At 64.8% G+C, this 54,557-nt stretch carries 58 protein-coding genes (2 of these 58 only partly in view); 28 read left to right on the top strand and 30 right to left on the bottom strand.

Features of this window, described 5'->3' with window-relative positions:
• Positions 1–131: the 5' end (the start) of an NUDIX hydrolase gene (locus tag LB525_RS07285; RefSeq protein ID WP_224544123.1), read on the bottom strand. Its footprint begins 295 nt before the window's first position; only the first 131 of its 426 coding nucleotides appear in the window; its start codon is at positions 129–131; its stop codon lies off the left edge, out of view.
• A 117-nt stretch (positions 132–248) separates the two neighbouring features.
• On the opposite strand from LB525_RS07285, the gene LB525_RS07280 reads away from it, so the two are divergent.
• A complete protein-coding gene (locus tag LB525_RS07280; RefSeq protein ID WP_224544122.1) occupies positions 249–1,010 on the top strand; it encodes an SOS response-associated peptidase in 762 nt (253 codons plus the stop codon).
• 110 nt (positions 1,011–1,120) lie between these two features.
• Here LB525_RS07280 and LB525_RS07275 read toward each other — a convergent pair whose 3' ends face one another.
• Positions 1,121–1,276, bottom strand: coding sequence for a hypothetical protein (locus LB525_RS07275; protein ID WP_095766957.1), 156 nt, complete (start codon positions 1,274–1,276; stop codon positions 1,121–1,123).
• Between the two features lie 391 nt (positions 1,277–1,667).
• Between LB525_RS07275 and cysS the strand changes: the two genes are divergently transcribed.
• From cysS to LB525_RS07230, 9 genes are all read left to right on the top strand, one after another.
• Positions 1,668–3,119: a cysteine--tRNA ligase gene (cysS, locus tag LB525_RS07270; RefSeq protein WP_224544121.1), complete on the top strand. Its 1,452-nt coding sequence runs from the start codon at positions 1,668–1,670 to the stop codon at positions 3,117–3,119.
• A 274-nt stretch (positions 3,120–3,393) separates the two neighbouring features.
• Entirely contained in the window at positions 3,394–3,792 is a 399-nt protein-coding gene (locus LB525_RS07265) for an endonuclease domain-containing protein (RefSeq protein ID WP_224544120.1), read from the top strand.
• Entirely contained in the window at positions 3,789–4,175 is a 387-nt protein-coding gene (locus tag LB525_RS07260) for a VOC family protein (protein ID WP_224544119.1), read from the top strand. Before LB525_RS07265 ends, LB525_RS07260 begins: the two co-directional genes overlap by 4 nt.
• 21 nt (positions 4,176–4,196) lie before the next feature.
• Entirely contained in the window at positions 4,197–4,688 is a 492-nt protein-coding gene (locus LB525_RS07255; RefSeq protein WP_224544118.1) for a GFA family protein, read from the top strand.
• Complete coding sequence (locus tag LB525_RS07250) at positions 4,685–5,161, top strand: GFA family protein (RefSeq protein WP_095767181.1); 477 nt, start codon at positions 4,685–4,687, stop codon at positions 5,159–5,161. The genes LB525_RS07255 and LB525_RS07250 overlap by 4 nt, the downstream gene beginning before the upstream one ends.
• The gene (pip, locus tag LB525_RS07245) at positions 5,158–6,123 is read left to right on the top strand and encodes a prolyl aminopeptidase (RefSeq protein ID WP_224544117.1); all 966 of its coding nucleotides are present in this window, start codon (positions 5,158–5,160) and stop codon (positions 6,121–6,123) included. Before LB525_RS07250 ends, pip begins: the two co-directional genes overlap by 4 nt.
• 52 nt (positions 6,124–6,175) lie before the next feature.
• A complete protein-coding gene (gene cimA, locus LB525_RS07240) occupies positions 6,176–7,792 on the top strand; it encodes a citramalate synthase (RefSeq protein WP_224544116.1) in 1,617 nt (538 codons plus the stop codon).
• A 302-nt stretch (positions 7,793–8,094) separates the two neighbouring features.
• Entirely contained in the window at positions 8,095–9,024 is a 930-nt protein-coding gene (gene rarD, locus LB525_RS07235; protein WP_224544115.1) for an EamA family transporter RarD, read from the top strand.
• Between the two features lie 57 nt (positions 9,025–9,081).
• Complete coding sequence (locus LB525_RS07230; RefSeq protein ID WP_224544114.1) at positions 9,082–9,768, top strand: glutathione S-transferase; 687 nt, start codon at positions 9,082–9,084, stop codon at positions 9,766–9,768.
• A gap of 4 nt (positions 9,769–9,772) precedes the next feature.
• On the opposite strand, the gene LB525_RS07225 is transcribed toward LB525_RS07230, so the two are convergent.
• Positions 9,773–10,768, bottom strand: a complete 996-nt coding sequence (locus LB525_RS07225; RefSeq protein WP_224544113.1) for a transporter — start codon at positions 10,766–10,768, stop codon at positions 9,773–9,775.
• A 191-nt stretch (positions 10,769–10,959) separates the two neighbouring features.
• Complete coding sequence (locus LB525_RS07220; protein WP_224544179.1) at positions 10,960–13,497, bottom strand: EAL domain-containing protein; 2,538 nt, start codon at positions 13,495–13,497, stop codon at positions 10,960–10,962.
• A gap of 419 nt (positions 13,498–13,916) precedes the next feature.
• Between LB525_RS07220 and LB525_RS07215 the strand changes: the two genes are divergently transcribed.
• The 4 genes from LB525_RS07215 (at position 13,917) to LB525_RS07200 (ending at position 16,587) form a co-directional block, all read left to right on the top strand.
• A complete protein-coding gene (locus tag LB525_RS07215; protein WP_224544112.1) occupies positions 13,917–14,138 on the top strand; it encodes a DUF680 domain-containing protein in 222 nt (73 codons plus the stop codon).
• 303 nt (positions 14,139–14,441) lie between these two features.
• Positions 14,442–15,413: an MBL fold metallo-hydrolase gene (locus LB525_RS07210; protein WP_224544111.1), complete on the top strand. Its 972-nt coding sequence runs from the start codon at positions 14,442–14,444 to the stop codon at positions 15,411–15,413.
• Positions 15,414–15,448: 35 nt separating this feature from the next.
• Positions 15,449–15,910 carry a tetratricopeptide repeat protein gene (locus LB525_RS07205; protein ID WP_224544110.1) on the top strand — a complete coding sequence of 154 codons (462 nt, stop codon included), beginning with the start codon at positions 15,449–15,451 and terminating at the stop codon, positions 15,908–15,910.
• Positions 15,911–16,083: 173 nt separating this feature from the next.
• Positions 16,084–16,587, top strand: coding sequence for a DoxX family protein (locus LB525_RS07200; protein ID WP_318012394.1), 504 nt, complete (start codon positions 16,084–16,086; stop codon positions 16,585–16,587).
• Between the two features lie 9 nt (positions 16,588–16,596).
• On the opposite strand, the gene LB525_RS07195 is transcribed toward LB525_RS07200, so the two are convergent.
• Positions 16,597–17,379 (bottom strand): glucose 1-dehydrogenase, encoded by a 783-nt coding sequence (locus LB525_RS07195; protein ID WP_224544109.1) that lies wholly within the window; start codon positions 17,377–17,379, stop codon positions 16,597–16,599.
• 23 nt (positions 17,380–17,402) lie between these two features.
• Here LB525_RS07195 and LB525_RS07190 point away from each other — a divergent pair, with 23 nt between their 5' ends.
• Positions 17,403–18,002: a FadR/GntR family transcriptional regulator gene (locus LB525_RS07190; protein WP_224544108.1), complete on the top strand. Its 600-nt coding sequence runs from the start codon at positions 17,403–17,405 to the stop codon at positions 18,000–18,002.
• Here LB525_RS07190 and LB525_RS07185 read toward each other — a convergent pair.
• Both LB525_RS07185 and LB525_RS07180 read right to left on the bottom strand, forming a co-directional pair.
• Entirely contained in the window at positions 17,962–18,990 is a 1,029-nt protein-coding gene (locus tag LB525_RS07185) for an isopenicillin N synthase family dioxygenase (RefSeq protein ID WP_224544107.1), read from the bottom strand. The genes LB525_RS07190 and LB525_RS07185 overlap by 41 nt on opposite strands.
• Before the next feature lie 186 nt (positions 18,991–19,176).
• Positions 19,177–19,947 carry a pyrroline-5-carboxylate reductase gene (locus tag LB525_RS07180; RefSeq protein WP_224544106.1) on the bottom strand — a complete coding sequence of 257 codons (771 nt, stop codon included), beginning with the start codon at positions 19,945–19,947 and terminating at the stop codon, positions 19,177–19,179.
• Positions 19,948–20,105: 158 nt separating this feature from the next.
• Between LB525_RS07180 and LB525_RS07175 the strand changes: the two genes are divergently transcribed.
• Together LB525_RS07175 and LB525_RS07170 are read left to right on the top strand one after the other, a co-directional pair.
• On the top strand, positions 20,106–20,480 hold the full coding sequence (locus LB525_RS07175) for a hypothetical protein (RefSeq protein WP_224544105.1): 375 nt from the start codon (positions 20,106–20,108) through the stop codon (positions 20,478–20,480).
• A 64-nt stretch (positions 20,481–20,544) separates the two neighbouring features.
• On the top strand, positions 20,545–21,396 hold the full coding sequence (locus LB525_RS07170; protein ID WP_224544104.1) for a hypothetical protein: 852 nt from the start codon (positions 20,545–20,547) through the stop codon (positions 21,394–21,396).
• A 27-nt stretch (positions 21,397–21,423) separates the two neighbouring features.
• Here LB525_RS07170 and LB525_RS07165 read toward each other — a convergent pair whose 3' ends face one another.
• Complete coding sequence (locus LB525_RS07165; protein WP_095766977.1) at positions 21,424–21,714, bottom strand: muconolactone Delta-isomerase family protein; 291 nt, start codon at positions 21,712–21,714, stop codon at positions 21,424–21,426.
• 114 nt (positions 21,715–21,828) lie between these two features.
• Between LB525_RS07165 and LB525_RS07160 the strand changes: the two genes are divergently transcribed.
• Entirely contained in the window at positions 21,829–22,713 is an 885-nt protein-coding gene (locus LB525_RS07160; protein WP_224544103.1) for a LysR family transcriptional regulator, read from the top strand.
• A 166-nt stretch (positions 22,714–22,879) separates the two neighbouring features.
• Complete coding sequence (gene modA / locus LB525_RS07155; RefSeq protein WP_224544102.1) at positions 22,880–23,572, top strand: molybdate ABC transporter substrate-binding protein; 693 nt, start codon at positions 22,880–22,882, stop codon at positions 23,570–23,572.
• An 8-nt stretch (positions 23,573–23,580) separates the two neighbouring features.
• Here modA and LB525_RS07150 read toward each other — a convergent pair whose 3' ends face one another.
• A complete protein-coding gene (locus LB525_RS07150; protein WP_095766979.1) occupies positions 23,581–24,192 on the bottom strand; it encodes a TIGR00730 family Rossman fold protein in 612 nt (203 codons plus the stop codon).
• A gap of 120 nt (positions 24,193–24,312) precedes the next feature.
• Between LB525_RS07150 and LB525_RS07145 the strand changes: the two genes are divergently transcribed.
• The 4 genes from LB525_RS07145 to LB525_RS07130 all read left to right on the top strand — a co-directional run bounded on the left by LB525_RS07145 (position 24,313) and on the right by LB525_RS07130 (position 28,985).
• A complete protein-coding gene (locus LB525_RS07145) occupies positions 24,313–25,836 on the top strand; it encodes a LysM peptidoglycan-binding domain-containing protein (RefSeq protein ID WP_224544101.1) in 1,524 nt (507 codons plus the stop codon).
• A gap of 300 nt (positions 25,837–26,136) precedes the next feature.
• Positions 26,137–26,472, top strand: a complete 336-nt coding sequence (locus LB525_RS07140) for an ArsR/SmtB family transcription factor (RefSeq protein WP_224544100.1) — start codon at positions 26,137–26,139, stop codon at positions 26,470–26,472.
• Positions 26,472–28,355 carry an ABCB family ABC transporter ATP-binding protein/permease gene (locus LB525_RS07135; protein ID WP_224544099.1) on the top strand — a complete coding sequence of 628 codons (1,884 nt, stop codon included), beginning with the start codon at positions 26,472–26,474 and terminating at the stop codon, positions 28,353–28,355. Before LB525_RS07140 ends, LB525_RS07135 begins: the two co-directional genes overlap by 1 nt.
• Positions 28,356–28,643: 288 nt before the next feature.
• The gene (locus LB525_RS07130; RefSeq protein WP_224544098.1) at positions 28,644–28,985 is read left to right on the top strand and encodes an antibiotic biosynthesis monooxygenase; all 342 of its coding nucleotides are present in this window, start codon (positions 28,644–28,646) and stop codon (positions 28,983–28,985) included.
• Here the strand turns inward: LB525_RS07130 and LB525_RS07125 are convergent.
• Complete coding sequence (locus LB525_RS07125) at positions 28,961–29,833, bottom strand: SMP-30/gluconolactonase/LRE family protein (protein ID WP_224544097.1); 873 nt, start codon at positions 29,831–29,833, stop codon at positions 28,961–28,963. The two genes, LB525_RS07130 and LB525_RS07125, sit on opposite strands and share 25 nt — an antisense overlap.
• A gap of 202 nt (positions 29,834–30,035) precedes the next feature.
• Between LB525_RS07125 and LB525_RS07120 the strand changes: the two genes are divergently transcribed.
• Together LB525_RS07120 and LB525_RS07115 are read left to right on the top strand one after the other, a co-directional pair.
• Complete coding sequence (locus LB525_RS07120) at positions 30,036–30,734, top strand: phosphatidylserine decarboxylase (protein ID WP_224544096.1); 699 nt, start codon at positions 30,036–30,038, stop codon at positions 30,732–30,734.
• Positions 30,735–30,737: 3 nt separating this feature from the next.
• On the top strand, positions 30,738–31,553 hold the full coding sequence (locus tag LB525_RS07115; RefSeq protein ID WP_095766986.1) for a CDP-alcohol phosphatidyltransferase family protein: 816 nt from the start codon (positions 30,738–30,740) through the stop codon (positions 31,551–31,553).
• Positions 31,554–31,562: 9 nt separating this feature from the next.
• On the opposite strand, the gene LB525_RS07110 is transcribed toward LB525_RS07115, so the two are convergent.
• Together LB525_RS07110 and LB525_RS07105 are read right to left on the bottom strand one after the other, a co-directional pair.
• On the bottom strand, positions 31,563–33,785 hold the full coding sequence (locus LB525_RS07110) for an AMP-binding protein (RefSeq protein WP_224544095.1): 2,223 nt from the start codon (positions 33,783–33,785) through the stop codon (positions 31,563–31,565).
• Positions 33,786–34,086: 301 nt separating this feature from the next.
• Positions 34,087–34,494 (bottom strand): tautomerase family protein, encoded by a 408-nt coding sequence (locus tag LB525_RS07105; protein ID WP_224544094.1) that lies wholly within the window; start codon positions 34,492–34,494, stop codon positions 34,087–34,089.
• 112 nt (positions 34,495–34,606) lie between these two features.
• Here LB525_RS07105 and LB525_RS07100 point away from each other — a divergent pair, with 112 nt between their 5' ends.
• A complete protein-coding gene (locus LB525_RS07100; RefSeq protein WP_224544093.1) occupies positions 34,607–35,461 on the top strand; it encodes a LysR substrate-binding domain-containing protein in 855 nt (284 codons plus the stop codon).
• Positions 35,462–35,606: 145 nt separating this feature from the next.
• On the opposite strand, the gene LB525_RS07095 is transcribed toward LB525_RS07100, so the two are convergent.
• Entirely contained in the window at positions 35,607–36,524 is a 918-nt protein-coding gene (locus LB525_RS07095) for a DMT family transporter (protein ID WP_224544092.1), read from the bottom strand.
• 37 nt (positions 36,525–36,561) lie between these two features.
• Entirely contained in the window at positions 36,562–37,458 is an 897-nt protein-coding gene (locus LB525_RS07090; protein WP_224544091.1) for a DMT family transporter, read from the bottom strand.
• 392 nt (positions 37,459–37,850) lie between these two features.
• Between LB525_RS07090 and LB525_RS07085 the strand changes: the two genes are divergently transcribed.
• On the top strand, positions 37,851–38,045 hold the full coding sequence (locus LB525_RS07085) for a hypothetical protein (RefSeq protein ID WP_224544090.1): 195 nt from the start codon (positions 37,851–37,853) through the stop codon (positions 38,043–38,045).
• A gap of 168 nt (positions 38,046–38,213) precedes the next feature.
• Here the strand turns inward: LB525_RS07085 and LB525_RS07080 are convergent, their stop codons facing one another.
• Positions 38,214–39,710 carry a S10 family peptidase gene (locus tag LB525_RS07080; RefSeq protein ID WP_224544089.1) on the bottom strand — a complete coding sequence of 499 codons (1,497 nt, stop codon included), beginning with the start codon at positions 39,708–39,710 and terminating at the stop codon, positions 38,214–38,216.
• Between the two features lie 383 nt (positions 39,711–40,093).
• Here LB525_RS07080 and LB525_RS07075 point away from each other — a divergent pair, with 383 nt between their 5' ends.
• A complete protein-coding gene (locus LB525_RS07075; RefSeq protein WP_224544088.1) occupies positions 40,094–40,600 on the top strand; it encodes an OsmC family protein in 507 nt (168 codons plus the stop codon).
• Positions 40,601–40,614: 14 nt separating this feature from the next.
• Here LB525_RS07075 and LB525_RS07070 read toward each other — a convergent pair whose 3' ends face one another.
• From LB525_RS07070 to LB525_RS07000, 15 genes are all read right to left on the bottom strand, one after another.
• The gene (locus LB525_RS07070) at positions 40,615–40,839 is read right to left on the bottom strand and encodes a hypothetical protein (RefSeq protein WP_041008353.1); all 225 of its coding nucleotides are present in this window, start codon (positions 40,837–40,839) and stop codon (positions 40,615–40,617) included.
• Between the two features lie 146 nt (positions 40,840–40,985).
• Positions 40,986–41,729, bottom strand: a complete 744-nt coding sequence (locus LB525_RS07065; RefSeq protein ID WP_224544087.1) for an SDR family NAD(P)-dependent oxidoreductase — start codon at positions 41,727–41,729, stop codon at positions 40,986–40,988.
• Between the two features lie 58 nt (positions 41,730–41,787).
• Complete coding sequence (gene purF, locus LB525_RS07060; protein WP_224544086.1) at positions 41,788–43,269, bottom strand: amidophosphoribosyltransferase; 1,482 nt, start codon at positions 43,267–43,269, stop codon at positions 41,788–41,790.
• A 100-nt stretch (positions 43,270–43,369) separates the two neighbouring features.
• Positions 43,370–44,047: a CvpA family protein gene (locus LB525_RS07055; RefSeq protein ID WP_140636064.1), complete on the bottom strand. Its 678-nt coding sequence runs from the start codon at positions 44,045–44,047 to the stop codon at positions 43,370–43,372.
• Positions 44,048–44,089: 42 nt separating this feature from the next.
• Entirely contained in the window at positions 44,090–45,493 is a 1,404-nt protein-coding gene (gene radA / locus LB525_RS07050; protein WP_224544085.1) for a DNA repair protein RadA, read from the bottom strand.
• Positions 45,494–45,712: 219 nt separating this feature from the next.
• Positions 45,713–47,203 carry a replicative DNA helicase gene (locus LB525_RS07045; protein WP_095766996.1) on the bottom strand — a complete coding sequence of 497 codons (1,491 nt, stop codon included), beginning with the start codon at positions 47,201–47,203 and terminating at the stop codon, positions 45,713–45,715.
• A gap of 638 nt (positions 47,204–47,841) precedes the next feature.
• Complete coding sequence (locus tag LB525_RS07040; RefSeq protein ID WP_224544084.1) at positions 47,842–48,807, bottom strand: small ribosomal subunit Rsm22 family protein; 966 nt, start codon at positions 48,805–48,807, stop codon at positions 47,842–47,844.
• Between the two features lies 1 nt (position 48,808).
• Positions 48,809–49,132: a YnfA family protein gene (locus LB525_RS07035; RefSeq protein ID WP_095766998.1), complete on the bottom strand. Its 324-nt coding sequence runs from the start codon at positions 49,130–49,132 to the stop codon at positions 48,809–48,811.
• A 68-nt stretch (positions 49,133–49,200) separates the two neighbouring features.
• On the bottom strand, positions 49,201–50,487 hold the full coding sequence (locus LB525_RS07030; protein WP_224544083.1) for an SAM-dependent methyltransferase: 1,287 nt from the start codon (positions 50,485–50,487) through the stop codon (positions 49,201–49,203).
• A gap of 245 nt (positions 50,488–50,732) precedes the next feature.
• On the bottom strand, positions 50,733–51,317 hold the full coding sequence (rplI, locus tag LB525_RS07025) for a 50S ribosomal protein L9 (RefSeq protein WP_140842380.1): 585 nt from the start codon (positions 51,315–51,317) through the stop codon (positions 50,733–50,735).
• A 217-nt stretch (positions 51,318–51,534) separates the two neighbouring features.
• A complete protein-coding gene (rpsR, locus tag LB525_RS07020) occupies positions 51,535–51,783 on the bottom strand; it encodes a 30S ribosomal protein S18 (protein ID WP_006203718.1) in 249 nt (82 codons plus the stop codon).
• Positions 51,783–52,268 (bottom strand): 30S ribosomal protein S6, encoded by a 486-nt coding sequence (gene rpsF, locus LB525_RS07015; protein WP_095767001.1) that lies wholly within the window; start codon positions 52,266–52,268, stop codon positions 51,783–51,785. The genes rpsR and rpsF overlap by 1 nt, the downstream gene beginning before the upstream one ends.
• Positions 52,269–52,627: 359 nt before the next feature.
• Positions 52,628–53,749, bottom strand: a complete 1,122-nt coding sequence (locus tag LB525_RS07010; RefSeq protein WP_095767002.1) for an ABC transporter permease — start codon at positions 53,747–53,749, stop codon at positions 52,628–52,630.
• Positions 53,750–53,752: 3 nt separating this feature from the next.
• Entirely contained in the window at positions 53,753–54,394 is a 642-nt protein-coding gene (locus tag LB525_RS07005; RefSeq protein ID WP_318012393.1) for an ABC transporter ATP-binding protein, read from the bottom strand.
• A gap of 88 nt (positions 54,395–54,482) precedes the next feature.
• On the bottom strand, positions 54,483–54,557 hold the end of the coding sequence (locus LB525_RS07000) for an ABC transporter substrate-binding protein (protein WP_224525027.1). The gene runs 540 nt beyond the window's last position; only the last 75 of its 615 coding nucleotides appear in the window; the start codon falls outside the window, past its right edge — the gene reads right to left on this strand; the stop codon is at positions 54,483–54,485.

Below are 54,557 nucleotides of genomic sequence, written 5' to 3'. Positions count from 1 at the left end.
CCCGGCTCGACCTTGCCGCCGGGATAGGCGTAGAGCCCTTGCGACGGTGCCCGCGCTCGCTTTACCAGAAGCACGGTGCCGCCGCGCACGACCGCAACGGAAACGGCCGGTATGATCTTGCGCTGTTCCATGCGTGCCGATCTTTCTGCAGCCTTTTGTGGATCGATTGGGCGAATCCAGCTTTAGCCGTTGCAGCCTGGCGGTTCCATCGCCACTTTCGTGGCACGTCAATCGAAGAACCCAGATCCATGTGCGGACGCTTTGCCCTGACAGCCACGCCGGACCAGACCGCCGCCTTGCTCGGCCTGGCGGAACTGGAGGAATTTCCGGCGCGCTACAACATCGCGCCAACGCAGCCGGTGCTTATGGCGCTTGCCGGGCCGCAACGCGAGCCGGGCTCGAACCTGCCGGACCGCCAGGCGATGCTTGTGCGCTGGGGCCTGATTCCTACCTGGGTCGAGGACACCAAGGCGTTTCCGCTGCTCATCAACGCCCGCTCCGAAGGCGTGCTGCAAAAGGCTTCGTTCAAGACTGCCATGCGCCACCGCCGCGCTCTGGTGCCGGCCTCCGGCTTTTACGAATGGCAGCAGTCGGGCGGCAAGAAGGGCCAGCCTTACTGGATCCGACCGAAGCGAGGTGGGGTGATTGCCTTCGCGGGCCTGATCGAGACTTACTCCGAACCTGGCGGTTCCGAGATGGATACCGGTGCGATCATCACGACCGAAGCCAATGCCGGCATCGGCCATATCCACGACCGCATGCCCGTGGTGATCGAGGAGTGCGACTTCGCCCGCTGGCTCGATTGCCGCACGCAGGAGCCGCGCGACGTGCTCGATCTGCTGAAGCCCGCCGAGCCCGATTTCTTCGAGGCGATTCCGGTTTCAGACCTGGTCAACAAGGTCGCCAACACCGGGCCCGAGATTCAGGAACGGGGCGTCGTCGGGCCACAGGCCGAGAAGCCCAGGCGCCAGAAGCCCGGCGCGGACGAAAACCAGATGACGCTCCTTTAGCGAAGGCTGCTCGCCTCGAGAGGCTGCTTTGGGGCCTTCATCTCCAGGGCGCTTGTTTGCGCCCTCATCGCCGGCGTCCCCATGGTTGGGAACCGTGCCGGTCGTTCTTGTCAGGCGGCGCGCGGCGAGACGATCTTCTGCGTCGGCTTCTTCTTCTTCGCGGTGTGAAGAAGCGCTGCGACGATGGCCGCCGGGCCGATCGCGCGGTAGTGGCTGGCGAGAGCCGGCTGCGTTTGTCGGTCCTGTTCCTGCTTGGTGCGAGCCATGATTCTCTCCCTGGTAACGGTTTCGTGTTCAGCGTTTGTCGGCTGATTCCGACCAAATCGTGACTTCTGGCGGTCTAGTCGGCGAATGTTTCATCACTGTGCCGACATGTTTAATAAAATGTTTCGGCCTGTCTTTACCTGTGACCCAACGACATGTTTCCTGAGCGGAGCGACTTGACGGCAACACCCGCCGGCGCGATAAAGCCGCCCATGAAAACGTCTTTCGCCATTTGTGGCATTTGCATTATTGGCTAGCCTCGCGCTGGTCCGGACGTTTTCGCCTCATCTTTCCCCAGATCGGAAAAAACGCCCCGGCCAGCAGGCTGGAGCCTGATTTGCGCCAACGGCGCAGAGCTGGTTCCAGGGAACCCAAATTAAGGACCGGGACCGCATGTCGGACGCATCGAAGGGCCTCAGCCTCTACAACACGCTGACGCGGACCAAGGGACCTTTCGTCCCGATCGATCCGCAAAATGTGCGCATGTATGTCTGCGGCCCGACCGTCTACGACTTTGCCCATATCGGCAATGCGCGTCCGGCGATCGTCTTCGACGTGCTCTTCCGCCTGTTGCGCCATCTCTACGGCGAAAGCCATGTCACGTATGTGCGCAACATCACGGATGTCGACGACAAGATAAATGCCAGGGCGCTGCGCGACTTCGGCGACGACATCGCGGCCGGAAAGCTCTCGCTGAACGAGGCGATCCGCAAGGTCACCGAAAAGACCGCCGATCAGTACCACAAGGATGTCGCGGCGCTCGGTTGCCTTGAGCCCACCTACGAGCCGCGCGCCACCGAGTTTGTCGCACCGCGTGCCGACGGCAAGGCCGACATGCTCTCGCTGATCCGGCAACTGATCGAACGCGGCCACGCCTATGTCGCCGCAGGCGAGGTGCTGTTCGACACCGCCTCGATGCCGGACTATGGCGAGCTCTCGAAGCGCAATCTCGACGAGCAGCAGGCCGGCGCGCGCATCGCTGTCGACGCGCACAAGAAGAACCCCGGCGATTTCGTGCTGTGGAAACTGTCGAGCCCGGAAGAGCCCGGCTGGGAGAGCCCGTGGGGCAGGGGCCGGCCCGGCTGGCACATCGAATGCTCGGCCATGTCGGCCGCCTATCTTGGCGAGGTCTTCGACATCCATGGCGGCGGCTTGGACCTGATCTTCCCGCACCACGAGAACGAGATTGCCCAGTCGCGCTGCGCCCACGGCACCAAGGTCATGGCCAATGTCTGGATGCACAACGGCTTCCTGCAGGTCGAAGGCCAGAAGATGTCGAAGAGCCTCGGCAATTTCTTCTCGATCCATGAGCTGCTGGAGACCGACACTTTCGGCGGCCGCGCCTGGCCGGGCGAGGTGCTCAGGCTGGCGATGCTGATGACGCATTACCGCGAGCCGATCGACTTCTCCGTGCGCAAGCTTGAGGAGGCGGAAAACACGCTGCGCAAATGGAAGCGCGCCGCCGACCTCGCGCCTGTTGCGGCAAAAGAATTGCCGGCCGAGGTGGTGGAAGCGCTGTCGGACGACCTCGCCACCTACACCGCCTTCCAGCGGCTGACGCAGCTCGCCGGCGAGGCGGTTGAGCACACCGGTGCCAATGAGAATACTGCCGCCGCTTCGCTGAAGACTGCGCTGGCCTTCCTCGGCTTCGATACGGGCGCGGCCAAGGTGGACGAGGCGGCGGTGGCAAAGGCGATTGCCGATCGACTGGAGTTTATCGCTGCCAAGAACTGGGCCGAGGGTGATCGAATCCGCGAAGAGCTGTTGGCACAGGGGGTGCAGCTGAAAGACGGCAAGGATCCTGCCACCGGCGAGCGCGTGACGACCTGGGAGATCAAGCGGTGAGCGACCTTGCGGGGTTGGCGAAAGCGTCGGCGACGGCCAATCTCCCCCCTTGCGGGGGAGATGTCCGGCAGGACAGAGGGGGGTGTGAAGGAACGCCAGCGCCTCAGCTTGCTCGCTTTGGCGACAACCATCTTCTGAGAGCGCAGCACTCCCGAGTTGCGGCCATGCTGGCGGGACAGCACCCCCCTCTGTCCTGCCGGACATCTCCCCCGCAAGGGGGGAGATTAGCCGGCGCGTCCGGTTTCGCTAATCTCCAGCGGAAGGCGGTCTGAACATGGGCCACGACCGCGTTCCCCTTGGTCAGCGCAGGAACGCCAAGTCGATGCGCCGCGCGATGACCGATGCGGAGCTGAAGCTCTGGAACGAGTTGCGCGCGCATCGCTTGATGGGCATGAGCTTTCGACGGCAGGTGCCGATTGGACCTTACATCGTTGACTTCGCATGTTCAGCGCATCGACTCATAGTCGAGGTAGACGGCAGCCAGCATGCCGATGCGGAACACTCACGATATGACGAGGCAAGAAGTGCATATCTAAGCGCCAGCGGCTGGACCATCCTGCGCTTCTGGAACGACGATGTGATCCGCGATATCGACAATGCCTGCCAGCACATCGTCATCGTGGCCGGCCTGGCCAATGTGCCCGCGCCACAAACGGAGGAGCTCGTCCCGTGATCGATCATCTCGGCGTCAATGTATCCGACTTCGATAAATCCAAGTCTTTCTACGACAAGGCGATGGCGCCGCTGGGGGCTTCGCTGCTCTACATGGTACCGGAAGAATATACCGGCGGCGCCAAGGTTGGCGGTTATGGCCGCGACCGGCCGGTGTTCTGGCTGAGCGATAGCAGGGACAAGCCCAAATCCACCCAGCATGTCGCCTTTACCGCGCGCAGCCGCGCCGAGGTCGACGCCTTCTATGCGGCAGCGCTTGCCGCAGGCGGCAAGGACAATGGTGGGCCGGGCCTGCGCCCGCACTACCACCCCAATTATTACGGCGCCTTCGTCTTCGATCCCGACGGCAACAATGTCGAGGCGGTCTGCCATGATACGGAATAAGCCGATGACCAGGAGTGAGCGATGAGCCTCGACAACCGGCCGGTCTATACAGGCGGCTGCCAGTGCGGGGCGGTGCGCTTCCGCGTCGAGGGCGCGCTGGGTGACGCCTCGGTCTGCCATTGCCGCATGTGCCAGAAGGCGAGCGGCAATTTCTATCTGCCGCTGGTCTCGGTGCGCGGCGCCACGCTCGACTGGACGCGCGGTGAGCCGAAGCGCTTCCGCTCGTCCAACGCCGTCTGGCGCGGCTTCTGCGCCGAATGCGGAACGCCGCTGACTTTCGAGGCGCCGGATGGCACTGCACTTGCAATCGCCGCCTTCGATGATCCGACCGGCATCGCGCCCACCATTCAGTGGGGCATCGAAGCAAAGCTTCCCTATGTCGACGCCATCCCCAAACTGCCATCCGAGGAGACGATGGCCGATATCGCGTCTACGCCTTACCTGGCCGAGCTCGTCTCCTATCAGCATCCTGATCACGACACCGACCAATGGCCGCCGGAGGAAAGACCATGACCGATCAAGTTCGAACAGGCGGCTGCCAGTGCGGCGCCGTACGTTTCCGTGTCCACGGCAAGCTCGGGCGCCCGTCCATCTGCCATTGCCGCATGTGCCAGAAACAGTTCGGCAATTTCTTCGGCGCGCTGGTGACGGTGCCGAAGGACGGCGTCGAGTGGACCCATGAGGAGCCGAGCTACTTTCAGTCCTCGGTCAACATCGACCGCGGCTTCTGCGCCCGCTGCGGCACGCCGCTGACCTATCGCCAGCCCGGCTCGCTGGAGATCGCCATCGGCGCTTTCGACGACCGCTCCGACCTCGCGCCGCAGATCCAGGTGAATTACGCGGTTCGCCTGCCCTGGGTGGAAAAGATCTTCGAGGCACCGATCCTTGACGACCCCGACTTCTATCGGCGGCAGGAGCAGATCATCTCCTTCCAGCATCCCGACCACGAGACGGCCAACTGGCCGCAGCAGGGCTTGAAACTATGACGATCCACAGCGGTTCCTTGCGTAGGCTCTACCCCGAGATCGAGCCGTTCGATTCCGGCATGCTCGACGTCGGCGACGGCCACACCGTCTACTGGGAGCGCTGCGGCACCAAGGGCGCCAAGCCCGCAGTGTTCCTGCATGGCGGCCCGGGCGGCACCATCTCGCCGAAACACCGGCGCCTGTTCGACCCGAAACTCTACGACGTCATCCTGTTCGACCAGCGCGGTTGCGGCAAGTCGACGCCCAACGCCTCGCTGGAGGCCAACACCACCTGGCATCTCGTCGCCGATATCGAGCGCCTGCGCGAGATGGCAGGCTTCGACAAATGGCTTGTCTTTGGCGGCTCCTGGGGCTCGACCTTGGCGCTCGCCTATTCCGAGACGCATCCCGAGCGTGTCAGCGCGCTCGTCGTGCGCGGCATCTACACGCTGACCCGCGCCGAGCTCGAATGGTATTATCAGTTCGGCGTTTCCGAGATGTTCCCTGACAAATGGGAGCGCTTCCTGGCGCCGATCCCCGAGGCCGAGCGCGGCGACATGATGGCCGCCTATCGCAAGCGGCTGGTCGGCTCCGACCGCAAAGCTCAGGTTCAGGCGGCTCGCGCCTGGAGCATCTGGGAAGGCGAGACGATCACGCTGCTGCCGGAGCCCGAGACCAGCGACCCGTTTGCCCAGGACGACTATGCGATTGCCTTCGCCCGTATCGAGAACCACTATTTCGTCCACGCCGGCTGGCTGGAGGAGGGGCAGCTGCTGCGCGACGCCTGGAAGCTGAAGGACATCCCCGGCACCATCGTCCACGGCCGCTACGACATGCCATGCCCGGCGAAATATGCCTGGGCGCTGCATAAGGCCTGGCCGAAGGCTGATTTCCACCTCATCGAGGGGGCGGGCCATGCTTATTCGGAGCCCGGGATCCTGGACCGGCTGATCCGGGCGACGGATAAGTTCGCGGGGAAATAGTGATGCACGTCGCTCTCCACGGCGAAGGATCGCAGCCTTTCGAGCTACAGCCATGACCAAGCAACGCCTTTACCTCTTCGACACGACCCTCCGCGATGGCCAGCAGACGCCGGGCATCGACTTTTCCGTCGAGGACAAGATCGCGATCGCCAGGCTGCTCGACGACTTCGGCATCGACTATGTCGAGGGCGGCTATCCAGGCGCCAACCCGACCGACACGACCTTCTTCCAGAAGAAACGGACTGAGAGCGCGAAATTCGTCGCCTTCGGCATGACCAAGCGGGCAGGGGTCTCGGCTTCCAACGACCCGGGGCTGGCGGCGCTGGTGCAGTCGAAGTCGGACGCCATCTGCTTCGTCGCCAAGAGCTGGGACTATCATGTGCGCGTCGCGCTCGGCTGCACCAATGAAGAGAATCTGGAATCGATCAAGACCTCGGTCGAGGCGGCGGTCGCTTCGGCCAAGGAGGCCATGGTCGACTGCGAGCATTTCTTCGACGGCTTCAAGGCCAATCCGGGTTACGCGCTGGCCTGCGCCAAAATCGCCTACGATGCCGGCGCGCGCTGGGTGGTGCTGTGCGACACCAATGGCGGCACGCAGCCTTCGGAAGTGCGCGAAATCGTCGGCAAGGTGATCGCGCACGGCATCTCGGGCGATCATCTCGGCATCCATGCCCATGACGATACCGGCCAGGCGGTGGCGAATTCACTCGCCGCCGTCGAAGCCGGCGTGCGCCAGATCCAGGGCACGCTGAACGGCATCGGCGAGCGCTGCGGCAACGCCAATCTCATCTCCATCATCCCGACGCTTTCGCTGAAGCCCGCCTTCGCCGATCGTTTCGAAACCGGCATTTCGACCGAGGCGCTGACCGGAATCTCCAGGCTCTCCCGCGCCTTCGACGAATTGCTCAACCGCGCGCCGGAAGCCCAGGCGCCCTATGTCGGCTCCTCCGCCTTCGCCACCAAGGCCGGCATCCACGCCTCGGCCCTGGCCAAGGAGCCGGCGACCTATGAGCATGTGCCGCCGGAAGCCGTCGGCAACCGCCGTCGCGTCATGGTCTCGGACCAGGGCGGCAAGGCCAATTTCCTCGCCGAGCTGAAGCGGCGCGGCATCGACGTGCCGAAGGACGATCACCGGCTCGACGCGCTGATTGCAGTGGTCAAGGAGCGCGAGGCTGAGGGCTATGCCTATGAGGGCGCCGACGCCTCGTTCGAGCTGCTTGCCCGCAAGATGCTGCACGGCCTGCCGGAGTTCTTCAACGTCACCTCCTTCCGCTGCATGGTCGAGCGCCGCTTCGACGCCAACGGCAATCTGAAGACCGTCTCCGAGGCGATCGTGAAGGTGGAGGTCGACGGCGAAGAGAAGATGTCGGTGGCCGAAGGCCACGGCCCGGTCAACGCGCTCGACATCGCGCTGCGGAAGGATTTAGGCAAGTACCAGAGCGAGATCGTCGACCTGGAGCTCGCCGACTTCAAGGTGCGTATCCTTAACGGCGGCACCGAGGCCATCACCCGCGTTCTCGTCGAATCGCACGATTCCACTGGAGCCCGCTGGTGGACGGTCGGCGTGTCGGAAAACATCATCGACGCCTCCTTCCAGGCGCTGATGGATTCGATCGTCTACAAGCTGATGAAGAACCGCGAGATGGCGGGACTGGTGGCGGCGGAGTAGGCCGCCGCCCTTCCTCGCCCCCACAAAGTGGGGGAGAGGTGTCCCGGCGCAGCCGGGACGGAGAGGGGGCGACCTTCGCGAAGCCAGAGTCGATGCAAGAGAGGGCGCGAGGTTGGTCACCAGAATGCTTACCCGAAGCGGTGATTGTCAGCCGCCGCGCCGACCCCTCTCCGTCCCGGCTTCGCCGGGCCACCTCTCCCCACTCCGTGGGGCGAGGAACTGCGAACCATCACCAAAACTCCGTTGATCCATCATAATTTTGTGATGGTCTTGGGCGCTCCGCTGGGCCATAGCGTTAGGCCATGGTCACCGCTACAGCCGATCTCGATCAGGATGCCAAAGGCCGCCGCGGCTTCCTCCTGGCGCTTGGCGCCTATTTCCTTTGGGGGCTCTTGCCCTTCTACATGAAGGCGGTGGCGCATCTGCCGCTTGCCGAGGTGATCGCCAACCGCGTCGTCTGGTCGGTGCCGATCGCCGCGGCGGTGCTCATCTGGGCCGGACGCACCGCCGACTTCAAGGCGGCGATCCGCTCGCCGAAAAGCCTTGCCATGGCGGCGCTGACGGCGGTGCTGATCTCGATCAACTGGGGCATCTATGTCTGGGCGATCGCGGTCGACCGCACCGTCGAGACGGCGCTCGGCTACTATATCAACCCGCTGGTCAGCGTCGTGGTCGGTGCTGTGCTGCTCGGCGAGCGGCTCGACAGGCTGCAGATCGCCGCGGTAGCGCTCGCCACGATCGCGGTGACGGTGCTCACAGTCGAGGCCGGCAAATTGCCCTGGGTATCGCTGGCGCTCGCCTTCTCCTTTGCCGCCTACGGCTTCTTCCGCAAGACGCTGCCGATCGGCCCGAGCCAGGGTTTTCTGCTCGAAGTGCTTTTGCTCTCGGTGCCGGCGCTCGGCTACATCGCCTACCTGATCGCCACCGGCCAGGATCACTTCATCTCCAGCACCGGTGCCGACACCGCATTGCTGATCGGCTGTGGTCCGGTCACCGCGGTGCCGTTGCTGCTCTTTGCTTTCGGCGCCAGGCTGCTGCGCCTCTCCACCATCGGCATCATGCAATATATCGCGCCGACCATGGTGTTCCTGATCGCCGTGCTGATCTTCGATGAACCGTTCGGCACGACGCAGGCGATCGCCTTCACGCTGATCTGGACCGCGCTGGCGATGTATTCATGGTCGATGTTCAGGGGCCGCGAGGTCCGCCCGCCGGCGCCCGCAACAAGATAGGCAAGCGCGCAACGGTTCTCCGTCTGAAATAGCGTTGACCAGGGGAAGGGGCATCTGATGTACGTTCTGCATATCGGCAACAAGAACTATTCGTCCTGGTCGCTGCGGCCATGGCTGCTGATGCGCGTTCTCGACATTCCCTTCGAGGAGCGTCTGACGCCGTTCCCGGCCGGCCCGAGCTTCGACCTCTACCGGCAGTTCTCGCCAAATGGGCGCGTGCCGTGCCTGGTTGACGGCGGTTGGGCGGTCTGGGATTCGCTCTCGATCGTCGAATACTTGGCCGAACGCCATCAGGGCGTCTGGCCGGCGGAGGCGAAGGCGCGCGCGTGGGCGCGCTCGGCCGCCGCCGAGATGCATTCGAGCTTCACCGCGATGCGCAATGACTGCCCGATGAGCTGCGGCGTGCGCATCGCGCCATTGCCGATGTCCGGCGCGCTCAAGCACGACATCTTCCGCATGGGAGATTTGTGGAACGACGGCCTTGCGCGTTTCGGCGGGCCGTTCCTGGCCGGCGACCGTTTCGGCGCCGTCGATGCCTTCTTCGCCCCCATCGCGTTCAGGGCGCAGTCCTACGGCCTGACTTTCGAAGGCGAAGCGGCTAACTATCCGCGGCGGCTGTTCGACCTGCCGGCCATGCGCGAATGGTACGTGGCCGGACTTGCCGAGACCTGGCGCGAGCCCAGCCACGAAGCCGAAGTCCAGGCCGCCGGCACCATCGTCGAGGATCTGCGGGCAACCGCCTGAAGCGCTACACGCGCCCCAGCCGTCGCACGAGCATATAGATGATGCCGGCGATGACCACCGAGATCGCCGTCACCACCCAGAATCCCAGCGGCGTGCCGACCAGCGGCAATCCGCCGACATTCATGCCGAACAGGCCGGAGATGATGGTCATCGGCAACAGCACCGCCGTCATGACGGAGAGGATGTAGAGCAGCTGGTTCGACTGCTCGGTCAGCTTGGCCATCAGCTCGTCCTGCAACAGGCGCGTCCGCGCCTGCAGCTGCTCGCCGTCGTGATGCAGCGTGTGCGCCCGGTGCGAAAGCCGGGTCGCCATGTCGTTGATGGGGTCGGGCAGCTCATTGCGATGCGAATGGTCGAGATGGCGGAATAGGCTGGTGAGCGTCGCCATCTGCCGGTGGATCAGCACCAGCTGCCGGCGCGCGTCGACCAGCGCCTGGCGCTCATTGTGCCATGCATCGCACACGATGCGGTCCTCAATTCCGTCAAGCGTGTCGCCCATCTTGTCGAGCTCGGCCGCCATGCCGTCGAGCGACTGGCCCATCACCGCCTCGATCAGCTCGGCCGGCGTGCGGAATTTTCGCGAGCCGCTCTCCACCAGCTTGCGGATCTTGTCGACCGATTCCAACGGTTGCTTGCGGGCGCCGACCAGCATCCTGTCGTTGAAGGCGAAGCGGAAATGCGTGAGCCCGCGCGCCTCGGCGAAATCGTGCCTGAGGTCGGGCAGGTCGCCATAGAGGAAGTCGCCTTCGAAATCGATCTGGCAGCCATGGCTGGGTGACAGGAAGGCATCGCGCACCGGCGCCGGCAGGGCCTGCTCGGCGCCGATCTCCTGGCGGGCGCGCATGTCGGTGATCTGGTAGCTGCGCCAGCTCCAATGCGCCTCCGCTGGATCCTTGGTGCGGCTTCCATCGGCCTTGAAATGGTAGATGAAGAACAGCCCGTGCTCGTCCGGCAAATAGGGCGAGAGGTCGGTGCCTTCGGCGGGGAGGGCGATGTTCATGGCGGCTTCGCCGGCTCTTGATGCGGTCAGGGGTCGCAGGGGCGGGCATGGAGCCTACCATGGAGGTTGCCGCCTGGTGTGACAGTTTGGTGACTACAGCTGCTGTCACTCTCGACAGGGCTGTCCTATCGTTTGCTGAACAACCCGCGCGGCCGGCGGCGGTGCGGTCAACGGCAGCTCGCTTCGTCCACCTATGCCGTGGCCAGCCATTTGCGCGACATGGCGAAGGTCCCGAAGGATTTTGCATCCATCGGGCGCCCGAATGCGTAGCCTTGCAGGATGTCGCAGCCGAGGTCCTTCAGGATGCGTGCATGTTCCATCGTCTCGACGCCTTCCGCCACGACGCCGATGCCAAGCGATTTGCCGATCTCGATGATTGACGACACCAGCCGCCGCTGCGCCGCCGAGCCGGTTATCGGCGTGACGAGCTGCCGGTCGATCTTGAGACGGCTCGGTTGCAGTTTGAGCAGGCTGACGACGGATGCATGGCCCGTGCCGAAATCGTCGATCTCGATGTCGATCCCGAGTTCCTTGATGTGCTCGATGTTCCAAGCGACAAGCTCGTCATTTTCGTCCAGGAAAATGGATTCCACGAGCTCGAATGAGACGGTTCCCTCCTTGATCGGCAGCTTGCGCAGGCCGTTGATCAGGTCTTTGTCCTCCAGCCTTCGTGCCGAGACGTTGACGGAAAAGCGCGGGATGTTGAGACCGTCGCGCGACCAGCGCTGGAAATTCTCCAGCGTTTGTTCGAGGATCGTGCGGTCGATCAGCGAGACCACATTCAATTCCTCGGCCACTTTGAGGAAGATGTCGGGGGCGAGGATGCCGCGTCGTGGATGGCGCCAGCGCGCCAGCGCCTCGACGCCGACGATCTCGAGGGTCTTGGCATCGAACTGTGGTTGGTAGTACGCGATGAATTCGTTGCGCTCCAGCCCGCCCAGGATCTCGTCCGCGGTCTGCTTGGTCCTGACGATCTCGCTCTGCAGCTCTTCGTTGAAGAACTCATAACGATTGCGACCGCGGCTCTTGGCTCGATAGAGCGCGAGATCGGCGTTGACCAGCAGCTGCTTTGCATCGACGCCGCTAAGCGCCGCAATCCCGATGCTGACCCCGAACCGGCATTGGTGGCCGTTATAGTCGATGGGCTGGCGCATTTTATCGATGATACGATCCGCTAGCGCGGCGAGCTCGTCGTCATCGCGCCCCTGGCACACCACGACGAACTCGTCGCCGCCGATGCGCGCCACGAAGTCGCCTGCGCGGACGTTGGCTTTGATGACCTTCGAGGCATGCATGAGCATGGCGTCGCCCGCCGCATGGCCGAGCGTGTCGTTGATGTGCTTAAAGCGGTCGAGGTCGAGATGCAGCAGCGCAGTGCGATCCTCGGGCGAACTGGCCAGCATCTCGTCGAGGTAACGGCGGTTGGGCAAGCCTGTTAGCGAATCGTGCAGCGCCACATGCTCGATGCGGGCCTTGGCTGTTTTGAGTTCGGCATTCTTCGATTCCGACAATTGCCGTTCACGCACCAGATTCTCGTTGAGCAGAACGTCGCTGGTCACGTCCCATTCGGCCCCGATCATCTTCGGCGTGCCGTCGCTGTCCTGGAAGTAGCTTGCACGCGCGCGCACATGGCGGACGGTGCCGTCCGGGCGAAGCAGACGATACTGCGAGGAGTAGGGCCCTTTTGCGGCCACGGCAAGGTCGAACTCGCGCTGCGCCCGCGCGATATCCTCGGGGTGGATCGCCAGTGCCCAGTCGTCATAGCCGCGCGGCTTCCCGTCGGCGGGCTTGCTGTAGATATCGTTGACGCGATCGTCCCACAGCAGCTCGTCGGTGACGAGGTCTTGCTCCCACACGCCGATGCCCGAAGCCTCCAGAGCCAGTTCCAGCCTCCCGGACAGGCGCCTCAATTCGGCATAGTTCTTCTGCCTTTCGCCGAACAGCCGTCCGGCCACCAGGATGGGCAGCACTACCAGCACAGCGGCGAGCGCCATGAGCGCCTGCAAGACCCGCTCGTTCTTCGGCACGATAGGCCAACCGCCCTTGGGGATTGCCGATATCTGCCAGGAACCGAAGGGCAGCTGCACTTCTGCCGTCACCGGATTGTTCTTGACGATGTCGGCGCCGCCGAAGAAGCGCTGGCCGTCACCGCCAAGCGCATCCTTTCCGGTAAGCGCCACATCTATGTCGAGACCGGGGTCGGTGAGGCCGCTTGCGGCGTAGAGCCGATCGATGTCGATGGCCGCCGAGACAAGGCCCCAGAAGCGATCGCCGCCCCCCGCTGTCGGCACGAAGACAGGGATGCGGCCGACGAAGGCGCGCCCGCCCTGCGTGAGATCGACGGGACCGGCAAGCACCGATATGCGCTGGTCGCGCGCCCTAAGCGCCGCCAGGCGTTGCGCCTCGTTCTTGCGGTAGTCGAGCCCGATCGCCTTCTCGTTGCCCTCCATCGGATACATCAGCGAAATGACGAGATCGGGCGCGCCGCCAATGTTGCGCAGCTGCGATTTCTGCTTGAAGAGATTGGCAGCCAGGGAGGCAAATCTCTGCTGCCCCATATAGGGCTCGGTGACGATGGCCGAGACGAGGCCCTGAACCAGCTGGAGATTGCCGTTGATGTTTCCTTCCAGCTTGGCGCGGATGATATTGACCTTGTAGAGGACGTCGGCGCGCGTGAGTTGATCGGAAACCGTTTTGTTCTGCTGGTCGACGAAGATCGCGCAAATCATGAGCACGACGAAGGCAATCGCCGCCGGCACGTTGGCGGAAGAGAAAACGGCCTGCCTGATACGACCGATGTTGAAATTTGTCGCGGTCAATTCAACCCGAATAGCTTTCCTGGGCGACGCTCCGTCGATCGAGGACGAAGCGCCGTCGATCGGAGTTAAAGGAAAGTGCTTAAATTAGAACTTCCATGCCCGCCTCAAGTTGCGCCATTCGCGGCCTGGAGGCTTGCCTTGAGCCAACAAACTCAAGCCATGATTAACGCCGGCTAACCGGGCCGTTCATCGCGCAAAAATCGCGATCTTCCGTTGCCTCCAAAAATTCTTTCCGCCTCCGGGGAATAAAGCCCGGGCCCTCCGGGTCTTGGCTGTAGCGAGGCCATCCTCCCAAGGCACGCATCAACCAACCCGGAAGGAATACGCATATGAACAGAACCGCCTTTGCCGCAGTCGCCATCCTGGTTGCCACCGGCAGCGCCTTTGCTGGCAGCGACCACTTCTCCTCGACGAATGGCGGCCAGCAGGCTGCCGTCGTCGACACCACCACCACCGCTTCCATCGCGAGGCCCGAAATGGCCCGCCACGCCATGAAGCCGGCGGCCAGGATTGCTGCGGAAGAGCCCGGCCAGGGCATTTGGGGTCACTGAGCCGGCGGGACCGAAAGGTCCTCGCTCCGGAGTTCGGGGCGAAGGATTCTGATCGCGGCGGGGAAGGCACGCCTCTCCGGGTCGGAAAACCACAAGTCCTGATCTCCTCGGCGCCGGTCGGTCTTCAGTCGGACCGGTCGGCGCCGGTTTCCGCAGTCTGGGCGGAGGGCAGCACCGGGCCCTCCGCCATTCCCTGCATGTCGCCCAAAAGTGCGCAGCGGTTTTGGGACAACGACATGCGGCAAACCAATGGACTACCGCCTGAAACCTGAAACAACCCGCAGCCATTAGAGGAGATTTCCGATGTTCAATATGACGCGTCGCATGGTGCTGGGGTCCGCCGCCGCCGCTGCCGCCTTCGGCATTGCCGGCAAGCTGGAATTCGCGCCCGCGGCTCACGCCGAAACCCCGGTCGAGCCATTGGTCGGCTTCTACAAATACAAGGTCGGCTCGATTGAGGTCACCGCCGTCTATGACGGCATTTGGCGCAAGCCCCACGACCCGGCCTTCATCAAGGACGTGTCGGTCGACGACACCAAGGCCGCGCTCGCCAAGGCGGGGCTGACCACCGAGTTCATGCCGATCCCGCTCACCGTCGTGGTGCTCCAGATGAACGGCCGCACCGTCATGATGGATGCCGGCTCCGGCGTCGGTCAGTGGCAGGCCAACGCCACGCATCTGCCGGCCAACATGAAGGCGGCCGGCATCGACTATAAGGCGATCGACACCATCATGATCTCGCATTTCCATCCGGACCATGTCTGGGGCCTGATGGAAAAGGGCACCAACGATCCGGTGTTCCCGAATGCCGAGCTGATCGTCAACGCCACCGAGTATAATTGGTGGACCGATCCGAGCCGGCTGGCCAAGCTGCCCGAGGGTCGCAAGCCCGCGGGCAAGCGCATCGCCGAGAACTTCCCGAAATGGAAGAACTGGAAGCTGGTCGACGACGGCACTGAAGTGGTGCCCGGCATCCGCATCATGGCGGCGCCCGGCCACACGCCCGGCCATTCCGTCTACCATGTCGATGCCGGCGCCGAGCAGTTCCTCGTCTCGGCCGACACCATGTACGTGCCGGCGCTGCTCGCCCCGCATCCCGAATGGCAGGGCGCCTACGACCAGGACGGGCCGATGGCGATCGCCACGCGCCACAAGATTATCGACCAAGTGATTGCCGACAATGTCCGCATCTGCGGCTCGCACTTTCCGTTCCCCGGCACAGGCAGCTTCGTCAAGGACGGCAATGCCTACGCCTTCACCGCAACCCAGATCTGATTTGAATCGATCCTGAACAGAAAGCGACAGCTACAATGAAACACGCACTTTTCGCGGTGCTCGGTGCCATTGCGGTCTTGACGGCGGCTCCGATCGCCATCGCCGTTCCGGCCTATGCCGTGGACGACATCGAAGGCGCCGACGCGCCGGACCTGACGGCGGTGAAGGCCAAGATCGAGGCCAAGGACTACCAAAGCGCGCTGGCCGACCTGCGCGACCTCGCGCAGGATACGCAACAGGCCGACGTCTACAATTTGCTCGGCTTCACGCTGCGCAAGACCGGCGATTACCAGACCTCGCTCACCTACTACACCAAGGCGCTGGAGCTTCAGCCCGACCACAAGGCGGCGCATGAATATCTGGGCGAGCTCTATGTCGAGACCGGCGACATGGCCAAGGCCAACGAGCAGCTCGCCTCGCTGCAAAAGCTCTGTCCGGTCGGCTGCGAGGAGCTTGCCGACCTCAAGCAGGCGATCGCCACCAAGGTGACGAAATAGGCGGCTCGCAAGCCTCGCCACCTTTTGGGCGCCACGGCGGTAGCGCCCGAAAACCGGAGCCGGCGTTCCTCTCCCTCGCGCCGGCTCCGATCTTTCAATCTCAAGCGCACCTGCATGGACGCGGGCGACCGCCCATTTTCCAAACTGCCTGTTTCCAAAGACTGGAGCCGACCGTGACACCGATCGAACTTGCCGAAAGACTTCACGCCAGGGATGTCGTCCTGCTTGCCGGCCGGCTGCTGCTGTCGCTGATCTTCGTGCATGAGGGCCTGCAGTTGGCGACCCATTTCGAGGCTGCCCAGAAGGCGATGGCCGCGCTCGGCGTCGGCACGCCGCTGCTTCTCGCCACCATCGCGTTGCAGCTTGGCGCCGGCCTGTCAGTGGCGCTCGGCATCCTGGCGCGGTTGGGCGCGATCGGGCTCGGCCTGTTTTGCCTGATGACGGCCGGCCTCTTCCACACCAACTTCGCCAGCCAGAACGAATTGCTGCATTTCGAGAAGGACCTTGCCATTGCCGGCGGCATGTTCATCCTGGCGCTCGCCGGTTCCGGCAGGCTGTCGATGGACTGGGTGCTGACTGGGTTCGCGAAGGACACCAAGATCGATCCGCCCGTCGAGCAGCATCCGTCGGTGGGGAGACGAGCTTGCCGGTTTGAGACGCGGGTCCGCGTGAGGTGAGGGCGGCCTCTACAACACGCTCGTGATCCCGCCATCCACCAGCAGCGTCTGTCCCGTCACGAAGCTTGCCGCATCCGACGCCAGGAAAACCGCCGCGCCCGCCAACTCTTCGACATCGCCCCAGCGCCGCATCGGGGTGCGGCCGGCGAGCCAGGTCGAGAATTTCTCGTCGGCGACCAATGCTGCGTTGAGCTCGGTCTTGAAATAGCCGGGTGCGATCGCGTTGACGCGCACGCCATGCTGGCCCCATTCGCCGGCCATCGACTTGGTCAGCATGGTGATGGCGCCCTTGCTCGCCGCGTAAGGCGCGATCGAGGGCCGGGCGAGCGCGCTCTGCACCGACGACACGTTGATGATCACGCCCTTGCGGCGTTGGACCATGCCCTTCACCGCGGCGCGGCTCACCTTGAAGACACCGTCGAGATTGGTCGCCATCAGCGCGTCCCAGTCCGCGTCGGAAAAGGTCTCGAGCGGCGCGCGGCGCTGGATGCCGGCATTGTTGACCAGGATGTCGATCGGCGCGGTGCCGGCTTCGCTCGCCGCGATCGCCGCGTCGACCGACTGCGTGTCGGTCACGTCGATCAATGACTCCGCTACCGTGTAGCCCTCGGCGCGCAAACGGTTGCCGGCGGCCTTCAACTCGTCGGCCTTGCGGCCGCCGATGGTGACGCGTGCGCCCGCGGCAGCCAATGCCTCAGCGAAAGCGAGCCCCAGCCCGCGGCTGGCGCCGGTGACGAAGGCATGCCGGCCTTCAAGGCCGAAGAGACGGCCGAGATAATCAGTCGAACGCAATTTGCACCTTCATCGATTGCGATTTGTCGCTGGCCAGTTTGATCTTGCGGGCCTCGGCGAGCGGCAAAGTGTTGCTGAGCAGGGTGCCGGGATTCTTCCTCGCACAGCTAGCAGCAAAGCCCGGCTCCATTCAACCGATTCATCTGATAAATCGGACTAACAAGCGGGCTGTGCCGCCCTGGCAATTAGTCGGTGCGGTCGATCCCGCACGTGTAACACTCGGCGGCAGACTCGAACGGGCCGGGACAAATGGCAGGCAACCAGACCTCATCGGTGACGATGACATAGCCAACAGTCTTGGCCGCGAGATACTCGGCGGGCTGTTTTCGCCCGGCGCGACGCTGCTTGGCGAGGAAGAGATCTGCGCCCGCTTCGGCGCCAGCCGAAGGGCCGCGCGCGAGGCGGTGAAGATCCTGTCGGCCAAGGGCCTGCTGCTCACCCGCCCCCGGCGCGGGTCGCGCATCCGCCCGCTGAAGGGCTGGAATTTCCTCGACCCTTCGGTGCTGGGCTGGTTGCGCGCCAGTGCCACCCCGCGCCATTTCATCATCGAGCTTCTGCCGCGCTCTCGGCAGGCATTGGCATTCAGGCGGCGGCCGGCCGCCTTGGCTTGCGCAAAGTCTTGACGCCGGCCATCTCGACGAAGTTGGTCGCCGACTCCCACAGGTAATCGCCATAGAGGAACGGCGCGAAGTCGCTGGCGCCTCTGATCGGCAGCGGCGCGATCTCGGCGTCGACGCGCGGCTCATAGAAGAAGGGAATGGAGTAACGCGCCGTCTTCGGCGCGATCACCCGGTGGCGCGTCGCCTGCACCACGCCGCCCGTCCAGCGTTCCAGCAGCTGGCCGAAATTCACCGCCAGCGAGCCGTCGGCGGGCGCCACGTCGATCCATTCGCCGGCATGGCTCCTGGCCTGCAGGCCTTCGACGCCGTCCTGCGCTAAAAGTGTCACGAAGCCGGAATCGGCATGCTCACGGCCGATGACCAGCCGCCGCTCGCCTTTGTGCATGACCCAATATTCAGGCTTCGACAGGTCGACCGCGCCGTCCTCGCTGCGCAGCGGATAGCGGATCAGCCTGAGCGTCGAGATGCCGCCCCGGAAATGGCCGTCGAAAATACCGTCCTCAAGCCCGAGGCTGCGCGCGATCGAGCCCATCAGCGCCGCGCCGACCTTCTCCATCGAGCGGTAGTAATGCGCGGCGGCCGCCTTCCACCCTGGAACATCGGCCTCGGCGGGAAGCGGCGTGCGCTCGAGCAGCGGATCGTCGGGCGCGAACCCGGCGTCGGCATGGGCGATGTCTGGCCCCATGTCGATGCCTTCCTTGTAGGACACCGCGGTCGGCTGCAGCGGGAACCAGCCGCGATAATAGTTCGATTTCGACGGGTCGAAATTCCAGCGCAGCAGCTTCCGCTTTTCCGCATCGGGCAAATCGAAGATCTTCAGGAGCTCGCCGCGCCGCTCGCGCGTCAGAAGCTCCGCGCCCGGAAAGCCGCGCGCAGTCATGAAGCCGATGCCGGAGGCAGCAGTGAAGATCTGGCGGTCGGCCTCGTCGCGTGCGGGCGAAGTCGGGCCGAACAGCGGCGCGATGTCGATGGCGGGGATAGTGTCACTCATCTCATGATCCTAGCGGTTCTTGGGAGCCGTGTGCCGCAATCGTGGAGAAGCGCATGCGCGATGACAAGCCGCGGCAGAGTTGTCGTTGTTCGAGCGGTCGGGCTTGGCGACCGGCTCAGCGCGCCGAGGCCGTCGCCGCGGATGCTGCCGGCTGAGTGATCGGCAATCGCCGCTTGGGTCCTCCGGCTACTTCCCCGCAATGCGCCGATGCACCCGCTCCAGGCTTTCCGCGAAGGCATCGAATGTTCCCCGCTCGGTCAGCTCGCGCAGCACCTGCTCGTTGATGCCGCCGCGCGTCGCATAGTCCTGCGCAAGATGCATGAAATCTTCGTCCGGCGCCGTATCCGGCGCATTGGCCAGCGCCTTGAAGATGCTGGTGATGTAGTCGCGTGCCCTGTCGCCCGAAACACCCTGGCTGCGCACCCAGGCGTGGATCGTGTCGAGATATTTGAAATAGCTGGCATAGGTCGCGGTGACGACGCTCAGCGCATCGAACTCGCTTTGGTCCTCGACCTCGATCACGCCGCCAAGCCTGCCGAAGAACGCCGCCGCGATCGGGTCCGGCGGGCAGATGATCGTCGCGCCCTGCAGCCGGGCGATCATCGGCATAGGCAGGGCTTTCGTCACCTGTGCCGCTGGCGCGACAAGCGCGGCGATCTCCTCGCGCGACACGGTGGCGATCAGGCTGACGACGTGATGGTCCGGCCGGAACCGCAGTTCCTTCAGCACCTCGCGCGCGATCTGCGGCCGCACCGCCAGCATCACGGTGTCGCAATCGTCGAGCACGGCCTGGTTGTCGGTAGCGATGCGCACGTCCGGACAACGCGCGGCAAGCTCGGCGGCGATCGCCTCGTTGCGCGGCGAGACCACCACCGGCGTCGTCTCCCCCGGCAGCGATTTCAGCCCCGCGACAATGGCCGAGCTCAACGCGCCCGTGCCGACAAAGCCAAGTTTCATGGAAGTTTTCGCCTCTGTTTCGGATAGCCGCCGACAATAGCGACGGTTCCGTTGCCGGCAAGGGAGGCCCGTCCGACTGCGCTGGCAAGGATTCCAACTGTTACGCGCAATTAAGGCCGGACTGATAGATTCCGGGGCATTCGATCGGGGGTGTGGCCATGAGCCAGCGCGCGTTCATCACTCTGCTCGTCCTGATGGCGGTGCTCGTGGCACTGTCGGCCACATCGTTCCTGGGCGCCATGATCGGCTTCCTGTTCGGCATCGCCATTGCCTTCTTCGTCGCCGGGCCGGTCATGCTGACCGGCAAGGTGCTCGAGAAAAACGGCATAGCGATATCCGGCCAGACAGCCCTGTGGGTGCTCGCCGGCTTTTATGCGCTGCTCATTCTCGCCGCTGCATTTCAGATCTGGCGCCGACTCCAGCGCAAAGAGCCCGACCAAGCGCGATCCGCGGGTGTGCGGCTGGCGCTGCTCGTCGCGCTGCCCGCGATGGCGTGGCTGTCGGTGAACGCTATGCAGGACGCCTGGCCGTGAGGCATCTAGGCTAGGTCGCAACAAACTGGCAGGATGGCTCGATCAACGCGATTGGGGCGATCGCATGACTTTGCTTCAATTTCCGGTCACCGGCGAACAGGTCTCGAACGATGAGACGGAAGAGGTCATCCGCGAGGCCGAACCGCATCGCGCCCTGGTACGTTACCGCCCCGATGGCGGCGAACTCTTCATCCATACGCGGGTGAACATGGCGCTGCTGCGAGCCGCCGCATCGCTGCCGATCCTGCGCCTGAAGCTCGCGCCGCGCGCAGACGAGTTGACGGCGCGAGACGCTCTGCTGACGCCCAAGGGATCGCAGCGAAGCTACGCTTTCCTCGAAAAGCTTTGCCAGGATCTGGCTGCCGCAAACTGCCCAGCCTGTTATATCGCCGAACAGCATGGCGCGGGCGGCCGCGATTTCTATTTTACCACCGAAGACATCGCCGGTTTCGAACAGATAGCTGGCAAGGCCGCCGAGGCGCTGGCCTTTCCGCTCACGCTGGAACAGCAGTCGCTTGCCGCGCTGGCGCCGCTCATCCTTCCCGCCGAGGCGATAGGCGACCTCCGGCTGGAAATCGCCGCGGATGCCCGCATCCGGCCGACACGCTTCGAGTTCTGGGGCGCCGAGCCTTCTCTGGCGAAGCTGCGCGCCGAACTTGAAAAGCGCGGCTACCGCTTCTTGAGTCTGGAGATAGTCTCGCGTGAGCTAAGGATGGCGAAGGACGTGCCGATCGACGGCGAGGGTTTCGGCTCCGTGCTGAAGGAAATCGTTCCGCTGGCAAGGTCGCTGCAATGCAGCTATCGCGGTACCGAGACCGTCGAAGGCCACGAACAGTTCCTGCTCACCCGCCCTCTGCCCGAGCGCTACAGCGGCGCGCGCCCGGGGCTTTTCAGTCGTCTTTTCGGTCGCGGTTAGGCTGCAAGGTGGGCCGCCGCAGCTGCTTCACCGCTTCGGTCCAAAGCCCGGATAAGGGTTGAGCGGCACGATCGCCGCGATGTCCATCATGCCTGCCTCGATCAGCGGCAGCGTGGCAAGGTGGCCGCGCACCTCCTTTTCGTCTGCCGCCTCGAACATCATGCCGCTGCCGGGAACGTCGCCGCGGTTCCAGATCTGGCGCACGGCGCCTTGAACGTAGAGCGTCTTGCGCTGCTCGGACTCGGGCGGCAGCAGCGGCGCGAAGTCGGCGTCGCCGAACTTCTGGGTGTTGCGGGTGAGCAGGGCAAAGAACTGCATGGCAATCTCCTTGGTGGCCGGTTGATGCTGGAAGGTATCGCGCCCGCTGGTCAGACTGTTCAAGACTGATTAGGCTAAAATTAAGACCTTTGAGGACTTGAGTTGGGGGCAAAAATGCTCGACCTGCGCCAGATCAGATATTTCGTCGCCGTGGCCGAGGCCGGCAATGTCGGCCGTGCCGCCGAGCAGTTGGACATCTCGCAATCGCCCTTGAGCCGGCAGATCATCCAACTCGAGGAACAGCTCGGTGTCGCCTTGTTCGAGCGGGCGAAGCAGCGTGTCCACCTCAATGCCGAGGGCAGGGCCTTTCTTGCCGAAGCCCGAGCGCTGCTTGCCAATGCTGCGCGGCTGGAAGAGCTCGGCCGCAACCTTGCCAGCGGCGCCACAGGCAGCCTCGCCATCGGCTATGTCGAAGGCGCGGTGCATGCGGGGCTGATCGCGGACATGCTGCGGGATTTCCGCCGCGCGCGGCCGGATTTTCATCTACAGTTGCGCAGCCGGCGGACGGCTGCGCAGTTCGAAGATCTGAGGCAGCGCGTCCTCGACCTCGGTTTCGTCTATGGGCCGGCGCCGCAAGGCGATCCGAATATCGAGAGCATATTGGTGCGGCGCGAGCCGTTGGTTCTGGCAATGCCGGAAGGCGATCCGCTCGCCGATGTCGCCGACATCGCGCCCGGCCATCTCGACGGCCGCGTTTGGATCACAGTCGTGCGCCAGCCCGGCGACACCAACCGCGCGCAGTTCCTGGCGGCCTGCGCCGAATCCGGCTTCATGCCCGATATCGCCTATGAGACGGCCGATCCCTTGACTTCGCTTGGCCTTGTCAGCGCCGGGCTGGGCCTGGCGACGGTACAGGAAAGCCTGCGCTCGACCGCGCCTCCCGGCATCGTCTTCCGGGACCTGTTCTGGTTCAAGCGCAGCGTTGAGATCCACCTTGCCTGGCGGCGCAATGATCGGAGGGCGGCGATTGCCGATTTGAGACGAACCGTAGGACAGTAGGGCAACGGCACGTCAATTCCAGGCATGCTCCAATGGGGCGGAAAGGTGCATTCCGGACATGATTTTGGCGCGATTCAGCGAGTCGATTTGACCAGACGCGGAGCATGGAGTCCGGGCTTAGCTAGGTATTATAAGGGAGGCCGTTCGGCCGATTTCGGGTTAGGCCATGAATAACGCTGTCCGACTATTTGGTGCTATTGCGGTTCGTCCCGCCGTGGTTGCACTCATATCCCAGTTCGAAAAGGCCACAGGATTCACAGTAGCGGCCAAGTGGGAGCTCAATCCGACAGTAAAAAAGCAGATTGAGGCTGGGGAACCTTTTGACCTTGTCATCACCAATCCGAACCTGATCCAGGGTCTGGTCGTCTCGGGAAAGGTCAAGGCCGGAAGCCAGGCGGCGTTCGGACGGGTAGCAATGGGGGTGGCGGCCAAGGCAGGCAGTCGACAGCCCGACATTGGGTCCGTGGAAACATTCGAACATGCGTTGAAGAGCGCCAGATCAGTCGCCTACGCCAGCGAAGGGACCAGCGGTGGCTACTTCTCCGATTTGCTGGAACGCTTGGGAATAGCAGATGAGGTGAAGCCCAAGCTGGTTGCCATATCGGGAGGGCAGACAGCAGCGGCCGTAGGCCGTGGGGAAGCTGAGTTGGGGGTCATTCCCGTGACTTCGATTCTCGCCGCCGCTCCCGAGGTCACGCTTGTCGGTCTGTTTCCGGCGGAACTCGAAAGTTACGTTGAATTCGCCATTGGCCTGAGTACCGATCCAACGCGTGCAGAAGCCGCCAAGCAGCTATCAGGATTTCTGACGTCGATGGCCGTTGACGACATCTTGGCTGCAAAGGGCGTCGAGCGCCGCTAAGCGCGCCCTTACATTTTGTCGATCACCGACTGCACCCCTTCAGTCGGCGCGTCGACCGACGAGCCCGCCACCATGATGGCGGCGACGATCGCTTCCGGGTCGTCAACCACCAGTGGCTTCACCTTATGCGCGGTGTGGATGAAGCCTTCCTCGGACATATGCTCGATCAGCGTCAGCATCGGGTCCCAGAAACCTTTGACGTTGGCGAAGACGATCGGCTTGCGGTGGTGGCCGAGCTGCGCCCAGGTCATGATCTCGACGATCTCCTCAACCGTGCCGATGCCGCCCGGCAGCGCCACAAAGGCGTCGGATTTCTCGAACATGCTGTGCTTGCGTTCGTGCATGTTGTCGGTGATCAAGAGTTCGTCGAGCTTGTCGAGCGCGGTCTCGGTCGCCTCCTTGTTGATCAGGAAGCGCGGGATGATGCCGGTGACCTTGCCGCCGGCCTTGAGCGCGCCGTCGGCGACAGCGCCCATGATGCCCTTGGTGCCGCCGCCATAGATGAGGCGCAACCCGGATTTGGCAAGCGAGCGGCCAAGTGTGTGGCCGGCCTTGATATAGGCCTCGTCGCGGCCCGGAGACGAGCCGCAATAGACGCAGACGGATCGAATCGTGTTCATGGCGATGATTGGTGATGGGGACGGTCGGCCGGGTCAAGCCCGCGGACGGGCTTTTTCTTGTCGGACTCGGGAAAACACGCTAGACCGGGCGTTAGGTGGCTAAGGGGGCAATACGGAATTATGGCGATCAATCCTTCTAAGGCGTTTTTGTTCGCGGCGGGTGGCGTTGTCGCCGTCGCGGCGGTCGCCTACGGCTCGGGCGCGCTCGATCCTTACATCAACGACCAGAAGCCGGCGCAGGTCGCGACGCTGCCGCAGACTGATGCGAAACCGGCTGAATCCTCGAGCACCGGCACAGAGGCGCGCGTGCCCCAGGCTCCGGCAAACACAATGGCTCCGGCGAACACGATGGCGCCAGCCAACACCATGGCGCCCGCCAATAAGATGGCGCCGGCCAACAACGCCATGGCGCCGGCCGCCCAGGCGCCCGCCGCCGGCCCGACATTGCCGACCTTCGACGTCGTGCGGGTCGAGGGCAATGGCTCGATCGTCGTCGCCGGCAGCGCCGCGCCCAACGCCAAGGTCGAGATCTTGAATGGCGGCACGGTGCTCGGCTCGACCGAGTCCGGACCCGACGGCGCCTTCGCCATCGTGCTCGACGATCCGCTGAAGCCCGGCGACTATACGATCACGCTGCGCCAGACGGTTGGCGGCATTGCCGTTGCCTCGGCCCAGACCGCCGTCGTGTCGGTGCCGCAGAGCCCGACCGGCCAGGTGCTGGCCATGGTCGAGGAGCCGGGCAAGGCCTCGCAACTGATCACCGTTCCTGAGACCGAGAGCAAGCCGGCGGCGCCGGCGGCGACCGATCAGGCAGCGGCGCCTGCGACCCAAGCTCCGGCAACGACCGCGCCGGCGGTATCGGGCACGGCCTCGGCGCCGGCCGCGACCGCGCCGGCCGCCACAGACCAGGCGCCCGCGCCGGCGGCGGTCGCCGCGGCGGAGCCCAAGATCGCGGTCGAAGCGGTCGAAATCGACGGCAGCAAGATCTTCGTCGCCGGCACGGCCGATCCCGGCCGCAAGGTGCGCGCCTATGCCGACGCCATCCTGCTCGGCGACGCCAAGACTTCGGCCGACGGGCATTTCCTGATCGAAGCGACGCGCGACATTCCGGTCGGCAGCTACACTATCCATGTCGACGGCCTGGACAATGACGGCGTCAAGGTCGTCGCCCGCGCTGCCGTCCCGTTCGAGCGCGAGGCCGGCGCGTCGGTCGCCGCCGTCGCCCCAAGCAAGACAAAGCCAGCCGAGGCCAAGCCGGCCGAGACCAAGACCGCCGAAACCACGACCGACACAGCAACGGCCGAAGCGGCCAAGCCGGCCCCGGCCGCCGGGGGCGCTGCCAAGGTTGCCGAGGCGACGCCCTCGACCGACGTGCCCGAAACGGTCGCGCCAAAGCTCGAACATGCCGACAGCTCCGTCATCATCCGCCGCAACGACACGCTCTGGCGCATCTCGCGCCGCGTCTACGGCCATGGCACGCGCTTCTCGACGATCTATCTGGCCAATAAGGACCAGATCCGCGATCCCGATCGCATCTGGCCGGGCCAGGTGTTCAAGGTGCCGTCGACTTCGAAGGAAGGCGAGGCCGCCGACATGAAGGCCATGGGCGAGCAGATGACAGCCGCGCCGGCGAAGACGGAGTGAGGCACTTCGTCATTCTAGGGCGGAGCAAGGAGCAAAGCGACGCGCGCAGACCCTAGAATCCATGCCGTGACATAAAGGCGATGCCACGGTGCAGACCTGTCTTTTTCAGGCATCCTACGGAGTTCCATTCTCGATCGCGGCATCTCGCGCGCGCGTCCCGGCATGGATTCTAGGGTCTACGCGACGCTTCGCGTCGCTACGCCCTAGAATGACGAACGAGAGGGCTGCGATCTCCTTCAACAAATCTACCCATGCGCCTAGCTTGCCCTCTCACCGTTCATCGTCTATCGCCGATGAACTATGTCCGAATCCCCCGACACCCGCTGCACCGAAAGCCGTGCCATTGCCGCGCGGCTGGCGGCGCTGTCGCATCCGGCGCGCATCGAGATCCTGAAACATCTCTCGGCCAGCCGCTGCTGCTCCTGCCGTGAGGTGGTCGATCACCTCGATCTCGCACAGTCGACCGTTTCGCAGCATCTGAAGATACTGGTCGAGGCCGGACTCGTCCGCTTCGAGACCGACCGCCAGCGCTCGCGCTACGCGGTCGACCACGCCGCGCTTGCGGGCGTCTCCGCTTCGCTCGCCCAGCTCGTCAACTCCTGCTGCCCCAGCCTCTCACCCATAAGGCAAGACTAGTGGCCGAAAAGACCGTATCCGCCGAAGCCGGCACCCTCACCACTTTGCGCAATCTGTGGCCCTATATGTGGCCGGCCGACCGCGCCGATCTCAGAGCCCGCGTCACCTGGGCGACGCTGCTTCTGGTCGTCGCCAAGGTCACATTGGTCGCCGGCCCCTATTTCTTCAAATGGGCGACCGATGCGCTGGCCCATGGCTCGAAGACACCGCCGCCGCTGCCATCCTTCCTGCTGGCGCCGGTGGCGCTGGTCATCGCTTACAACGTCCTGCGCCTGGTCCAGCTCGGCTTCAACCAGCTGCGCGATGCCCTGTTTGCCCGCGTCGGCCAGTATGCCGTGCGCCAGCTCGCCTTCCGCACCTTCGTCCACATGCATCAGCTGTCGCTGCGCTTCCATCTCGAGCGCCGCACCGGCGGCCTGTCGCGCATCATCGAGCGCGGCACCAAGGGCATCGAGACCATCGTGCGCTTCATCATGCTGAACACGGCGCCGACCATCCTCGAATTCGCGCTGACGGCCGGCATATTTGCCTTCACCTATGGCTGGAGATACGTCGCCGTGGTCGCCGTCACCGTCAGCCTCTATGTCTGGTTCACCGTCAAGGCGAGCGACTGGCGCATCTCGATCCGCCGCGACATGAACGACAGCGACACTGACGCCAACACCAAGGCGATCGACTCGCTGCTCAACTTCGAGACGGTCAAATATTTCACCAATGAGCGCATGGAGGCCGAGCGCTTCGACCGCTCGATGGCACGCTACGAGCTCGCCGCGACGAAAACCTGGACATCGCTCGGCTGGCTGAATTTCGGCCAGGGCCTCATCTTCGGCCTCGGCACGGTCATCGTCATGTGCATGTCGGCGCTGGAGGTGCAGGCCGGCAGGCAGACGGTGGGCGACTTCGTCTTCATCAACGCCATGCTGATCCAGCTTTCGGTGCCGCTCAATTTCATCGGCTTCATCTATCGCGAAATCCGGCAAGGGCTGACCGATATCGAGCACATGTTCGACCTGCTGGACGTGCCCCAGGAGATCGTCGACAAGCCCGATGCGAAGCCTTTGAAGGTCGGCCCCGGCAAGGTCGAGTTCCGCGACGTCCATTTCTCCTATGACCCCAGCCGCAAGATCCTGAAAGGCGTCTCCTTCGAGGTGCCGGCCGGCAAGACCGTGGCCATCGTCGGCCCGTCCGGCGCCGGCAAGTCGACCATCTCCCGGCTGCTGTTCCGTTTCTACGACGTTCAGGGCGGACAGGTGCTGATCGACGGCCAAGACATCCGCGACGTCACGCAGGAGAGCCTGCGCGCGGTGCTCGGCATGGTGCCGCAGGACACCGTGCTGTTCAACGACACCATCGCCTACAACATACGCTACGGTCGTGTCGGCGCCGGCGAGGAGGAGGTGCGCAAGGCGGCCGAGCTCGCCCAGATCGGCCCGTTCATCCAGAAGCTGCCCGAGGGCTACAAGTCGATGGTCGGTGAGCGCGGGCTGAAATTGTCGGGCGGCGAGAAGCAGCGCGTGGCGATCGCCCGCACCATCCTCAAGGCGCCGCCGATCCTGATGCTGGACGAGGCGACCTCGGCGCTGGACACCCAGACCGAGCAGGAGATCCAGGCAGCCCTCGACCTGGTCAGCAAGGGCCGCACCACGATCGTGATTGCCCACCGGCTGTCCACGGTGATTTCGGCCGACGAGATCATCGTGCTGAAGGACGGCCAGATCGCCGAGCGCGGCACCCATGCGGCGCTGCTTGCCAAGCACGGCCTCTACGCCTCGATGTGGGACCGCCAGCGCGAGGCAACCGAAGCCGAAGAGCGCCTGCGCATTGCGCGCGAGGGCGACGAGCTTGGGGTGATTGTGAGGAGAAGGACGTCGGAGGTGAGCTAGCGCCTCTTCCCCTTCTCCCCTTGTGGGAGAAGGTGGCCTCGCGAAGCGAGGTCGGATGAGGGGTGTTGGAAGGATCGCCGCACGACAAGCGCTTGAAGCATCTATTCTTTTCTCGCCTCATTCCTGCCAGCACCCCTCATCCGTCTCGGCGCTTCGCGCCGATCCACCTTCTCCCACAAGGGGAGAAGGGAAAGGCGCAAAATCCCCTTGACCTCAACCTATCTTGAGCTTGCAAACCGTCTCTGAGCCCCTGCGAAGCAACTCGTAGAAGAGTGGAGACAGATCGAAATGAGCACTCAAAACCACCGCACCGGTAGCGTGTTCCGGGTCGACAAATTCGTCGTGCCGGCGCAAGCGCGCGACGAAATCCTCAGCAAGGCCAGGATGACGCATGAACTGCTGCGCCAGCAGCAGGGTTTCGTGCAGGACTTCTTGCTCGAGCAGTTCTCCGGCCCCGGCGAGTTCAACATCGTCACCATAGTCGAATGGGAAAGCCAGGCCGCGGTCGACAAGGTGGTGCCGATCATCAAGGCCGCGCATGAGCGCATCGCCTTCAGCGCGCAGGAAACCATCGCCCGCCTCGGCGTCAAGGCCGACATCGCCAACTATCGGCGCGTGCCCGAACTATAGGAAGGCCACCCGGCTCCGGGTACCGAAACAGCGGCGCTCAGCACCTGGCCGGTGCGGGCGTCGCTCACCATGTTTTCGAACCCACGCCATTCGGCGGCGGCGATGAACAACGTCCTGCCGTCGGAGCCGCCCAGCATGCAGGCAAAGCAGCCGCGATCGACCTCGACCCTGTCGATTTTCTCGCCGCCTTCGCGAACCCTGACACAGTGGCGGTTCGGCACGTCGGCATACCAGACGCAGCCCTCGGCATCGATGCAGATGCCGTCGGGACAGTCGTTCCCGAGATCGGCCCAGACGCGCCGCTTGGAAAGGCTCCCATCTTCGCCAATATCGAAGGCTGTCAGCCGTCTTGCGTGGGACTCGGCGATTATCAGTGTCCGATTGTCCGGCGTCACGGCCATGCCGTTGGCGAATGCGATATCCTCGGCGACCTGCCGCATCGTGCCGTCCGGCGTGATCAGCACGATGGTGCCCGGCGCGAAATGCTCGCCCGGCGCCGGAGCCGGCCCGCCGCCATTGACATAGATGTTGCCGCGCCCATCGACGACGATTTCGTTCCAGGGGTTCTTCGACAGATGCCTCAGATCGGCATGGGTGACGAGCGTCCCGCCTGCCTCCTGCCTTAGCAGCAGGCCTTCCCGCCCCGAGACCACCAGAAGCCTCCCATCCGGCAGCCAGTCGATCGAATAGGGCAGGACGGCCGGCACGGTAAGCATCACCTCGCTCCGGCCATTTTCGTCTAGCGCGACGATCTCGCCGGTGCCCCAGTTGCAGAGCCAGAGCCGGCCGTCATGCCAGCGCGGCGACTCGCCGAAGGCGAGGCCTTCGGTGATGATATTGGCACTCATTGCAGACGGTTTCTGCGAAGGCATTGGCGGGCTCCTTGGGTGTCCTCTCGCCAAGGACGCGTGACGGAGCCGGGGTCCGACACCCAGAGCAAAATTTAGGCTTTCCACGCCGGCGTTGCTGCCTCCCCCATTGTTGCGTTGCGGGGAGGGGGGCTTTCCGCTATTGAGGCGCAACCTGAAACAGGGACCGCCCCCAAGCCCTATGACGCTTCTCGACTCGGTCAAGAATACGTTCGTTCCGATCCATCGCGAAGGCTACCCCTTCATCGCCGCCTTCGCCGCGGCGACGCTGTTTCTCGGCTACTTCTCCTCGATCCTGTTCTGGATCGGGCTGATCCTCACTGCGTGGTGCATCTATTTCTACCGCGACCCCGAGCGCGTCACCCCGGTCGACGACCGGCTGGTGGTGAGCCCGGCCGATGGCGTGGTTTCCGCGGTCGGCCCCGCCGTGCCGCCGAGCGAGCTTGGCCTCGGCTCCGGCGAGATGACCCGGATCTCGGTGTTCATGAATGTGTTTTCGTGCCACATCAACCGCGCTCCGGTGCGCGGCCGGATCACGCGCATCGAGCACAAGCCCGGCAAATTCCTCAATGCCGAGCTCGACAAGGCAAGCGCGGAGAACGAGCGCAACGGCCTGGTCATCGACAGCCCGAACGGCACGATTGCCGCCGTACAGATCGCCGGCCTTGTGGCGCGCCGCATCGTCTGCTGGGCCGAGGCCGGCGGTACGATCGCGATAGGCGAGCGTTTCGGCCTGATCCGCTTCGGCTCGCGCGTCGACGTCTTCCTCCCGTCGGGCGCCGTGCCGCGCGTCGCGGTCGGCCAGACGGCGGTCGGAGGCGAGACCGTGCTTGCCGAATTCGGTGGCACCGCGGTCACGCCCTTGGTCAGGGTTTCCTGAGCGTTGGGCGCGCCGTTCAAGAAATTCGAAGCCCATGCCAGCGGCGGCCCGCGCATCCGCGAGATCCCGATGCGCATGGTGCTGCCCAACCTGGTCACCGTGCTTGCCATCTGCGCCGGCCTATCCGGCATCCGCTTCGCCTTCGAGAACCGCTTCGAGATCGCTGTGGTCATGGTGTTGCTTGCCGCCTTCCTCGACGGCATCGACGGGCGACTGGCGCGCATGCTGAAGGCGACCTCGAAATTCGGCGCGCAGATGGATTCGCTGGCCGATATCGTCAATTTCGGCGTGGCGCCGGCCCTGGTGCTCTATGCCTTCCTGCTCGACCGCGCCGGCTCGCCAGGCTGGATCGCCGCACTTCTCTTCACCATCGCCTGCGGCATGCGGCTGGCCCGCTTCAACGTTCTGGCCGACGACGCCGAGCAGCCGGCCTGGCAGACCGAATATTTCGTCGGCGTGCCGGCCCCGGCGGGCGCTGTGCTGGTCATGCTGCCGCTCTATCTTTATTTCCTGCGGCTCGGTCTGGAGCCCAGCCGGCCGGCCGCCTTCGTCGCCACCGGCTTCACCGTGCTGGTCGCTTTCCTTCTGGTCAGCCGCCTGCCGGTCTATTCGGGCAAGAGCGTCAAGGTGCCGGGCGACAGGGTGCTGCCGGTCATCCTCGGCGTCGTGCTCTACATCCTCTTGCTGATGACCTATCCCTGGTACACGCTGACGGCTTCCGTCGCTGGGTACCTGCTTTTCCTGCCGTTGTCGGTGCGCGCCTATTCCAAGCGGGCCATGCGCGAAGGCGAGAAGGTGCCGCCGTCGGATATCGGGTAGCGCTGCGCCCTAGGCCGCCGCACTCAGCCCCAGCCGGTCGATCGCCAGCTTGCGCGCCGAGATGTAATCCGTCTTGCCCGAGCCCAGCACCGGGATCTCTTCCACCTTGATGATGTCGTTGGGCACCATCAGCTCGGCCGCGCCGGCCTTCTTGCCGAACTGGCGCAACTCCTCGGCATTGGCTTCGTCGGCGGTGGTGACCAGCACGATGCGCTCGCCGCGCCTCTTGTCGGGCACTGCCACCGCCGCGTGGCGCTCTTCCGGCCATAGCGACTGCACCAGCATCTCGACGGCGCCCAGCGACACCATCTCGCCGGCGATCTTGGCGAAGCGCTTGGCCCGCCCGCGTATGGTGATGAAGCCCTCGCGGTCGACCGAGACGATATCGCCGGTATCGTGCCAGCCTTCCAGCCGCTGCAATTCGCCGGGACGGTCGGCGGTCATATAGCCCATCATCATGTTCGGTCCGTCGAGCCACAGCCGGCCGCCCTCGGCGATGCCTTCGACTGGCTCCAGCTTCATGCGGATCGCCGGCAGCGGCCGCCCGACTGTGCCGTCGCGGCTGTGGATGGCGGTGTTCACCGCCACCACGGGCGCGGCCTCGGTCAGCCCGAAGCCTTCCACGATCGAGGCCTGGAAACGGTCGCGATAGGTGCGCCGCGTTTCCGGCTTCACCGCTTCGGCGCCGGCCACGACAAAGCGCAGGCTGGAGAAGTCGCCGTCCTTGGCGGTGCGGGCGTAGTTGGCCAGAAAAGTGTCGGTGCCGAACATCACGGTCGGCTTCACCTTGCGGGCGATCTCTGGGATGATCTTGTAGTGCAGCGGCGAGGGGTAGAGGAACAGCTTAACGCCCAGCACCAGCGGCAGGATGGTGCCGCCGGTCAACCCGAAGGAATGGAACACCGGCAGCACGTTGAGCAGGATGTCGGCCGGCGAGACGGAGATGCGCGCCTCGGCCTGCATGACATTGGCAAGCAGGTTGCGGTTCGACAGCACCACCGCCTTCGGCGTGCCTTCCGAGCCGGAGGTGAACAGGATGACAGCGGGCTTCGAGGCTTGCTGCCGCTGCAGTGGCAAACGCCACAGAAGCGCGGCGGCAACCTTGTCCAGGGTCGTCACATTGGCGCGCACATCTTCCAGCCACAGCATCTTGGCGCCACCCGCCTCGACCGCTGCGACGATGTCGTCGATGCCCGCCTTTTCGATGAAGGCGCGGGAGGAAACCACCGTCCTGATGACGGCAGTGCGGATCGCCGCGGTCACGCTCGCCGGGCCGGCGGTGTAGTTGATCATCGCCGCCACGCGGGCAGCTGAGACCAGGCCGACGAAGGTAAGCACCACGCCATTGGCGTTGGGCAACAGCACGCCGACCGCTTCGCCGGGCGCGGTCACCGCCTCGAAATGGCGGCCGAGCACGCGAGCGCCGATGAACAGCTTACGGTAGCTGAGCGAACCGGAAATCACATCCTCGATGATCGGGCGCGAAGGTCCGATGCGGTCGGCGGCGTCGCGCATGGCGAGCAAGAGCCCGCGATCGAGATTGGTGCCGTAAAGCCGCGCCTCGGCGAAGCGGTCGAACAGCGCGTTGGTGTTGGATGCCATGTCGGGGTTGCGCGCCACCAGCTCGGCGATGGTCATCGGCTCCAGCACACTCATCGAAAGCCGCGGGAACCAGTGGCGCGGCGCTTTTTCCTTCGGCGTCAGCGACACCGGCAGGTCACGCGTGCCGGCAACGAAGATCGGCACGATGCGCGCGTCGGCCTGCATGGCGATGCGCGTGATGGCACGAAACAGCCGGAACGATTTGACGTCCGGCTCGACATTGTCCGGCAGATAGACGGCAAGCCGCCCCTTGCCCTTCAGCACGCGCACCAGCCGGCGGCTGACGAAGATATGCTCGGCGTTGAAGGCGATGGTACGCGCAAGCTCGCGCCACGGCTCCAGCCAGGGCGAGCGCGCCGAAGCCTCGTCCAAGATATGCAGCGTGTCGTCGGGAAGCAGCGACAGCATCAGCGCCGGCTCGATGCGCGACTGGTGCCAGACGACATAGATGACCGGCGTCTTGGCGCTGCGGGCGATGCGCATGCGATTGTCGGCGATGCGGTAGGCGAGCTTGAACGGCACATAGAGCAGCGCCTGGGTGAAGCGCAGGTCGAGCCGGACCCGCTCGATCACGGCAATCAGCAGCCAGGCAAGGACAAGGCCCGCCAGCAGCGCCAGGGTCAGGATCATGCCGCTCTCTCCCAGTCTCCTCCAGGGCGCGGCTCTTGAGCGACCGCTTCGGTGGCAGAGGGTAGCGCAAGTGCGGGCAAGGTCAATGCGGGGTCGGAGAGCTTTCCCTTCTCCCCTTGTGGGAGAAGGTGGATCGGCGCGCAGCGCCGAGACGGATGAGGGGTGTTGGAAGAAATGAGGCGCTGGAAAATCCAGCTCTTGAGGCGCTTAGCTTGCGACGCCGCGCTCCGTCCAACACTCCTCATCCGACCGAGCTTCGCTTGGCCACCTTCTCCCAGAAGGGGAGAAGGGGAAGACGGCGCTACGCCGCCTTCAACCTCCCGCTGATGAACCGGAACTCCTGGCTTTTGCCGCCATAGCCATAGGCCGCCGCCGGCACTTCGTGCACCAAGGCGTAGCTTTCCTTATGCACGCCGTTAAGCAGCCGGCCGAAGGCCCCGAAGATCGCCTTGAGATAGGCTTCGAGCTCGAGCTTTGTGTTGGTACCGTCGACGACCTTGATGTCGAGCCAAAACGTGTTGGTACCGTGCTCGGCCAGCGACTTGCCGCCGGCGAACCAGTGCTGCGGATCGATGTAGTTGACGGCGACTGCGGTGATCGTCGGATCCTTGTGCAACAGTTTCGCCGTGATATCGGTGGCCTCCCTGGCGATTGCGGCGGACAGCTTGGCGTCCGGCTTGCCGGTGACGCTGATATTGATGATCGGCATTTTTCTATCCTCTGAGTTGGGCGCCTCGCGCCGTCGATGGGAGGACCATGCCATCGGCATAGCATCAATAAAATCGAATTGTTTTTGATAAATAGTTCGATAGCATTGAAGTATGGAAACGCTCGATCCGGATCTTCTGAAAACCTTCCTTGCCTTTGTCGACGGCGGCTCGCTCGCCAAGGCCGCATCCACCGTCGGCCGCACGCCGTCGGCGGTGACCGCGCAGATGCAGCGGCTGGAGGAGATCGTCGGCGAGCCGCTGCTCATCCCGCAGGGCAGGGGACGCGGGCTGACGCCGGCCGGCGAAGATCTTGTCGGCCATGCGCGGCGCATCCTTGCCGTCCACACCGAGGCCTGGCTGGCGCTGAAGGGCGCGCGCGCCGACGGCCGCATCGCCATCGGCACGACGCAGGATTTCGCCGATCAAGGGCTGCCGGACCTGCTCCGGGCCTTCGCTGCCAGCCACCCGCGCGTCAGGGTCGAGCTGCGCGTCGGCCGTTCCATGGAACTCGGGTCGGCGTTGCAGGCGGGCCAGCTCGACCTCGCGATCACCATGCGCCATGCCCCGTTGCCGGATGAAGCGGCCCTGATCAGCGAGCCGATGCTGTGGCTCTGCTCGGAAAAAGGCCTGGCGGCGCGACAGGAGGTGGTACCGCTGGCCCTGCTCGATCCCTATTGCGGCTTCAGGGAGGCGGCGCTCAATGCGCTCGACGCCGCCGGCCGCCGCTATCGCATCGCCGCCGGCAGCGCCAGCCTTGCCGGCCTGCGCAGCGCGGTCAATGCCGGCATCGCGCTGACGCCGCGCACCCGGCGTTTCGCCCATTCCGGCATCGTCGTGGCATCTGCCGATTTCGACCTCCCGCCGCTGCCGATGGCCGATTTCGTCATCCGGCTCGGCCGCGAAGCCGCCCGCCCGGCGCGGGAACTGGCGGAGTTGCTTGCCGGCGGCCTGGCCCTTCCGTCCTGAAGCCGGTCGCCCAAAGAAAAAGCCGACCTTTTTGAGGGTCGGCTTCTAGTCGGACGGGTCGAGGGGTTTGGGGGGACTTGGGGGGTGACCCGTCGATCCAATAATGCTCCACGCGGATGATGGTTCCGTGACCGGCGAAATATTTTTATGAACCCGCCGATTTCGCCTTCAGCCAGTCGCGCCCGGCATGCGCAAAGACCGCGCAAAGCACGATGGCGCCGCCGATGATGCTGGCCATCGGTGGGACTTCGCCGAGGAACAGCAGGGCAAACAGGATGGCGAACGGCACCTCTGCGGAACCGAGCAGGCCGGCTTCCGCCGACGGGATCAGCCGCGAGCCTTCCGTCCACAGGATCGAGGCGAGCGCGAAAGAGCAGCCGAAGGTGGCAAGCAGCGCCACGTCGCGGGCGGACACGGCCAGCGGATCGGTGATGAACCAGCCGAGCACGAAAAGCAGGAAGGCCGAGACAGCGCCCGCCCAGACGACCGGCGAGTCGCGAAAAGCGCGCACCATGATCATGTAGAGCGCGCTGCCGGCGGTCATCAGCAGCGCCAGGGCGTCGCCGAACAGGTGCCCGCTGCCGAGGCCGGCGCCCACCATGATGGCGACGCCGCAAAGCGATACGGCCGCCGCTATCATCGTCTGCAGCCGGAATTTTTCCCGCACCAGAACGAAGGCGAGCAGTGCGGCGATGAAGGGCGAGGTGGCGTAGATCACCGCGACATTGGCGACATAGGTGAATTTGAAAGCCGAGATGAAGGCGATGCTGGCGGCGGCGCCCTCGACCGCGAGCAGCCAGCCGCGCCAGCCGAGTTTCAGGCTTTCGCGCCCGCCCGAGCGGCGCCGGCGCCACAGCACGTAGAAGCTGATCAGGATCGAGCCGAAAAAACCGCGCCAGCAGGTGATCGTCAGCGGATCGGCATGGATCGACTTGGTCAGCACGCCGGTGAGCGCGAAGGCGATCGCCGATGCCGACACCAGGATGATGCCGAGCGTGCGCTCGGCAGCCACGTCGGCGGCGGCAGGCGCAAGCTTTTCCGGCATGTCGAGCGTGTCCGTCATGGCGCCAGCCTACCCGGTTGCTCCTGACAGCCTTCCGTCATGAGGCCTGCTCCCGTCTGCGGAAATGCTCGTTGCCGACGATAAGCAGGCCGGCGCCGATGATCAGCGCCGCGCCCATGAACACTTCCGTGCGCGGCACGTCGCCCCATATGGCGTAGCCCAGCGCGAAGGCCCAGACCAGCGAGGTGTATTCGAACGGCGCAATAATCGACACCGGCGCGCGCTTCATGCCTTCGAACAGCGCATATTGCGCCACCCCGCCGAGTGCCCCGACGCTGACAAGCAAAAGAAGCTGCCGCCAATCGGGCATGCGCCACCAAAGCAGCGCCGGCACGGCCGAGAAGAGCAGGAAATAGAAATTGTTGAGCACGAGTTGGATCGTCGTGCGCTCCTGCAGCGCCGTCTTGCGCAGCAGCACCACGGCGATCCCCCAAAGGACGGCCGCTGCCAGCACCAGGAGCACCGGCACGGAGAGGCCGAGTCGGGTCGGATCGCAGGCGATGAAGACGCCGACGAAGCCGATGAACACCGCCAGCCAGCGCAGCAGCGGCACCGTCTCGCCCAGGATCAGCACCGACAGCACGGTGACGATGATCGGCGCGGCGTAATAGATGGTGGTGAGCTCGGCAAGCTGCAGCGAGCGCGCGGCGTTGTAGTAGCAAAGCCAGGCGGCGAGCGTGAAGGCGCTGCGCACCAGCATCGGCCTGACGATCGGCGAATCGATCGTGTCGGCGAACAGCCGCCTGCCGCCGACCGCGCCGCAGGCGACGAGCACGGTGATCGAGCGGACGAACATGATCTGCCAGACCGTCATGCCAGCGACGAGGAGCTTGATCGAGGCATCCTGCGCCGAAAACAGGAAATAGGCGGCGGCCATGAACAGGATGCCGGCCAGCACCCTTTCGCGGCTTTCCAGGATGACGACATCGGCCATAAGGGCTCAGCGTGTTTGCGTGAGGCGGTTCCGCCCCGGTCGGGACCGTTGCTCCAGCTATAGGGGCGAAAGCTTGCACTGCGCTGCTCCAGCGCAGCGCTTGCGTTGGCGCAGGGATGGCAATCGAGGCACGGGGTGGTAGCGTGGGAAAGCAAGGCGGAGGAGCGTCGGGTGAAGGCAGTCGTTATGGCGGGCGCGATCCTGAGCGCGATCGCGGGGACGTCCGGAGCGGAGACCGTCTATCGTTACAAGCACGGGCCCTCGACGATGTGCGGCATCCACGGCGCCGACAGCGGCGATTTTCTCAGGCAGGTGCGGGCGCAGGGCAGTCTCCATCAAGCCCCGGCTTCAGAGCGGTTCGACTTGTTCGTTTCGGATGATGGACTGACGCAGTGGGTTTTCACAAAGCCTCCGAGAAGGCCTATCCTGCCGTGACATGCAGGCGGTTCGACAAGGATCAGCAAGGCAACTGGATTGCGAACCGGGAACTTCGCTGCGAGACGGATAGCCCTGTCTGCGACAGGCTGGCCGATGAGTTTCAGAAACTGGACGAGCAACTGCGCCGCTCGCTGGCAAACGGCAAATAAAGTGTTCGCATGACCTACGACAAGCCTACCGATCCAAATCTCGACCGCGCTTTTTGTTCTTCTGAGGTCATCATGACGAGAACGCCGCCAATCCGCTGCATTCGCGCGACGAACCTGCCCGGCTTTGCCCTGATGCAGGCGCGGGTCGCCTGCGCGCGTGACCTGCCATTATTGCGTCGCCTGATAGAGCTCCGATGCCGCGTCCTTCAGCGCGCGCCGTCCGTCCGGCCGCAGATACATCATGTGGCCGCCCTCGACGACGTCGAGCCGGATCGGCTTGGCATCTGACAGCGAAGGAAGCTGGTTCACCAGATAGCGCGAGGCGAGATAGGGCGTGACGAGATCGGTATAGCCGTTGACGATGACGACACCCAGCGCCGGGTTGAGCGAGCGGGCGCGCTGCAGGTCGTTCATCACACCGGCATAGCCCTGGCCTGATGTGCCGTAATCCCAGCTGCGGCTGACCTCGCCATTGAGCAGCCGGTAGCTGACGTCGGTGCGGTAGTTCAGCTCGTCGCGGGCGTAAGCGACGAAGGCGGAGGTCAGCACCGGAACGCTGCGGTCGAGCACCGGGTCGAGGCCGGCCTCACGGGCGCTTTGCGGCGCGATGTCGGCAGTGCCGATGGTGCCGTCGTAGGGGCTCAGAACCTTGCCCGTGGCGCGCTGGAATTCCTTGGCGAAAAGCCCGATAGGGATGCGGGCGAAATTGCGCTGGACGAGCTCCAGCGGCAGGCCGGCGATCTCCGATACGCGCCCGCTGGCGAGCTTGCTGCCTTGCTCCAGCCCGCTGTTCAGCGCCGTCAGGTAATCGCCGAGCGCATAATGCTCGACCTCGGCCAACCTGTCGCGCAACGCGTCGCCGCTCACGCCGTCGCCCTTCAGCCGCGTTGCCGCCAGCGAAGGCAGCTCCAGCGCCCAGTGCAGCTGGTCGAATTGGTCGGGCCGCACCAGCATGAATTCCAGCGCCGGCGAGATCAGCACGATGCCGCTGGGGCTGAGGCCGACATCCTCCTGCAGCGTGCGGGCAAGCAGCGCCGCGCGAAAGCCGCCATAGCTCTCGCCGGCGAGGAACAGCGGCGATCCGGTGCGGCCGTTCTGCGCCAGATAGAGGCGGATGAAGGCGCCGACCGAGCTGGCGTCGGCATCGACGCTCCAGAATTCCTTCGGCTCGTGCCCAGGCGCTTCGCGGCTGTATCCGGTGCCGACCGGATCGACGAAGACGAGATCGCTCATGTCGAGCCAGCTGTCGGGATTGTCGATAAGCTTTTGCGGCGGCCGCAGGAACTCGCCGTTGGCGGCGGTCTCGACGATGCGCGGCCCGATCGCGCCGAGATGCAGGTAAGCCGACGCAGCACCGGGCCCGCCGTTGAAGACAAAGGTGATCGGCCGCTCCTTCGCCGGGGCGGGCGATTGCTGCGAGTAGGCGACATAGAAGATCTCGGCCGTCACCTCGCCCTTGCCGGATAGGAGCGACAGCGTGCCGGCCTTGGCCTGGTAATCCAGCTTGCGCCCGCCGAGCGTGATCGAATGCTCGGTCACCTGTGGTGGCGGCAGCAGCGACAGCACGCCGCCGGTCGGGGCTGGACGCTCGGGTGCTTCGGCGAAGGTGGGCTGAGCGAAGGCGGCGACCGCCAGCAGGATGAGGGAGACGAGCTTGGATCGCATGTGGGCTCCGCTTGGATGGCATCCGCAAAAGTATGGCCGGGGCGAGGGAAGTCAAAGGGGCGCGGCGCAGAAGCTGCCAATCTCCCCCCTTGCGGGGGAGATACCCGGCAGGGCAGAGGGGGGTGTGACGGAACTCGACCCCTGATTGACTCGTCTTGCTACAGGAACTTCTGTCCGAGTTCGCGCGCTGTGAACAGCTGACATGATGGCGGGACAGCACCCCCCTCTGTCCTGCCGGACATCTCCCCCGCAAGGGGGGAGATCAGCCGTCATGTTTAGTCTTCGCCAACTTTTCAAGCTGGGAGGGATGATAGTCGGCGGCAAGCTTTCCTAGCTCTGACAGTGCTATAAAGGCATCAAAGACGTATCGGAAGGACAACAAAATGGACTCCACCGCCCTCAAGGCCATGCAGGCCCCGTTGAAGGACGCCTATCGCGAGGATGCCGCAAGGGCGCTGATCACGCTGAAGGCCCGCGGCACGCTCGACGACCAGTCGATCGCCTGCAAGGTGGAGACCGGTAGGGCGCTTGCTGTCGCCGGGCTTCATCCGGCCACCGGCGGCTCGGGCCTCGAGCTGTGCTCGGGAGACATGCTGCTGGAAGCGCTGGTCGCCTGCGCCGGCGTGACGCTGAAAGCGGTGGCGACCGCCTTGGAGTTCAAGCTCGGCAACGCTACCGTCGAGGCCGAGGGCGATCTCGATTTTCGCGGCACGCTGGGCGTCGCCCGCGACGCGCCGGTCGGCTTCCGCGAGATAAGACTGAAATTCGATCTCGACACCGACGAGCCGCAAGAGCGCATCGATTCGCTCATCAAGCTCACCGAGCGCTACTGCGTGGTGTTCCAGACGATCAACAACAAGCCGGCGTTGAGCGTGAGCGCGCGGCGCTGAAACGACGCCTCGCGCTACTGCGCCGAGGGCGTTTCCGCATCCCCTTCATCGGTAAACGGCGAGGCGCTCGGCACGCATTGCACGGCCCAGCCCTGAGGGGTCGGCTGCTTCTGATATTCGGTGATGGCGTTGGTGCATTGTTCGCGGGTGTCGAAGGTGCTGGGCAGCACCACCATGCCGCCCTGCGGGCCGGCGATCACCAGATACCAGACCAACGCTACGCTGGGAGTAGCAGCCATGGGAATTCCTCGCTTTGAAATGTCGGAGTCGGGCCGATCCTAGCAACTCCCATGGAGCAGCGAAAGCAGCGAGGCGGCACACGCTTTCGCCGCCCCGTTCACAGACCCGTGAATAGAGGGGTCGCGACGCCTCAGGCACCCAGGCTTTATTCCGGCTGCCGGTAGGCGACGAAGCGGTTGTGCTTGGCCTGGAAGATCAAGCCGGTTTCCTTCAGTTCCGGGCTTGCCAGCGGCACGATGCGCCTGGCGATCTCGGACGGATGCGGCAGCGTCTCCGGGTCTTCGCCGGGCATGGCCTGCGCGCGCATTGCGGTGCGGGTGGCACCGGGATCGGCGGCATTGACCCGGAGCGCCAGGCTCTCGGTCTCATGTGCCCAGGAACGCATCATCGTTTCGACCGCCGCTTTCGAGGCCGCGTAGGGCGCCCAGAAGGCGCGCGCCGAATGCGCCGCATTGGACGACAGGATGATGGCGCGGCCGGCGTCGGAGAGCCTGAGCAGCGGATCGACCGAGCGGATCAGCCGCCAGGTCGCCGTCACGTTGATGGTCATCACCTTCTCGAAGGTCTTGGCCTCGACATGGCCGATCGGCGAGATGACGCCGAGCACGCCGGCATTGGCGACCAGGATATCGAGCTTGCCCCAGCGCTCATGGATCGCGCCGCCCAGACGGTCGATGCCGGCCATGTCGGCAAGATCGAGCGGCACCAGCGTCGCCTGGCCGCAGCCGTCGGCCTTGATCTGGTCGTCCAGCTCTTCCAGCCCGCCGACCGTGCGCGCCACCGCGATCACATGCGCGCCGGCTGCCGCCAGCTCCCTGGCGATGAAATAGCCGATGCCGCGCGAGGCGCCGGTTACGACCGCCACGCGGCCGGAAAGGTCGAGGGTCATGTGAGAGATTCCATAAGGCGCGAGACAGCTCGGCGATGGCAAATGATAGTCCGGGCGCCTACGCCCCGCCGCTCGCCAGCAGCGACAGCGTACGCACATTGTCGTGGCCTTCGAAGTCGAGCAGGCGGGTGGGGTACTGTCCCGTGAAGCAGGCGTCGCAGAATTGCGGCTGGTCGTTGTCGCGGCCGGCCTCGCCGACGGCGCGGTAGAGCCCGTCGATCGACAGGAAGCCGAGCGAATCGACGCGGATGAACTCCGCCATCTCCTCGACCGACATGCGCGACGCAAGCAGCTTCGACTTCTCCGGCGTGTCGACGCCGTAGAAGCAGGACGCGCTGGTCGGCGGCGAGGCGATGCGCATATGCACTTCCCTGGCGCCGGCGTCGCGCACCATCTGGACGATCTTCTGGCTGGTGGTGCCGCGCACGATCGAATCGTCGACCAGCACCACGCGCTTGCCCTCGATCATGCGGCGGTTGGCGTTGTGCTTGAGCTTCACGCCCATGTGGCGGATGGAATCGCCTGGCTGGATGAAGGTGCGGCCGACATAATGATTGCGAATGATGCCGAGCTCGAAGGGAATGCCGGCGGCCTGCGAGAAGCCGATCGCGGCCGGCGTGCCGGAATCCGGCACCGGCACGACGATGTCGGCCTCGACCGGGCTTTCCTGCGCGAGTTCCGCGCCAATGCGCTTCCTCACATCATAGACGTTGCGGCCTTCGACCGAGGAATCCGGCCGCGCGAAATAGACATATTCGAAGATGCAGAAGCGCGTCTTCTGCGGCTCGAACGGGAAGATGCTTTCGATGCCCTTCGCGGTGACCACCACCATCTCGCCGGGCTTGATGTCGCGCACGAAGCGGGCGCCGATAATGTCGAGCGCGCAGGTTTCGGAAGCGAGGATCCAGGCGCCGTCGAGGTCGCCAAGCACCAGCGGGCGGATGCCCAGCGGATCGCGGCAGCCGATCATCTTCTTGGCGGTCATTGCCACCAGCGAGAAGGCGCCTTCGACCTGGCGGATCGCATCGATGAAGCGCGAATTCAAATCGCGCTCCTTGCTGGTCGCGACCAGATGCAGCAGCGTCTCTGTGTCGGAGGTCGAGGAGAAGATCGAGCCCTGCTTCTGCAGCGCGCGCTGCACGGTGAGCGCGTTGGTGAGGTTGCCGTTGTGAGCCACGGCAAGACCGCCTTCCGCGAGCTCGGCGAAGAAGGGCTGGATGTTGCGCAGCCCGGCGCCGCCGGTGGTGGCGTAGCGCGTGTGGCCGATGGCGCGGTTGCCTTGCAGGCTGTCGATGACGCGCTGCTTGGTGAAGGTATCGCCGATCAGGCCGACATGGCGTTCGACATGGAACTGGGTGCCGTCATAGGAGACGATGCCGGCCGCTTCCTGGCCGCGATGCTGCAGGGCATGAAGGCCGAGTGTGACAATGGCCGCCGCGTCCTGCCGGCCGAAGATGCCGAACACGCCGCATTCGTCGTGAAAATGATCGTCGGCCTCGGCGGAAAGGACCTTGCCTTCATCTGCCGTTGAGTCTGCCATCTGGTGCTCAAGCTCCGCTAAAGCCGCCATATAAGGCGATCTATCGCCGAACGCAACGCACGCTTTTTGCATTCACAACCGGTACCAAGCCGGCCTGCGATCAGTTTGCCGGCGCTGGAGCCGGGGCGGGCGCTGGCGTGGCCGGCGCCGGCTCGTTGTCGGCAGGCGCCTCGCCCTCGCTGTCGTCAGGCGCCGGCGCGTTGTCGTCGCCGGCCGGCGGCTCGGCCGCGGGCTGGTCGGTCGTGGCCGGCGCGCCGGCCTGCGGCGTGCCCTTATGGGTGTATTTGTTGACCAGTTCCTCGGTGTTTTCCGGCAGCACGCTTTCGAGCTTGGCGCCGATCGTCTCCAGCAACGGCCGCGACTTGGCGTTGGCGATCCAGGCAGGCGCCTTGGCGCCGGCCAGCCAGTTGAAGAACAGCAGCGCCACCGCGACCACTAGGATGCCGCGCGCCGCGCCATAGAGAAAGCCGAGCGTGCGGTCGAGCGCGCCGATGCGCGAATCGATGATCCAGTCGGCGAGCTTCATGGTGATGACGGAGACGACGATCAGCGCGATGAGGAAGACGATGCCCGCCGAAGCCGCCATCGCGATCTTGTCGTTGTCGACATAGGGCTGAACATAGGGCAGGACCGGCTTGTAGAAGAAGAAAGCCGCCGCCGCCGCCGCCGCCCAGGAAACCACCGAGAGCACTTCGCGGGAGAAGCCGCGCACCATGGCGAGCATTGCTGAGACCAGGGTGAAGCCGACGAGGATTCCGTCTAGCAGCGTAATCGGCATGGTTCTCGCCCCACTTCCTGTCTTACGGCCCGACGAGCCGCATCACTCCCCGTCGTCGGCACGACCGCGCCGCGTGCCGGCTATGCGCGCCACAAGGTCGGCAAGCTCGGTGGGCTGGAAAGCGCCGGCCCCGATCCCCCCGGCAAGTTCCTCGCTGCCGAGCGGCAGCACCGCGCTTCCAAAACCCAGCTTTTCGGCTTCCTTGAGGCGCTGCTGCGCATGCGCAACCGGCCTCACGGCGCCCGATAGGCTGATTTCGCCGAAATAGACGCAATCGGCGGGAAGGGCAAGACCGGTGAGTGACGAAACCAGCGCCGCGGCGACCGCGAGATCGGCCGCCGGCTCCGAGATCCGATAGCCGCCGGCGACGTTGAGATAGACGTCGTGCTGGCCGAAGCGGACGCCGCAATGCGCCTCCAGCACGGCGAGCACCATCGACAGCCGCGCGCCGTCCCAGCCGACGACGGCGCGGCGCGGCGTGCCGAGCGAGGAAGGCGCGACAAGCGCCTGGATCTCGACCAGCACCGGCCTCGTGCCTTCCATGCCGGCGAAAACCGCGGCGCCCGGCGACTTTGCGTGGCGTTCGCCGAGGAAAAGCTCGGATGGATTGGAAACCTCGCGCAGCCCCTTGTCCGACATTTCGAACACGCCGATCTCGTCGGTCGGCCCAAAGCGGTTCTTCACCGTGCGCAGGATGCGGAAGTGATGATTGCCTTCGCCCTCGAAGTAGAGCACGCCGTCGACCATGTGCTCGACGACGCGAGGGCCGGCGATCTGGCCTTCCTTGGTGACATGGCCGACGAGCACGATCGCCGCGCCTGTGGATTTCGCGTAGCGGATCATCGCCTGGGCGGCGGCGCGCACCTGGGTGACGGTGCCCGGTGCCGAATCGGCAAGGTCCGTCCACAGCGTCTGAATGGAATCGAGGATGACGAGGTCCGGCCGCTTGCCGTCGGCGATGGTCGCCAGGATGTCCTCGACATTGGTTTCGGCCGCAAGCTCGACCGGCGTCGAGGCGACGCCGAGGCGTTGTGCCCGCAGCCGGATCTGCGCCACCGCTTCCTCGCCCGAGACATAGACGATGCGGTGGCCTTTCGAGGCGAGCGCGGCGGCTGCCTGCGTCAAGAGCGTCGACTTGCCGATGCCGGGATCGCCGCCGACCAGAAGCGCCGAGCCGCGCACGAAGCCGCCGCCGGTGGCGCGGTCGAGCTCGCCGATGCCCGACACGATGCGCGGCGCGTCCTCGATGTCGCCCGACAGGCTGGTCAGCACCACGGCACGCCCTTTGCGGGCGTTGCGCGCGTTGGCCGGCCCCGAACCGATGCCGCCGGACGTGCCTTCCTCGACCAGCGTGTTCCACTCACCGCAGGCATCGCATTTGCCGGCCCAGCGCTGATGCACCGAGCCGCAATTCTGGCAGATGAACTGAACGCGCGATTTGGCCATTAGCGACGGCCCAACATTGGATAGGCCGGCAGGACAGCGCCCCCCTCTGTCCTGCCGGACATCTCCCCCTCTAGGGGGGAGATCGGCAGTTTCGCCGACGGCGCCCGCCTTGCAACGTCGGCGATTGGCGAAAGCCGATGCGACATCCAATCTCCCCCCTTGAGGGGGAGATGTCCGGCAGGACAGAGAGGGGGGTGACGGAGTGAGACCTGTCTCAACTCACTCGAACCTCTCCGGCAGATGATGCTCTTCCGCCAAATCCGAGAACCGCGTGAATTCGCCGTGGAAGGCCAGGCTGACGGTGCCGGTCGGCCCGTGGCGCTGCTTGGCGATGATGCACTCGGCCTTGCCGCGCGCTTCATTCATCTCGTTTTCCCACTTGATGTATTCCTCGGTGCCGAGCTTCGGCTCGCGGTTCTTGAGGTAATATTCCTCGCGATAGACGAACAGCACCACGTCGGCGTCCTGCTCGATCGAGCCGGATTCGCGCAGGTCCGAGAGCTGCGGGCGCTTGTCGTCGCGGCTTTCGACCTGACGCGACAGCTGCGACAGCGCGATGATCGGCACGCCGAGCTCCTTGGCCAAAGCCTTCAGGCCCGTGGTGATCTCGGTGATTTCCTGCACGCGGTTCTGCGAGGCGCGCGCGGAGGAGCCCTGCATCAGCTGGATATAGTCGATGACGATGAGATCGAGGCCGCGCTGGCGCTTCAGACGCCGCGCGCGGGCGGAAAGCTGCGCGATCGAGATACCACCGGTCTGGTCGATGAACAGCGGGATCTTCTGCATCGTCTGCGAGCAGGCGACGAGTTTTTCGAAATCCATCTCGGTGATCTCGCCGCGGCGGATCTTCGAGGACGAGATCTCGGTCTGCTCGGAGATGATGCGGGTGGCGAGCTGCTCCGACGACATTTCGAGCGAGAAGAAGCCGACGACGCCGCCGTTGGCGGCCTTGAAGCTGCCATCGGCCTGCTGCGCCGGAACGTAAGCCTCGGCGATGTTGAAGGCGATGTTGGTGGCCAAGGAGGTCTTGCCCATGCCCGGGCGCCCCGCGAGCACGATCAAGTCGGAGGGCTGCAGGCCGCCCATGCGGCGATCGAGGTCGCGCAAGCCGGTGGCGATGCCCGACAGGTGGCCGTCACGCATATAGGCGGCGTTGGCCATGTCGACGGCGGTCTTGACCGCATCGTTGAAGCTCTCGAAGCCGCCGTCATAGCGGCCCGTTTCGGCAAGCTCGAACAGCCGCCGTTCGGCATCCTCGATTTGGTCGGAGGGCGACATGTCGACCGGCGCGTCATAGGCGATGTTGACCATGTCCTCGCCGACGGTGATCAGCGCGCGGCGCGTCGCAAGGTCGTAGATGGCGCGGCCATAGTCGGTGGCGTTGACGACGGTGACGGCCTCGACGGCGAGGCGCACGACATATTGCGCCACCGTCATGTCGCCGACCTTCTCGTCGGCCGGCAGGAAGGTCTTGAGCGTGATCGGCGTCGCAATCTTGCCCATGCGGATGAGCTCGGCCGCGATCTCGAAGATGCGGCGGTGCAGCGGCTCGTAGAAATGCGCCGGCTTTAAGAAATCGGAGACACGATAGAAGGCGTCGTTGTTGACGAGGATGGCGCCGAGCAGCGCCTGCTCGGCCTCGATGTTGTTCGGTGCTTCGCGATAGAGCGGCGTTTCCGCCGCGCCGAATTTCAGTGCCGCCTCTGCCATGATATCCCCGGTTTCGATCCCGCTGTCCTCGATATCAGAACGGGAAGATTCGATGCTGACCTTTCTGCAACACCCTCGGTCCAACCAGCTTGACGCCCCAATGTTCACAGGATCGGCAAACCATCCACAGGACAGTATTCCGGGGGCCTGATTCCAGTTGACTCGGCAAGCGGCGATTCTTATTTGCAATTATGGAACGAAGCAAGAACATTTTGGGCGACCGATTGTCGTCCGACGCTCGCTCACAACCGACCAGCCGCATCCGCTCGCGCAGAGAATCGCGGACGTCCTCGGCTGATCGCCAAAGTAGCGAGTTGCTTCTTTTGGGCGTTCACCTTCGAGATTAGCCGAAACGTTGGTGAAGTCGTCATCCACGGGCGGAGCAAGGAGCGAAGCGACGCGCGCAGACCCGAGAATCCATTCCGTGACCTGTGAGCGTCGCGGCGAGCCAGAACGAGCTCCGTTCTGCGCCGCCTTCATTCTTCGCGCAACGTCACGGAATGGATCCTCGGGTCTGCGCGCGCCGCTTCGCGTCGCTCCGCCCGTGGATGACGAAGTTCGTGCGCGTCGGCTGATCGCCAAAGTAGCGACGGGCATCGACGATACGTCTTCTCCCGATGTCATCGGCCTACGCTCCCTCAGTCCAGCGTGTCGCCCCAGTCAGCCCGTCGCGCCGCCTTGAACAACTCGCCGTCGCGCTTGCTGAACAGGCGCTCGCCGGCGCTGCCGTCGGGTTGGCACAGTTTTAGCACCACCTTGCCGGAGCCCCCCTTTGGCGGCGCGATCACCCGCGCCGAATGCGCCGGCGCCGGCTGCCGGGAGGCGGCGAGGTAGATGAACTTCTCGTCCTCCCATGGCACCTCGGCCTCCTTGACCAGGCGATGCAGGCGCGAACGGGCGACGCGGCGCGCGAAATGGCACCAGTCGGGCGGCGCGAGCGGGCAGGGCGCCGCGTGCGGGCAAGGTGCCGAAACATGCGCGCCGGCCGCAATCAGTTGGCGGCGCGCGGCAAGGATGCGCTGCCAGCCGGCGGGCGTGCCGGGCTCGACGATGAGCAGCGTGTCGGCCGTGAGCCGCCAGAGGCGGTCGATGAGCTTCGGCAGGGATAAAGGCACGATCTCGTCCAGCACATAGGCGGCGCTGACGAGGTCGGCGGGCATGATGCCGTCGAGATCGATGGTCGCGTCGCCGGCGATCCAGTCGGCGCGGGCCGTGATCGCGCCTTCCGCGAGCGCCTGGCCGACCTTGCGCACGGCAGCGCTTGCCTCGACCAGCACTGCCCGTTCCAGCTCAGGCCAGGCGTCGGTCGTGGCCCAAAGCATGGTGCCAGGTCCGGCGCCGACATCGAGCAGGCTCGCCGGCCGGAAGTCGGGGCGAGCCCCGATCAAGGCATCGAGGCTGGCGCGCACGGCGGCATAAGTGGCGGGCAGCCGCGTCGCCAGATAGGCCTTGACGGCCATGTCTTCGCCCATATGCAGGCGGCCGTCGCGCAGCTCGGCGCGGTAGCGCTCCGAGAGCGTCCGCGCCGCCTGCCTCAGCGCCGGCAATGGTACCTTCTCCAAGAGGCTGTCGACGCCTTGCCGGAGCGGGGCGGGCAGTTCCATCTCAGGCTCCCCTTGGAGCGAGCAGGATGACCGAGGCGCCGACGATGCAGAGCGCAGCGCCGGCCAGATCCCAGCGGTCGGGACGCACGCCTTCGACCAGCCACAGCCAGCCGAGCGACGCGGCGATGTAGATGCCGCCATAAGCGGCGTAGGCGCGGCCCGCCGCATCCGTGCCGACCAGCGACAGCAGCGACGCGAACAGCGCCAGCAAGATGAGACCAGGGAGAAGCCAGAGCGCCGACTTCTCCAGCCGCCACCACGCCCAGAACGAAAAGCAGCCGGCGATCTCGGCAAGAGCGGCAGCGGTGTAGATGAGGTAGGTCATGAAAAAAGGTCTCGCGAACGAGACCTTTTTCGTGGCGTCAGGCCGCAATGGCAAGCGGCATTGCGCGGCTACCCCACCTTCTTGCGGCGGGTCGGCTTGGAGGGCGCCGGCGCCGCCGGCTCCTGGTGGCCGATATCGCGCAGCTCCAGCGCCTTCTCGCATTTGGCCATGTAGTCGCGCGTCATCGGCAGCGTGTCGTTCTTCTTGGCGATCTGGAACTGGAAGATCACCAGGTCCTGCCAGCGGAAGGCGGCCTCGGAAGCGGCGAGATAGAACTCCCACATGCGGCAGAAGCGCTCGTCATAGATCGCTTTCGCTTTGTCGCGGTTGGCGGCGAAGCGCGCGCCCCAATGCTTGAGCGTGTCGGCGTAATGCAGCCGCAGGATTTCGATATCGGTGACGACGAGGCCCGACTTCTCGATCGCCGGCATCACTTCCGACATCGCCGGGATGTAGCCGCCCGGGAAAATGTATTTGCGGACGAAGGCGCTGGTCGCCCACGGCACGCCGGAACGGCCGATTGTATGGAGCAGCATCACGCCGTCGGGCTTGAGCAGCGTCGCGGCCTTGTCGAAGAAGGTGCGGTAGTGATTGACGCCGACATGCTCGAACATGCCGACCGAGACGATGCGGTCGAAACGTTCGTTGATGTGGCGATAATCCTTGAGTTCGAAATGCACGCGGTCCTGCAGGCCCTGCGCATGCGCTCGGTCGGTGGCGACGCCATGCTGTTCGGTGGAGAGGGTGACGCCCTGCACGTCGACGTCGAAGACCTTGGCGAGATAGAGGCCCAGCCCGCCCCAGCCGGAGCCGATGTCGAGCACCGTCTGGCCGGCCTTGAGCCGCAGCTTGGCGGCGATGTGGCGCTTCTTGGCAAGCTGCGCCTCGTCGAGCGTCATGTCGGGCTGCTCGAAATAGGCGCAGGAATACTGCATGTCCTCGTCGAGGAAGAGCTTGTAGAGCTCGCCCGAGAGATCGTAGTGGCGTTCGACGTTGCGGCGCGAGCGCGCGGCGGTGTTGATCTGCTGCAGCCGGCGGAAGGCGTGGCGCAGCCCCTCGATCGCCTTCGACCAGGTCACGTCGATGCCGCTCGATCCCATGTTCTGGAACGCGATGCGCATCAGGCCGAGAACGCCGCCCTCGATCACGTCGAGCTCACCGTCCATATAGGCTTCGGGCACCGCCAGCATCGGATCGAAGGTGATGGCGCGCTCGGCATGCGTGGTCTTGATGTGGATATGCACCGGCTCGCCGCTGCCGTCGCCGAACTTGTGCGTCGCGCCCTTCGGTCCGGTCACCTTGAGGTCGCCGGCGCGCACCAGGCGTTCGAGAACGTGTTTCAACAGGATATTCATGACCAAATGTCCCCTCAGTCGGATCACCCGGTAATCGGACTGGAATGCCAGATCGAAAATGCCACGGCGCCTCGCCCGCGTCCAATCGACGCGCCACGCTGTAATGTGCACAAGATATGGGGTGTCGAAAAGTTCCTTTTGGCACAAAAAAGCCCGGGTCGAAGACCCGGGCGTTGGTCCAGAAATCCTGGACGTCTGCGAACCGAAGCGAGGCTTCGGAGGATATGCCAAATCAGGCCCAGAGATCAGGCGTTTTCTTCGCCGCCTTCGAATTCGGCGTTCGGGTCGAAGAAATTCTCCGGCCGGGCGTTGTCGTTGATGTCCTCGCCATAAATGGCTTCGGCGGTGGTCAGCGTCTCGCCCTTGGCCTGGCGCTCCGCCTCGTCGGCCGAACGGGCGACGTTGAGCGTCACGGTGACCTCGACTTCCGGATGGAGCGCAATCGCCACGTTGGAGAGGCCGATGGTCTTGATCGGCTGGTTGAGCTCGACCTGGTTGCGGTTGACGGTGAAGCCTTCGGCGATCAGCAGATCGGCGATGTCGCGGGTCGACACCGAGCCGTAGAGCTGACCGGTTTCGCCGGCCGAGCGCACCACGATGAAGCTCTTGCCGTCGAGCTTCTCAGCGACCTGCATGGCCTCCGACTTACGCTCCAGATTGCGGGCTTCGAGCTGGGCGCGCTGGCCCTCGAACTTCTTCTTGTTGGCTTCGTTGGCGCGCAGCGCCTTGCCCTGCGGCAGCAGGAAATTGCGGGCGAACCCGTCCTTGACCTTGACGGTCTCGCCCATCTGGCCGAGGCGGGAAATGCGCTCGAGGAGAATGACTTCCATGGTTTCGTTCCTTCGGTTGGCGCCGGCCGGAAGGCTGGCGCAATGATCTGGAACAGGTCAGGAAGCTCTTTGCGGCGCTCGCCGCTCTTGTCGCTGTCCTGCCTGTCCTGGCAGTTAGAGGCCATCCGGCCCCAACTCGGGATTTGATTTGAACCGCGGCGCCCGTCGCCGTGGGTGGGGATGCGGGCGCCAAGCGCCCGCATCGAAGTTTCAGGCCTCAGCGAACCACATAGGGCAGCAGGCCGAGGAAGCGGGCGCGCTTGATCGCCTTGGCGAGCTCGCGCTGCTTCTTCTGGCTGACGGCGGTGATGCGCGAGGGCACGATCTTGCCGCGTTCGGAAATGTAGCGCTGCAGGAGACGCACGTCCTTGTAGTCGATCTTGGGCGCGTTGGCGCCGGAGAACGGGCAGGTCTTGCGGCGGCGGTGGAAGGGGCGCCGGGTCGGGATCTGGTTGATGTCGACCATTATTCTGCACCTCCTTCAACGCCTTCGCGCGGACGGCGCGGGCCACGGTCGCCGCCGTCACGGTCGCCGAACGAACGCGGGCCGCGGTCACCGCGGTCGCGGTCGCCGAACGAACGCGGGCCACGGTCGCGGTCGCCGAAGCCGCCGCGCTCGGAGCGCTCTTCGCGCTTCTGCATCATCGCCGAGGCGCCTTCCTCATGCGCTTCCACCTTGATGGTGAGGAAGCGAAGGACGTCTTCCGACAGGCCCATCTGGCGCTCCATTTCGTTGAGCGCGGCCGGCGGGCAGGTGATGTCCATCAGCGTGTAGTAAGCCTTCCGGTTCTTCTTGACCCGGTAGGTGAGGGACTTCAGTCCCCAGTTCTCGATCCGGCCGACCGAGCCGCCATTCGCCGTGATGACGCCCTTGTACTGTTCGACAAGCGCATCAACCTGCTGCTGCGACAGGTCCTGCCGGGCAAGAAACACATGTTCGTAAAGAGCCATTATGTTTAAGTGCCTTTCTTCGTTTCTCTCACCGGCCCTCGCGGCTAAGCCTCTGCAACTTGTCTGACCCGATCGCGAAAGAGCGGGGAAGAAAGGAGCATCACGAGACGGTCGAGAGCGGAGACACGGGAGGCTGGAAGCCCTTCCGGCTTCGCGTCGCGACCTTCGAAAAGGCCGCGGCCCTCCGTTCAGCCCCCAGCAAGGACCGGCAGATTGCGCGGGTCTATATAGCAATTCGCCAGGAAGGCAAGGCCCGGCCTGCGTCGCCGATGCCGCGGACCTGCGAACCGGCCGTTTCGTTTACACGACAGATTGATGCTTTTGCTGGGACCGGAGCGCTGCCCGGCCGACACGGCAAGTCAGATCCTGCGGAGCGCTTCAGCGGGGAGAAGGCGCGTGGCGCGCCAAGCCGGGTAGAGTGCGCCGAGCGGACCGGCGATGAAGACGAAGATCAGCGCCTGGGCGATCGACCAGCCTGACAGATAGGGCACGATCAGCCCCGCCGCGACCCTTGTCTTCGCCGCCGCTTCCATGGTCAGGGCGCCGAGAACGATGCCGATAACGCCGCCGGCTGCGCTCATGAAGACGCCTTCGATGAGGATGAGCCGAAGAATCCGCCGCGGCGCCCAGCCAAGCGCCGCCAGAACACCAATCTCGAACGTCCGTTCGTTCACGGCCATCAGCAGCGTGTTGGCGACCGCAACCGAGGCCATCGCCATGACGACCAGCGAAATCGTGCGGGCGATCGCCCGAAGCAGATCGAAGATGCGGATGCTGTTGGCGAACTGCTCGGTGTCGACGACCACGAATCCCGGCGCGGCTGCAACGAGCCGGGTGCGGGCAGCGGCGATGCCGTCGGCGTCGAGCGGGCGCTTCAGTCTCACCTCGAACAAGGTAAAGGCGTCCTCCCGCGACAGGAGCTGCTGCAGCCCCTCGAGTGGAACGATGGCGCTGTTCTGGTTCAGCATGGACGAGAACGACGCGATGCCGACGATCCGATAGGGCTGGAACTGCAGCTCGACGGTATCGCCGACCCGCTTGTCCAATGCGCCGGCGATCGATTGGCCAAGGATCACCGGCCACTGGTCCCCCGGCACAGGGAGCCGCCCCGCCACGAGCGGCACGTCTTTCCACAGGAAGCTGCCGCTTGGCCAGCCGGCCATGACGATATTGGCGTCCTCGTCGGCGGTGGTGATGTTGAGGAGAACGCCCGACACCGCCTCGACATTCGGCACCGCCGAAAGCGCCGGGCCGAGCGCTCTGGGCACGGTGCTGCTCACCAAATTGAAGGTGCTGCGCTGGCTAACCACCAGATCCGCGCCGTTCTCATCGATTCCCGACGCAAATGAGCGCTGGACGCCGGCGGTCAGGCCGGTAAGCGCCACGAAGCCGGCGACCGCCAAGGCGATGCCGAGCACCGTGAGCAAAGTGCGCAGCGGACGTGCGATGAGACCGCGCAAGGGCAGGGTCAGCTCCGTCATGGGCTAGCCGATCCGCGATGCCGGCGCGGGCGCTGAGATTGCCGCCGCCCGGCTGTCCGAGCGGATGCGGCCATCCGAGATCTCGACCCGGCGTCCGCACAACGCGGCCACGTCCTCGTCATGGGTCACCACGATTACTGCGGTCCCGAACTCGCGATGCGCATTGCCGATGATGTCCATGACGGATTGGCTTGTCTGCACGTCGAGGCTTCCTGTCGGCTCGTCGGCAAGAAGAAGCTTCGGACGGTTGGCCAGCGCCCGCGCAATTGCAAGGCGCTGGCGTTCGCCGCCGGAAAGCTCGGCCGGCCGCAGCGCAGCGCGATCGGCAAGACCGAAATGCGCCAGAAGTTCCAGCGCGCGAGCGCGACGCTGCTGCGCTCCGCCGAGGTTTCCCAGCAGGGCCACCTCGATGTTTTCGCGCGCCGACAAGGAGGGGAGCAGGCAGAAGTTCTGGAAGACGATGCCGATCCTGCTGGCCCGGACTGCTGCCCACGCAGCGCTTCCATTGACGGCCCGGCCTTCGAACCGAACTTCGCCGCGGGTCGGCCGGTCAAGCCCGCAGACCAGGTTCAGGATCGTCGATTTGCCGCTGCCGCTGCGTCCGACAATCGCGACGGTCTCGTCATTCCCGATCGCGAGCGACACGTCGTCGACGGCGACGACGCGGCCGCCGTCAAAATCGCGGCCGACATTGCTCAATTCGACGAGGGAGGACATGAGCGCCGGCGAGGAGTCATACCCGGCCTTTCCTGAGATCGACGACAAGCGCGGGGATCGAGCCGCCATTGCCGGCGAGGATCTGGCCGAT

The sequence above is a fragment of the Mesorhizobium sp. CA16 genome, from assembly GCF_020165175.1.
Lineage (GTDB): Bacteria > Pseudomonadota > Alphaproteobacteria > Rhizobiales > Rhizobiaceae > Mesorhizobium.
This window is presented reverse-complemented; position numbering and strand designations above follow the sequence as displayed.

Bases quoted from the DNA above. Each gene is read 5' to 3' on its own strand.
- LB525_RS07280 (WP_224544122.1), top strand. From the start codon at position 249: ATGTGCGGACGCTTTGCCCTGACAGCCACGCCGGACCAGACCGCCGCC.
- LB525_RS07275 (WP_095766957.1), bottom strand. From the start codon at position 1,276: ATGGCTCGCACCAAGCAGGAACAGGACCGACAAACGCAGCCGGCTCTC.
- cysS (WP_224544121.1), top strand. From the start codon at position 1,668: ATGTCGGACGCATCGAAGGGCCTCAGCCTCTACAACACGCTGACGCGG.
- LB525_RS07265 (WP_224544120.1), top strand. From the start codon at position 3,394: ATGGGCCACGACCGCGTTCCCCTTGGTCAGCGCAGGAACGCCAAGTCG.
- LB525_RS07255 (WP_224544118.1), top strand. From the start codon at position 4,197: ATGAGCCTCGACAACCGGCCGGTCTATACAGGCGGCTGCCAGTGCGGG.
- LB525_RS07250 (WP_095767181.1), top strand. From the start codon at position 4,685: ATGACCGATCAAGTTCGAACAGGCGGCTGCCAGTGCGGCGCCGTACGT.
- pip (WP_224544117.1), top strand. From the start codon at position 5,158: ATGACGATCCACAGCGGTTCCTTGCGTAGGCTCTACCCCGAGATCGAG.
- cimA (WP_224544116.1), top strand. From the start codon at position 6,176: ATGACCAAGCAACGCCTTTACCTCTTCGACACGACCCTCCGCGATGGC.
- rarD (WP_224544115.1), top strand. From the start codon at position 8,095: ATGGTCACCGCTACAGCCGATCTCGATCAGGATGCCAAAGGCCGCCGC.
- LB525_RS07230 (WP_224544114.1), top strand. From the start codon at position 9,082: ATGTACGTTCTGCATATCGGCAACAAGAACTATTCGTCCTGGTCGCTG.
- LB525_RS07225 (WP_224544113.1), bottom strand. From the start codon at position 10,768: ATGAACATCGCCCTCCCCGCCGAAGGCACCGACCTCTCGCCCTATTTG.
- LB525_RS07220 (WP_224544179.1), bottom strand. From the start codon at position 13,497: ATGATTTGCGCGATCTTCGTCGACCAGCAGAACAAAACGGTTTCCGAT.
- LB525_RS07215 (WP_224544112.1), top strand. From the start codon at position 13,917: ATGAACAGAACCGCCTTTGCCGCAGTCGCCATCCTGGTTGCCACCGGC.
- LB525_RS07210 (WP_224544111.1), top strand. From the start codon at position 14,442: ATGTTCAATATGACGCGTCGCATGGTGCTGGGGTCCGCCGCCGCCGCT.
- LB525_RS07205 (WP_224544110.1), top strand. From the start codon at position 15,449: ATGAAACACGCACTTTTCGCGGTGCTCGGTGCCATTGCGGTCTTGACG.
- LB525_RS07185 (WP_224544107.1), bottom strand. From the start codon at position 18,990: ATGAGTGACACTATCCCCGCCATCGACATCGCGCCGCTGTTCGGCCCG.
- LB525_RS07180 (WP_224544106.1), bottom strand. From the start codon at position 19,947: ATGAAACTTGGCTTTGTCGGCACGGGCGCGTTGAGCTCGGCCATTGTC.
- LB525_RS07175 (WP_224544105.1), top strand. From the start codon at position 20,106: ATGAGCCAGCGCGCGTTCATCACTCTGCTCGTCCTGATGGCGGTGCTC.
- LB525_RS07170 (WP_224544104.1), top strand. From the start codon at position 20,545: ATGACTTTGCTTCAATTTCCGGTCACCGGCGAACAGGTCTCGAACGAT.
- LB525_RS07165 (WP_095766977.1), bottom strand. From the start codon at position 21,714: ATGCAGTTCTTTGCCCTGCTCACCCGCAACACCCAGAAGTTCGGCGAC.
- LB525_RS07160 (WP_224544103.1), top strand. From the start codon at position 21,829: ATGCTCGACCTGCGCCAGATCAGATATTTCGTCGCCGTGGCCGAGGCC.
- modA (WP_224544102.1), top strand. From the start codon at position 22,880: ATGAATAACGCTGTCCGACTATTTGGTGCTATTGCGGTTCGTCCCGCC.
- LB525_RS07150 (WP_095766979.1), bottom strand. From the start codon at position 24,192: ATGAACACGATTCGATCCGTCTGCGTCTATTGCGGCTCGTCTCCGGGC.
- LB525_RS07145 (WP_224544101.1), top strand. From the start codon at position 24,313: ATGGCGATCAATCCTTCTAAGGCGTTTTTGTTCGCGGCGGGTGGCGTT.
- LB525_RS07140 (WP_224544100.1), top strand. From the start codon at position 26,137: ATGTCCGAATCCCCCGACACCCGCTGCACCGAAAGCCGTGCCATTGCC.
- LB525_RS07130 (WP_224544098.1), top strand. From the start codon at position 28,644: ATGAGCACTCAAAACCACCGCACCGGTAGCGTGTTCCGGGTCGACAAA.
- LB525_RS07125 (WP_224544097.1), bottom strand. From the start codon at position 29,833: ATGAGTGCCAATATCATCACCGAAGGCCTCGCCTTCGGCGAGTCGCCG.
- LB525_RS07120 (WP_224544096.1), top strand. From the start codon at position 30,036: ATGACGCTTCTCGACTCGGTCAAGAATACGTTCGTTCCGATCCATCGC.
- LB525_RS07110 (WP_224544095.1), bottom strand. From the start codon at position 33,785: ATGATCCTGACCCTGGCGCTGCTGGCGGGCCTTGTCCTTGCCTGGCTG.
- LB525_RS07105 (WP_224544094.1), bottom strand. From the start codon at position 34,494: ATGCCGATCATCAATATCAGCGTCACCGGCAAGCCGGACGCCAAGCTG.
- LB525_RS07100 (WP_224544093.1), top strand. From the start codon at position 34,607: ATGGAAACGCTCGATCCGGATCTTCTGAAAACCTTCCTTGCCTTTGTC.
- LB525_RS07095 (WP_224544092.1), bottom strand. From the start codon at position 36,524: ATGACGGACACGCTCGACATGCCGGAAAAGCTTGCGCCTGCCGCCGCC.
- LB525_RS07090 (WP_224544091.1), bottom strand. From the start codon at position 37,458: ATGGCCGATGTCGTCATCCTGGAAAGCCGCGAAAGGGTGCTGGCCGGC.
- LB525_RS07080 (WP_224544089.1), bottom strand. From the start codon at position 39,710: ATGCGATCCAAGCTCGTCTCCCTCATCCTGCTGGCGGTCGCCGCCTTC.
- LB525_RS07075 (WP_224544088.1), top strand. From the start codon at position 40,094: ATGGACTCCACCGCCCTCAAGGCCATGCAGGCCCCGTTGAAGGACGCC.
- LB525_RS07070 (WP_041008353.1), bottom strand. From the start codon at position 40,839: ATGGCTGCTACTCCCAGCGTAGCGTTGGTCTGGTATCTGGTGATCGCC.
- LB525_RS07065 (WP_224544087.1), bottom strand. From the start codon at position 41,729: ATGACCCTCGACCTTTCCGGCCGCGTGGCGGTCGTAACCGGCGCCTCG.
- purF (WP_224544086.1), bottom strand. From the start codon at position 43,269: ATGGCAGACTCAACGGCAGATGAAGGCAAGGTCCTTTCCGCCGAGGCC.
- LB525_RS07055 (WP_140636064.1), bottom strand. From the start codon at position 44,047: ATGCCGATTACGCTGCTAGACGGAATCCTCGTCGGCTTCACCCTGGTC.
- radA (WP_224544085.1), bottom strand. From the start codon at position 45,493: ATGGCCAAATCGCGCGTTCAGTTCATCTGCCAGAATTGCGGCTCGGTG.
- LB525_RS07045 (WP_095766996.1), bottom strand. From the start codon at position 47,203: ATGGCAGAGGCGGCACTGAAATTCGGCGCGGCGGAAACGCCGCTCTAT.
- LB525_RS07040 (WP_224544084.1), bottom strand. From the start codon at position 48,807: ATGGAACTGCCCGCCCCGCTCCGGCAAGGCGTCGACAGCCTCTTGGAG.
- LB525_RS07035 (WP_095766998.1), bottom strand. From the start codon at position 49,132: ATGACCTACCTCATCTACACCGCTGCCGCTCTTGCCGAGATCGCCGGC.
- LB525_RS07030 (WP_224544083.1), bottom strand. From the start codon at position 50,487: ATGAATATCCTGTTGAAACACGTTCTCGAACGCCTGGTGCGCGCCGGC.
- rplI (WP_140842380.1), bottom strand. From the start codon at position 51,317: ATGGAAGTCATTCTCCTCGAGCGCATTTCCCGCCTCGGCCAGATGGGC.
- rpsR (WP_006203718.1), bottom strand. From the start codon at position 51,783: ATGGTCGACATCAACCAGATCCCGACCCGGCGCCCCTTCCACCGCCGC.
- rpsF (WP_095767001.1), bottom strand. From the start codon at position 52,268: ATGGCTCTTTACGAACATGTGTTTCTTGCCCGGCAGGACCTGTCGCAG.
- LB525_RS07010 (WP_095767002.1), bottom strand. From the start codon at position 53,749: ATGACGGAGCTGACCCTGCCCTTGCGCGGTCTCATCGCACGTCCGCTG.